The sequence below is a fragment of the Candidatus Rhodoblastus alkanivorans genome (genome assembly GCF_022760755.1).
Classification (GTDB): domain Bacteria; phylum Pseudomonadota; class Alphaproteobacteria; order Rhizobiales; family Beijerinckiaceae; genus Rhodoblastus; species Rhodoblastus alkanivorans.
In genome coordinates this window covers 1,445,570-1,502,431 of the sequence record NZ_JAIVFP010000001.1, presented here as the reverse complement: position 1 = coordinate 1,502,431, position 56,862 = coordinate 1,445,570, and the positions used below count along the sequence as shown (strand labels likewise).

The window sequence follows — 56,862 nt, the reverse complement described above, 5'->3', positions numbered from 1 at the left end:
CGGCCGAGCCGTTGCGATACCACACCGTATGGGTGACGACCGGCGCGCGATGGTCGGGGATGACCACCACGTCCATGCCATTGTCGAGACGGAAATGATCGACCCGCGGTCCGGAATGGGTCGCGCCGCCCTCCCCGGTCTCGACCGACGACGTCTCCTGCGCCGCGCCTGAATGGGGAAAAAGCTGCGATCGAGCCAAGGTGCGATTCCTTATTCTGGAAAAAAGCTATTCAGACAATATAGAACGCAAAAGCCGGAACGACAGCCCCGGCTTTTAAAATTCGCTCGTGAAGCGACACTCAGAACAGGCCGAAAAATTTCTTGTCCTTGGCCTCGTCGCCCGGGCGCAGGCCGGAGACATTGCCGTCGGCGCCGCGGACCTTTTCGAGATAATCCTGCGGCGGCTGGATCAAATCCGGTGGATTGGACGGCCGGGTTCCGGCCGGCGTGCGGCTCGCCTCCGGCTCAGGCAAGGCGCGCGCCTTGGGAACGGTCAGCTTCGGCCGGTCGGCATAATAGATATTATCGGCCGGATTCCGCGAGTTGAGCCCGACCGTTCCGAGCATCTGGTCCCACAGGCCCGGTCCGCCGGAGGGTCCCGGGGCCGGCGCGGGCGGCGGCGTATCGACGGGGGTCAGCGCCTTGCGCTGCGGCTCAAGCGCCGCCTGGGCCGTGGGCTGCGGGTCGTTGTGGCGGCCCAAGCCGAACCAGTTCGTCAGCAAATTCTGATTTTGGCCCGGCGCCGCAGCGGGACCGGCGCCGTCGCTGACCGGACGCATTGGTTGCGCCGCGGACGGATTGGTCTTCGCCTGCTCGGGCGCCACGGCGGCGGGCTGCTGTCGCGCGCCATCCTGACTGGACAAAGGCTTTGCGCCAAGGCCGATCGTGCTCATCGCCTTGCCCCAGAGGGAATCGTCGGCGCGGGCGCCCGTCTGGACGAAAACAGAGGCGCAGACCATCAGGCCGCCAGCCAAAAGAGGCGCGAACCGTCGCCGCGGGCGTTTCGTCAACGCCAAACCAACCCCGAAACCCTTCGCCAAAGCCTCACGCCCTTTTGTCAAAGCCACTAAAATAGCGCCGTCTAACGTGGATTCAAGGCGATTTCGCGGCAGAAGCCGGCGCGGCCGACGCCGCCGGCGCCGGGGCGTCGCCGCTGCCGCCCCAATTGAACATGCGGTTCAGCAAATAGCGCTTCGGATATGTGCCGGAATTGTCGTCATCGTCATCACTGGCCTGACTGGCGCCCCCGGCCGTATTGGCGGTTTGTTCGCCTCCTTGGCTGGAGCCGGCGGCGGGCGCGCTCCCCATTGGCTTGTTTTGGTGGTGCGGATTCACCATCCGGTTCACCAGATATTGGTGCGGCATTTCAACGCCGAAAGCCGTCGGCGGCCGATCGGAGGCCTCCTGAGCCCGCGCCGGCGCGAACAAGCAAAGAACAGCCGTCGCTGCGGCCGTAAGAAGCAGCGCTGTTTTGGCTTCGCCGATTGGCTTCGTCCAGGTTCCGTTCATGCCGCAGCCCTTTTTCCGTTGTCGCAGCGGTCCCGAAAGCCGGTCAGGCATGGTCTTCGCCGATTGCGACGTCCCGCGTCGCCGTCGCGTCATACACCAGCAGGACGACGCCGACAAATATGGCGGCGTCGGCGAGGTTGAAGACATAATTCGACAGCGGCCCCAACGAGAATGGCGTGTGGAAGTAAAGGAAATCGGCCACCGCGCCATGGGTGACCCGGTCCGCCGCATTGCCGAGCGCGCCGCCGATCAGGCAGCCGAAGGCAATTGACGAAACCAGGCCGCGCGCCCGCCACAGCCAGAAAATCAAGAGCCCCACGGCGGCCAGCGCGACTCCGACCAGAGCAAAGCGGCCGAAATCGCCGTCCGATTGCAGCATCGTATAGGCGATGCCGCGATTCCAGCTCATGACGAGCGCCAGAAAGGGGGTCAGGACGTAGCCCGGGTGATCCGGCCCGTCGAGCAGGCGGATCGCCCAATATTTGCTCGCCTGGTCGGCCGCCAGCACGGCGGCCGCGACAGCAAAACCAGCAAATCGCCGGCGCGCCTGAGGCGACAGGCTCACGGCCAGCGGCCCAAAGCGCGCAATTCCCGCAAAGCGCGGGCGTCGCGCGGCGTCACGTCGGGGAATTCGGGATCGGAGCCGACCAGCGGCGAGATCCGCCACGACCGCGCGCATTTTCTGCCCTGGGCGCGCCGGCTGACGACGCCGACGCCGGCCGCGTCGGGCGAGGCGAAGGCGCCCGCGGGCGGCGGCGCGGCCACGATCTCGATCGACGAAGTGATGCAGACTTCGGCGAAATCGACCCCTTCGAGCGCGGCGCGCAAGGCTTCGTCGGCAATATAGACCTGCGGGTCGGCTTCGAGCGAGGCGCCGATGGTTTTTTGCGCACGCTCGATTTCGAGGGCTCCGGTGACCACCGCCCGGATGCGGCGAACGAGGCGCCATTTGGCGGCGAGCGCCTCGTCGCGCCAGATTTCGAGGCCGGAAGCGAAGGTTGTGAGATGGACCGATTCCGCGCCATCCGGGCGAAATTCAAGCCAGGCCTCCTCGGCGGTGAAGCACAGAATCGGCGCCAGCCATTTCAGCAAGGCGTCGCAGATGAGGTCGATCGCGGTCAGCGCCGCCTTGCGGGTCACGCTCGACGGCGCGTCGCAATAAAGACAATCCTTGCGGATGTCGAAATAAAAGGCGGAAAGATCGCCGGTCATGAACGACGACAGCAGCGCGACGACCTTTTTATAGTCGAAGGCGGCATAGGCCTCGCGCACAGGCGCGTCGATCTCGCCGAGGCGGTGCAGGATGTAACGCTCCAGTTCCGGCATGTCGGCCTGGGCGACTTTTTCCGCCGGGTCGAAATGGGCGAGCGCGCCGAGCATCCAGCGCAAAGTATTGCGCAGCTTGCGATAGGTCTCGGAGAAAGTGGCGAGGATTTCCTTGCCGATGCGCAGGTCGTCGGAATAATCCGACGCCGCCACCCACAGGCGCAATATGTCGGCGCCGGCGTCCTTGATGACTGTTTGCGGCGCCACGACATTGCCGAGGGATTTCGACATTTTGCGGCCCTTTTCGTCAAGGACGAAGCCGTGGGTCAGCACGGAATCATAGGGCGCGCGGCCGCGCGTGCTGCAACTCTCCAAGAGCGAGGAATGGAACCAGCCACGATGCTGGTCCGAGCCTTCGAGATACATGACCTCGTCGGGCCCACCGTCGTGGCGGCGGCGGATGCCGGCCAGCGTGGGAAAGTGAACCGGGTCCTCAAGCGTGAAGGCGTGGGTCGAGCCGGAATCGAACCAGACGTCGAGCACGTCATCGATTTTTTCGTAATCGGCCGGGTCGTGTTCAGGGCTGAGAAAACGCTCGGCCGCGCCCTCCTTGTACCAGGCGTCGGCGCCTTCTTCAGCGAAAGCTTCGACGATGCGGGCGTTGACCTTTTCATCCACCAGAATGTCGTGGCCGCCCTTTTTCACGAAGACCGCGATCGGCACGCCCCAGGCGCGCTGGCGCGACACCACCCAGTCGGGGCGGTTGGCGATCATGCCGGTGATGCGGTTTTCGCCCGCCGCCGGGACCCAGCTGGTTCTGGCGATTTCTTCCAAGGCTAAGTCGCGCAGGGTCGGGCCGTTCGAACCCGCGCCGAGGCCTTTTGCCGCCGTCGCGTCGAGCGAAACCGCGAAAGGCTTGTCCATCGCAATGAACCATTGCGGCGTGTTGCGGAAAATGACCGGCTTTTTCGAACGCCAGCTATGCGGATATTGGTGTTTCAAGCGCCCGCGCGCGAGCAGGGCGCCAGCCTCGATCAAAGCCTTGATGACCCGCTCGTTGGCGTCGCCCTTGTTGCCCTTGTCGTCGATGACGCGCGCGCCGGGGAAGCCGGGGACTTCGTTCGTATAAAAGCCGTCGGCGTCCACCGTATAGGGAATGCGCGTGTCGATGCCGCGCTCGTGCAGCAGGCGCCCGGAAGCCATCCAGATGTCGAAATCCTCGCGGCCGTGGCCGGGCGCGGTATGGACGAAGCCGGCGCCGGCGTCGTCGGTGACGTGGTCGCCATCGAGCAGCGGAACGTCGAAGGAATAGCCGAGCGCGGCGAGCGGGTGGGCGCAAATCGTTTCGGAGAGTTCAAGAGCCGGAACATCACGGAGACGTTCGAAGGCCTCGACCTTCGCCGCCTGAAATACGCTCTCCGCCAATTTGTCCGCGAGGACGAACGGATCACCCGGCTTGGCCCAATTACCCTCCGGCGCCGCGACCACACGATAGAGGCCATAGGCGATTTTGTGGGAATAGGAGATGGCGCGATTACCGGGTAGCGTCCAGGGCGTGGTCGTCCAAATGACAACGCGCGCTCTCTGCATATTGTCCTGCACCTCGTCCAATGTTCTTCTTGGATCGACTTGGATGACACCAACCTTCTTGACCGGAAAGGCCACGAAAACCCAATCGGACGTGTGGTCCTCATATTCGACTTCTGCTTCCGCGAGCGCCGTCTTTTCCACCACCGACCACATCACCGGCTTGGAGCCGCGATAGAGCAGGCCATTGGCGGCGAATTTCATGATTTCGCGGGCGATGACGCTTTCAGCGGCATAATCCATGGTGGCGTAGCGGCCGGTCCAGTCGCCGGCGACGCCGAGGCGCTTGAACTCCTCGCGCTGGATGTCGAGCCAATGTTGCGCGAAAGCGCGGCATTCGCGGCGGAACTCGACCACCGGAACCTCGTCCTTGTTGCGGCCCTTGGCGCGATATTGCTCCTCGATCTTCCATTCGATCGGCAGGCCATGGCAATCCCAGCCCGGAACGTAATTGGCGTCCTTGCCGAGCATGCGCTGCGAGCGGGTCACGAGATCCTTGAGGATCTTGTTCAGCGCATGGCCGATATGGATATTGCCATTGGCGTAGGGCGGGCCGTCGTGCAGCACGAATTTGGGCTTGCCGGCGTTTTCCTGCCGCATCTTTTCGGTCAGGCCGATTTCTTCCCAATGGGCCAGTAGCTCCGGCTCCTTTTTCGGCAGGCCGGCGCGCATGGGAAAAGCGGTTTTCGGCAGGTAAAGCGTCGTGGAATAGTCGGGACCCGTCTTCTCATTCATGGCGGAGGAACTCTGTGGCGAAGGGCGCGAGGCCCGATATCGGCGAGGATGCGGAACAGCGGAACATCCCGGCGCGCTGGCGAGCGCAAATGCTCAACCGCGGGCCGGGCCGATAATTCGCCGGAGAAGGAAACGGGCGCAAAACGACATGGCGCCTTTTAGCAAAACCTGAGCCCGGGAATAAAGAGCGCCACGCCAAATTTCCGCGCGGCAAACAAAAGGCGCGGACCGGATCGCCCGGTCCGCGCCTCGCGCAGAATGCGTTTGGTCTCAGTCGGCCATGGCCTTGAGGATTTGCTCGACCACTTTCTTGGCGTCGCCGAACAGCATCATCGTATTGTCCTTGAAGAACAATTCGTTCTCCACGCCGGCATAGCCGGAAGACATGCCGCGCTTGACGAACATGACCGTCTTGGCCTTTTCGACATCGAGGATCGGCATGCCGTAGATCGCCGAAGTCTTGTCGGTCTTGGCCGCGGGATTGGTCACGTCATTGGCGCCGATCACGAAGGCGACGTCGGCCTGGGCGAATTCGGAATTGATGTCCTCCAGTTCGAACACCTCGTCATAGGGGACATTCGCTTCCGCCAGCAGCACGTTCATATGGCCCGGCATGCGGCCCGCCACCGGATGGATGGCGTATTTGACCTCGACGCCCTCGGCCTTGAGCATGTCGCCCATTTCGCGCAGCGCATGCTGGGCCTGCGCCACCGCCATGCCATAGCCCGGCACGATGATGACCTTGGAGGAATTCTCCATGATATAGGCCGCGTCCTCGGGCGAGCCCTGCTTGACCGGCCGGCTTTCCTTGGCGCCGCCGGCGGCCGCCGCGTCCTCGCCGCCGAAGCCGCCGAGAATGACCGAGATGAAGGAACGGTTCATGCCCTTGCACATGATGTAGGACAGGATCGCGCCCGAGGAGCCGACCAGCGCGCCGGTGATGATCAGCGCCAGATTGCCGAGCGTGAAGCCGATGCCAGCCGCCGCCCAGCCCGAATAGGAGTTGAGCATCGAGACCACAACCGGCATGTCGGCGCCGCCGATCGGGATGATGAGCGTAACGCCCAGAGCCAGTGAGACCAGAACGATCAGCAGGAACAGGAAGGGGCTGCCCGTGCCGAAGAAGGCGGCGATCAGCAGGATCAGGCCGACGCCCAACGCGAGATTGAGCCCGTGGCGCTGGGGCAGCAGGATCGGCTTGCCGGACATGCGGCCGTCGAGCTTGAGGAAGGCGATGACCGAGCCGGTGAAGGTGATCGCGCCGATCGCCGCGCCGAGCGACATTTCGATCAGGCTGGCCTGATGGATATGGCCGGGGGCGCCGATGCCGAAGGCCTGGGGCGCGAACAGCGCGCCCGCCGCCACCAGCACCGCGGCCAGACCGACCAGCGAGTGGAAGAAAGCCACCAGCTGCGGCATCTTGGTCATTTCGATGCGCCGCGCCAGCACCGCGCCAAAGCCGCCGCCAATGCCGACGCCGACGATCACGAGCAGCCAGCCGAGCCCGTCGGACGGCGGGCGCAAGGCCAGCGTCGTGACGATCGCGATGGCCATGCCGATCATGCCAAAGCGGTTGCCCTGGCGCGACGTGGTCGGATGCGACAGGCCGCGCAGCGCGAAGATGAACAGCACCCCCGAGACGAGGTAGAGAAGAGCCGCGAGATTGACGTTCATGGACCTCAGCCCTTCTTCTTGTACATGGCAAGCATCCGCGCGGTGACGAGGAAGCCGCCGAAGATGTTCACCGAGGCGAGGATCAGCGCGATGAATCCGAAGATGCGCGCCCAGACCGTGCCGCTGTCGAGCGCGCCCGCGAGGTTCACCCCGACCGACAGCAGGGCGCCGACGACGATGACCGAGGAAATGGCGTTGGTGACGGACATCAGCGGCGTGTGGAGCGCCGGGGTCACCGACCAGACCACGTAATAGCCGACGAAGACGGCGAGAACGAAGATCGCGAGCCGGAAGATGAACGGATCGATCGCGCCGCCGCTCGCCACATGGGCGGCGGCGCCCGCCGCGTCGGCGACATGCGCGGCGCGATCGGCGTAGGTCTGGGCCGCGTCGGCGGCGGCGCGGGCGGCCCGCGCCGCGTCCTGCGCCCGGTCGACCAGCGATTGTGCGTCAGTAGCCATGAAATGCGCCCCTCTCTCTCGGGCTTCAATCAAGTGGTTGGATCAGCGGCCTCGGGCCGCGCGGAGAATTTCAGGCCGCCGCAAAATTGGGATGGACGACGGCGCCGCCCTGGGTGAGCCGCGTCGCCTTGACCAGTTCGTCCTCGCCGTCGATCCTGAGCGACTTCGCCTCCTTGTCGATCAAGGTTTCGAGGAAGGCGAGCAGGTTCTTGGCGTAGAGCTGCGAGGCGGTGGCGGCGAGGCGGCCGGCGACGTTCAGATGGCCGACGATCTTGACGTGATTGTCGGTCACGACGATTTCGCCGGGGCGGGACAATTCGCAGTTTCCCCCGCGCTCGACCGCGAGATCGACGATCACCGAGCCGGGCCGCATCGAGGCGACCATTTCGGCCGAAATGAGCCGCGGCGCCGGACGGCCGGGAATGAGCGCGGTGGTGACGACGATGTCCTGCTTGGCGATATGCGAGGCAGTGAGAGCGGCCTGTTTGGCCTGATATTCCGCCGACATTTCCTTGGCGTAACCGCCGGCCGTCTGCGCCTGTTTGAATTCCTCGTCCTCGACCGCGAGAAATTTGGCGCCGAGCGATTCGACCTGCTCCTTGGTCGCCGGGCGAACGTCGGTGGCGGTGACGATGCCGCCCAGACGCCGCGCCGTGGCGATGGCCTGAAGCCCCGCGACGCCGACGCCCATGATGAAGATCTTGGCCGCCGGGACGGTGCCGGCCGCGGTCATCATCATCGGGATGGCGCGGCCATATTCGGCCGCTGCGTCGAGCACCGCGCGATAGCCTGCGAGATTGGCCTGCGAGGACAGGACGTCCATGACCTGGGCGCGGGTGATGCGGGGCATCAGCTCCATGGCGAAGGCCTGGACCTGGGTCTGGGCGAGGGCGTTGAGCGCCTCGTGCTGGCCATAGGGGTCCATGATCGCCAGCACCGCCGCGTTGGCGTTGACTCCGGCAAGCGCGGACGGAGCCGGCCGGCGGACCGCCAGGACCACGTCGGCGCCGGCGACGGTCGCCGCGGCGTCCGGCGTGATTTTCGCGCCGGCCTTTTCGAAATCGGCGTCGACAATTCCGGAAGCCTGGCCGGCGCCAGCCTGCACAGCGACCTCGGCGCCCAGGCCGACCAGTTTTTTCACGGTTTCGGGCGTCGCCGCGACGCGCGCTTCATTGGCGTCGGTCTCGGCGGAAACGGCAATGCGCATGAAAAACTCCACCTGGCCCGCCCCGGAGGAAGCGGGTCTCGAAAGCTCCGGCGCGCCGAAGCGCGCTCGCGTTTATGGTCTCAGAGCGTGAAAAAGGCCAGCAGCAGGATGACCAGAATGGCCGTTACCGTTCCCCATTTGACCAATGAGGTGAACAGCCGATAGGTCCTGTAATGCGCCGGGTAGTCCATGTCGGAATGACCAAGCGCGTCAGGGTTCATTTCGGTCGCCGCCATTTTCCTCTCCATCGCGAAGCAAGCTTCATTGTCCGGGCCTGATTGGCTGTGGCCTGATTGGCTCTGTTTTCCCAAAAGGACCGGCTCAAGGCAACTTGTTATAAGGTAGGCGCCTCGATTTCGCCTCATATTTTTGACGCGCGCCGGAAAAATCAAGCGGGCGCGGCGGACGGGTTTTGGTTTGGATTGCAGATCGGGTCGATAACGCGCTTTGCTCGAAGCGCCAGTGTGGGCGGGAAGCAGCCGTCACGCAACGGGCTGCTTCCGGCTCTGAAGAGACCTTACCGGGATTGCGGCACAGCGGACATTCATAGAGCGATTTTTCAATGGCATTCGACCAACGCCGCCCCCACAGGGAATCCTCATTGAAATGCGAACTGACAATTGGCCCCACAAATTGGCGCCATTTTCAGTTCCTATATGTACCTACGAGGCAGGAGAACCGCAGTGACCCAGCAACCCGACAGGATTCCTGTAGACAAGATCGAAATCCTCCCACCCGAGCGAGGAGGCCGGTCGGACGACCGCGTCTATCATTCGTGGGAGCGCGGGACGGTGAAAATTATCAGGCTCGGTCCACTTGGCGGCATGGTGATGACGCTCGCCTTGGGACTCATGTTCGCCTTCGGCTTGGTGTTTCTGAGCGGAATGCTCCTCATTCTCATCGCCGCGCTCGTCATTCTCGGCGGCGGCGCTTATGTCGCGAACCGCCTCCGCGGCTTAGGGCGGTTGCGGCGTTAAACCTATAAATGCCCTAATAGCGGCATCTCGACGCTTTTCTATAAAAACGCTTCGTTTTCGAGATATCGACCGAGTCGCCGACGACCGCTCTTTCGGACATCCACTCTAACCAGCGTTGTGCGCTGGCGGCGATGCGGCGCGTCTCATCGTTGAATGGTTTCGTTGGCGTCGGCTCATTGGTCGTTTGCTTGACATCCTATCGCCGCTTGGCGTCCGGGGGCAGCTATGAGCCGACCCCGCTTTTTTTTTCGTCGCGACCGATAGTTGATCGTATGGGGAAAGGAGCGCAAGAAAGCATCGGCCTTTCCGAATATTTCGTTCACTCAAATTATGACAGCCTCCTAGACTGATCGACCTTAAACCAAATTTCCGCATTCCGCCGGAAACGGCCGATAATCATCGGCAGGAATCGGCTCGAAGCGAAAGTTCGACTGGTCACAACTACAGGTTTCATATCTGCGATCGCGCGACTTTGGCGAGCGCTCATCATTTCGGATTTCTAGAGGTGTGGACGCCGTCCGCAGCCGGTGCTGTGTAGGTAATTCCTTCCATCGCGAACAGCTCAACATAAGGTTTGGCTTCAAGCTCCGAGGTGATGATGTCACATAGTTTGTCGAACTGTCCGCTTACCCATTTTTGGGCGTCGGTAGCCAATAAATGTAGATTGTTGTAATTGTCTTGCTCTAAAGTCGTTCCAGATACATCAAGGCATATTATCTTCGCTATTTTGTGGCTCATGCCGTCTTTGTTGAGCACTGCGCCAGGCATGCATTGGGTATAAGAGTTTTCATCGTGAATAATATTCTTGTTGCGTAGGCTGGCAAAGAATTTATATGAATTCAATGCCGCATCGGAATCATAACTTGCTTTTGGATCAAGGCGGAATCGAGCTTCACTTTGACCGAAACACTTTATGAAACGCACAATTGCCGTTTCCCATAATACGTTTCGCATTATATGAGGATCTTCCGGCGTGTAATTAATTGTTTTTAGGCATTCAAGAGTGAAGGATAAATCACTTCTGTGTAGAGCTAATACCAAGTCTCGTTGATCAGAACCCGTGCGCCCAGTCGCGCAGACCGATGGACATGATGCGCCACGGCTGATCGATGAGTTTGTTCCAAGCGTGGCAGCAATGATCGACGACGTCGTCGTAGGATTTGAAGACGCGGTTCGACAGCCAGTTGTCGCGCAGGAACTGCCAGACGTTTTCGGCTGGATTGAGTTCGGGGCATTTCGGCGGCAGCGGCAGGATGGTGATGTTGGCTGGAACGGCGAGCTTGTCCGTCGTGTGCCAGCCCGCCTGGTCGAGGATGAGGACGGCATGCGCCCCGGGCGCGACATTTTTGGCGATTTCCTCTAAGTGGAGGTTCATGGCGAAGGTGTCGCACTTGGGCAGGACGAGCGCCGCGCCCTTGCCGTCCTTGGGACAGATCGCGCCGAAAATATAGGTCGAGGCGGTGCGCTGATCATGGGGCGCGCTGGGGCGCGTTCCCTTCTTGGCCCAGCGGCGGGTGATCTTGTTCTTCTGCCCGATCCGGGCCTCGTCCTCGAACCAGACTTCTATTTTGTCGGCGGCGACGCCTTTTTCCCGCGCGATTTCCTCCAGGCGCGCGGGGAAACTTTTTTAAAATCTTCGATCGCGCCCTCGGCCTGGGCGTGATGCTTGGGGCGCGCCGACAGCTTGCGGTAGCCCAACGCCCGCAGCTCCCGGCTCATCGTCTGTTTGGCGATGGTGACGCGGAATTCCTCGAACATCCACTGGCAAAGATCGACGAGGCGCCAGCGCACGACGCCGTGCGCGGCTGGGATCGGCCCGCTTTCGATTGCGGTGGCGAGCGCCGCCCGATGGGCGTCGTTGAGCCGCGAGGGTTGGCCTGGCGCTTTGCGGTTGATCAGGCCCTCAGGGCCGTCCGCGTTGAATCTCACCACCCAATCGCGAACGATCTGGCGCGTGACGCCGCCGATCTCGGCGGCCTTCGAGCGGCTGGCGCCTTCATAAATGGCCGCCAAGGCCAACAAGCGCCGCGCCTGCGCCGCATCCTTCGCGCGTTTGGCCGCAACGCGCATGGAGCGCGCATCAAAATCTGCTCGAAGGGCAATCGGCATGGCGAACCTCCTGGTTCGCCTGTTGAATCAAATAAACGCCGGTTTGGGAATCGCCCGCCGAGTCAGAGTTTCAGGGACTTGGTATAAATCGGCTAGGCGCTTGCTTTTCGGGCCTGTGATTTTCATGACCTTAACGGCATCTGGAAAACCTTCGATATGAAAAGCGTTTTCATTGAACGTGAAGTCAATATTTTCCATGGGATGCTACCAGTTTGGCCATTGAGCGCTGACTTACCAATTCACCATTAATAATGGGGGCGCTCAAAGCATAAGCGATTCATCGCGAGCCCGTACATAAATCAAATGCGCAAAATTGTCGTCGCGCGGCCAAACCGAATGGCGGCTCCCCGCCGGGAAGCCGCCCCTGCAATGCACGCTCTGAATGACGCCTCAGGATCGATTTCTGCCCTCGATCGCTCCATAAGCGCATATCGGGCAAGCGCGACTCCAAGGCCTTGCCGGAAGCGGCGGCGATAAAACGGCGACGGCGATTGTTGTCGCCCCGCCTCAACCGACGGGCGCCGCATTGTCTTCGAACGAGAGATCGACCATCAGCTCATGGGCGATCGCCTCAAGGGCGTGGCGCAGGTCTTCGACGTGAAGATCGTCGGGCAACGTCACCAAAGCCTTGGCCTTGAACATGGCCTCGCCCGAGAACGACCCGCTCACGCATTCGCTCTCGAGTTCGGCGATGCTGACGTTCTGTTCTGCGAGGACGTGCGATATGTCGCGGATGATGCCGGGGTGGTCGAGGCCGACCAGTTCGAGGCGCAGAGTGCGGCCGGCGACCGGCGTCGGCTCTTCGCTCTTCTCGATGATGAAGCGCAGCCCCTGCGTCTCCAGCTTGCGCAAAGATGCGACAAGGGCGTCCGCTTTTTCCGGCGCGATGGCGACCAGAAGCATGCCGGCGAATTGGCCGGCAAGGCGCGCCATGCGCGTGTCGAGCCAGTTGCCGCCGCCGGCGGCGATGGTCTCGGAAACGGCGCTGACCAGGCCCGGCCGGTCGCGGCCAATGACGGTAAGAACCAGATGCGTCTGCATGGGCGCTCCCCTCCCGCGTTGACAATACGCGACGCCCCGCGCCGCTCAATGGCGGAAATCAATAATTTCCGCCTCAAACTTTATCCGACCGGCGGCTCAAGCTCCGCCGCGCCGAGCGCCCGCGCCTGGCGCGCCGCCAGCGCGTCGAGGCTGAAATCCTCCAAAGCCTCCTCGAACAGACGATGAAAATTGAGCCGGGCCGACAGATGCAGGAAGGCGCCGCCGAGGCCGATCGCCGCGCGGTCCATGAAGACGAATTCGCGCGGAATCGTCACCGGGCCTTTATCCCGCAACCCGCGCCGGACCTCCGCCGCCTCGCGCCTGCCATAGGCCCCGGCCGATACGCCATCGGCGATGGTGCGCACGCGGTCGTCGAGCAGCGGCCCGAGAATGAAGCGGGCCCAGAGCGTCAGAACCTCGATCAAATCCCTGGTCAGATTGCGGAAGCCCCAGATCGAAAAGGCCTCCGCGACCTGATCGCGCCGGCCCTCGCGCAGGCCGCGATAGAGCTGCACGACGCCGGCGACGAAAGCCGGAGGGAAGATGCGAATGCAGCCGTAATCGAGCAGGTTGATGCCGGCCGCCGCCCCCTCCGCGCGGAACGATGTGTAATTGCCAAGGTGCGGATCGCCGTGGATGACGCCGTAATGGGCGAAGGGCGACCACCAGGCGCCGAAAATCGCGCGGGCGACATTGTTGCGCTCCGCTTCCGGCGCATTGACCAGGGTCAGGATTTTTTCGCCATCGAGCCAGTCGAGGGTCAGGAGGCGGCCGGTGGACAAGGCGTCGTACACGCCGGGAACGCGAATGTCGTCGCGCCCCGCCAGCATGGCCCGGTAGAGCCGCACATGCCGCGCTTCGCGGCGATAGTCGAGCTCCTCGCGCAGGCGCTCGGCGATTTCCTGTGCCGCCTCGCCCGCGTCGATCGCCGGCTCGATGCGCCTTTGCAGCGCCAGAACCATGTCGAGCTGGGCGAGATCGGCCTCGACCGCCGAGGCCATGTCGGGATATTGCAGCTTGCAGGCGACCTCCGCGCCATCCAGCGTCCGGGCGCGATGGACCTGGCCGAGCGAGGCCGCGGCGGCGGGCTCGAGATCGAAAGCCGCGAATCTTTCGCGCCAGGCCGGGCCAAGCTCGGCGGCCATGCGGCGGCGGACAAAAGCCGCGCCCATCGGCGGCGCCTCGCTCTGCAGGCTCGCCAAAGCCTCGGCATATTCAATCGGCAGGACTTCCGGAATATTGGCGATGAGCTGGGCGGCCTTCATCAAAGGCCCTTTCAACCCGCCAAGCGCCCGGGCCAGGGCTTCGGCGTCGCTCTCCCTGCCGGCGCCGCGGCCGAGCAGACGCGCCCCGGCGAGACGCGCCGCGAAGCCGCCGGCTTGCGCTCCTACCGCCATGTAGCGGGCCGCGCGCGCGCGGAAACGGTTGGCCTCGTCGTCTCTCATGCGCCTTCCTCAACGCTGTCCATGCGCAACGCTCAATGCCCGTAGGTCCCGATCAGGCTGGCCTTGCCCAAGGCGTTCGCGCCGATCATGGCGCCGGCGGCCGAGGCGGTGGCGTGGGGCGGGAGCGCGAGCCTTTCCGTTTTCAGCGCATAAACCGTGAAATGGTAATGATGCGTCCGGTCGCCCTTGGGCGGACAGGGGCCGCCATAGCCGGGACGTCCGAAATCGTTCGCGACCTGCTTCGCGCCGGCCGGCAGGCCCGCGCCACTGCCGTCCCCGGCTCCCTGCGGCAGGCCGGTGACATTGACGGGGATATTATAGACCGCCCAATGCCAGAAGCCGCCGCGAACCGGCGCGTCGGGATCGTGGACCGTGATGGCGAAGCTTTTGGCTCCCGGCGGCGGATTGCGCCAGACGAGGGCCGGCGAAAGATTGCCGCCGTGGCAGCCGAAACTGTTATTCACGAATGTTTCCCCGATCTCGCCGCCGCCGGGGGCGATGTCGGGGCTCTTCAGCTCAAAGGCGCGCGCGCCCGCCGTGGCGGACGCAAGAAAAAGGGCCGCAGCCAGCAATCGAAGCAACGCCATCCCCACCCTCCGTTCAGGAGTCGACTGTGCAGGCGCTCGACGCGACTCGCGTCAAAACCTTGCGAATGAAAGCCTCGGTTTCCGCCGGATGGGTCACGGGCAGCATATGGCCGCCCGCGATCCAGCTCAGTTCCGCCCCCGGCGTCATGGCGCAGAAATCCGCGCCCTGCGTTTTGGCGTCGAGCAGCATGTCTCCCATGCCGAACAGCACGCCGATCGGCAGATCGAGCGCGCTGTAGCGCAGCATCATCTTCGGTAATTCGCGCGGCTGTGTGACGAGGTCGCGCGCCGCCGCGAGCAGGGCCGGAGGCCGCGCGCCGAGCAGGCCGCCGCCGCGCCGCCAGAACCCCGACGGCATGGAATCGGGCGCGAAAACCGTATCGCGCGCCATGCCGGCGCGCAGGAAGGTCACGATCGGGCCGAGCGTCCAGGCCCCGAGCCACAGCGAAAAACGGTTGTGCTTCGTCAGACCGGCGAAGAGCTTCGGCGGCGCCGGCGCAAGATGGGTGAGCGGCGCGATCAGCGCCAGGCCGCTGACCTTGTCGCGATGGTCGAGCGCCAGCGCCAGGGCCACCGCGCCGCCGAGCGAATGGCCGACCACCAGAGGCTGTTTCAGGCCGAGCGCGTCGATCGTCCGCACGACGATCGCGGCCTGTTCGGCCAAGGTCTGCGGATGGGCGTTCTGCGAATAGCCCGAACCGGGCCGGTCGATCAGCACCACCCGCCGCTCCGGGAAGCGCGCCGCAAGCGCGAAGGCGAAATGATTGAGCTGGCCGAGCAGGCCGTGGATGAACACCAGCGGCGGCTCGCTCTGGCCCGGCTGAGCGCCGCTGTCGACAATATGGAGCCGCACCCGGCTTCCCCCGCCGCCGACCTCGAGGAAATGGCCGATCGGCGGCGCGAGCGCCTCGATGACACGGATCAGCGCCCGATTGAAAAGCGCCAGAAAGCCGAGCGCGATCAGGCAGTAAAGGACCAGCCAGAGCGCGGCGACGGTCAGCATGGCCATTCCAGTTTCAGGCGGGCAGACTTTCCAGCTCGTCGATCAGCCCTTCGATCATCGACAGGCCGATATTCCAGAAGGCGGGGTCGCGCGCGTCAAGCCCGAAGGGCGCGAGCAGTTCTGAATAATGTTTCGAGCCGCCGGCCGAAAGCAAAGCGAAATATTTTTCGACAAAGCCGGGCTCGGCCTTCTGATAGACGCCGTAAAGCGAATTCACCAGGCAATCGCCGAAGGCATAGGCGTAAACATAGAAGGGCGAATGGATGAAATGCGGGATATAGGCCCAGAAGGTCTCGTAACCCGGCATGAGTTCGATCGCCGGGCCGAGGCTTTCCGACTGCGCCGCCATCCAGAGTTCGCAGACGCGCTCCGCGGTCAGCTCGCCGTGGCGGCGCTCCTCATGCAGGCTGCGTTCGAACGTATAGAAGGCGATCTGCCGCACCACCGTATTGAGCATGTCCTCGACCTTCGAGGCCAGCAGCGCGCGGCGCTCGCGCGGCTCCTTCGCCTCGGCGAGCAAGGCCCGGAAGGTCAGCATTTCCCCGAACACCGAGGCGGTTTCGGCGAGCGTGAGCGGCGTCGAAGCCATCAGCGGGCCGTTGGGCGCCGCCAGAACCTGATGCACGCCATGGCCCAGCTCATGGGCGAGCGTCATCACGTCGCGCGGCTTGCCCTGATAATTGAGCAGGACATAAGGGTGGACGGACGGGCTGGTGGGGTGGGAAAAGGCGCCCGGCGCCTTGCCAGGGCGCACCGGCGCGTCGATCCACTGGCCGTCGAAGAACTTTTCGGCGATTTCCGCCATCTTCGGGGCAAAGGCCCGATAGGCGTCGAGCACGGCGGCGCGCGCCTGGGCCCAATCGTAAACGGTCCTGGGCGCGTCGGGCAAAGGCGCGTTGCGGTCCCAATGACGCAGCTTTTCCTTTCCGAACCAGCGGGCTTTCAGCCGGTAATAGCGATGCGACAGGCGCGGATAAGCGGCGCGCACCGCTGCGACCATGGCGTCCACCACTTCCGGCTCGACGCGATTGGAAAGATGGCGCGCGGCGGCGACGTCCTTGAAGCCGCGCCATGTGTCGGAAATTTCCTTGTCCTTGGCGAGGACGTTTGAAATCAGCGCGAACACCCGCAGATTGGCCTTGAGCGTGGCCGCGATCGCGTCGGAAGCCTTTTCGCGAACCTTTTCGTCCGGGTCCTGAAACAGGTTCAGCGCCGGTTCGAGCGTCATCTCCTGGCCGTCGATCTCGAAGCGCAGCGAGGCGATGGTCTCGTCGAACAGCCGGTTCCAGGCGACATGGCCGGTCACGGATTTTTCGTGGAAGAGCTGTTCGAGCCGATCGTCGAGCTGATAGGGCTTTTCCTTGCGCAGGTCCTCGATCCACGGGCGGTAATAGTCAAGCGGCGGCTTTTCCATCGCCAGGGCCAAAGCCGCGTCGTCGAGCCGGTTGAGTTCAAGCTGGAAGAACAACAGATCGATCGAGGCGGCGGTCACCTTCTCCTGCGCGTCGCCATAGAATTTGGCGCGCGCCGGGTCGATCGTGTTCTCGGCGTAGGAAAGGCCGGCGAAGGACATGATCCGCGTCGCGAGATCGTCGATCGCCTCGTAGCGCGCGATCGCGTCGCGCAACCTCTTCGGCGCGTCCGGCGCCGCCAGCAGGCCGGCGAGCGCGCCGCGATAGACTGCGGCGAATTCCCTGCAGTCGCGGCCGAGCGTTTTCAGGTCCTCGGCAAAGCGCGGACTGTCCAGCCCGTCGTAAAGATCGTCGAGCCGCCAGCAAGGCAAATCTTCCGCGGGCGCGGCGCCGGCGCCTTGTGCGTTGCGGGGCGGGACCAATTGGCGATGGATCATGGCGGGCCAAGCCTTTGTGAGAATCGCTCTGAGATTGGAACACAATATTGGGCCACGGCCCGCCGGGATCAACCCGGACCGCCGCCCTGAACCGAAATGAGACGTTTGAGGCGCTCATTAACATCGCATTTACCCTATTCGCGCAGCATATAGGCAACGGGCGCGCCGCTCGAACGAAAGAAAGAGAATGATCTCGACCGTTTTGATCGCCGATGACGACCCCGTCCAGCGCCGGCTGCTCGAAGCCATGGTGCGCCGGTTCGGTTACGAGACGGAATGCGTCGAGGGCGGCGAGGCGGCGCTGGCGCGGATGCAGGCGCCCGACGCGGCCAGGGTCGATCTGCTCATTCTCGATCTCGTCATGCCCGACCTCGACGGCATGGGCGTGCTGGCGCGGATGCGCGAACTCAAGATGACGACACCGGTCATCGTCCAGACCGCCCATGGCTCGATCGAGGCGGTGATTTCCGCCATGCGCGCCGGCGCGCTCGATTTCGTGGTCAAGCCGGTCGGCGCCGAGCGTTTGCAGATCTCGATCAAGAACGCCCTGCGCTTCGAAGCGCTCGAAGGCGAAATCCGCCGCATCGGCCGCAGGGCCGCCGGCCAGATGACGTTCCGGGACGTTCTGTCGCGCAGCGAAGACATGGCGCGGGCGATCCGGCTCGGCGAGCGCGCGGCCAAATCCAATATTGCGGTGCTGATCGAGGGCGAATCGGGCGTCGGCAAGGAATTGATGGCCCGCGCCATCCAGGGGGCCTCCGACCGCCGCGGCAAGGCCTTCGTCACTGTGAATTGCGGGGCTTTGCCACAAAATCTGGTCGAGTCCATCCTGTTCGGCCATGAGAAAGGCGCCTTCACCGGCGCCTCCGACAAACATATCGGCAAATTCGTCGAAGCGAACGGCGGCACGCTTTTCCTCGACGAAGTCGGCGAATTGCCGCCCGAAACCCAGGTCAAGCTCTTGCGCGCCCTGCAGGAGGGCGAGATCGATCCCGTCGGCGCGCGAAAAGCCGTCCGCGTCGACGTGCGCCTGATTTCCGCGACCAACCAGAACCTCATCGAACTCGTCAAACAGGGCCGCTTCCGCGAAGACCTCTATTACCGGCTCAACGTCTTCCCCATTTCCATCCCGCCGCTGCGGGCCCGCCGCGTCGACATTCCCGACCTCGCCCGGCGCTTCCTCGCCCGTTTCAGCGCCGAGGAGGGCAAGAGATTGCGCGGACTCTCCGCCGAAGCCCTGGCCATGCTCTCGACCTATGACTGGCCCGGCAATGTCCGCCAGCTCGAAAACGCTCTTTTTCGCGCCGTGGTCCTCGCCGACGGCGACGAGCTGACGGTAGCGGAATTCCCCCAGATCGCCGCCCATGTGGAGGGCTTCGACGTCCGCGTTCCGCCGGCGCCGCCGCCCGTCGCCCAGCGCGAAATCCAACGCGAGATCGTGCGCGTCGAGGTGCGCGACCCCAATGTCCTCAAACTTCTCGACGAGAATGGCGACGTGCGCCGCCTCGACTGGCTGGAGGAAAAGGCGATCCATTTCGCCCTGACCCATTATCGCGGCCAGATGTCGGAAATGGCGCGCAAGCTCGGCATCGGCCGCTCGACGCTCTACCGCAAGATGAAGGAATATGGTCTAGCGGAGCATGTCGCGGGCGACGGCGCCGACGCCGCATGAGCGTCGCGTCGAAGGATGTGGCCTTCTTGCGACACAGGCGATTTTGCTGAAATCGCTTATTGCGGCGGCGCGGCGGTTGAATTTAACCAAGGGCGCGACTTGATATAATCTTGATATAATTGAGAGGGGAGAGCGCGGGAAAATCCGCGGGCCCCTCTTCGTGAAAGGCTCCGGCATGGTCTCGTTTGGCTCGTCCGCCGCCAGGTTAAGGACGGCGGCCGCTCTCGCGGCGCTTATCGTGGCCGGAGCGGCTTTCGCACAGGCGCAAACCCAGGTCCCGGCGCCTGCGCCCGTGGCCGATCCCGCCGCCACGCCGCCCGCGGCTGCCCCGGTCGCGACACCAGCGGCGGCGCCGGACACGCCGTCCACGGCCCAGCCCGCCGCGCCGCCAACGCCATCGAGCGCCGCCGGTCCGGCGGCGGCCGCGCCCGCCCCCGCGTTTCGGATCGTCTCGACCGAGCCGCAGGGTCCGAACAAGCCGGCGATCAACCAGGCCATTCGCGGCGCCGTCGCCCGCGACCGGGGAGCAGCCGGGCGGCTGACGGCGCAGGAGGGCGCGATTCGCCGCGCCGTGGACGCTTATTACGCCGCCCGCGGCGACGCGCCGGTCTGGCTCGACCATGGCCAGTGGACGCCGCAGGCGCGCGCGACATTCGAGCAGTTGCAGCGCGCGCCCGAGGACGGGCTCGACCTGAGCGCCTATCGGGTGTTTTCGCTCGGCGAAGGGTCCGACAAGGCTTTGGCGCTGGGCGACGTCGCTTTGTCGCAAGCGGTCGCGGCCTATGCCTTTCAGGCGAGCGGCGGCCGCATCGACCCGGCGCGGATTTCGAAGCTGATCGGCTCCAAGCCCGATGTCGTATCGGCCGCGCGGGCGCTGGATGAAACCAGCAAGTCGGACGACGCCGCCAGGACGCTGGAAGGCTACAATCCCCGGCAGTCGGGCTATCTCGCCCTGAAGGCGAAGCTCGCGGAGCTGCGCGCCGAGCCCGTCGCCATGGCCCAGCTCGCCTCGGCCGACCATGGGCGGCGGATGACCGACGCCGCCAGAGTCGGGTCGCGGCGCAGCGCCCGGCTCGAAGACGAAATCCTGACCAATATGGAGTTCTGGCGCTGGCTGCCGCGCGACCTCGGCGCCGACCGGATCATGGTGAACGTGCCGGAATTCACCGCCCGGCTCTATCGCAACAACACCCTCGTCCTGCCGGTCCGGGTCATCACCGGCAAACCGAACAAGCCGACGCCGCTCTTTTCCGACAAGATCCAATATATCATCGTCAATCCGTCGTGGAACGTGCCGCAGTCGATCATCAGGAACGAAATGATGCCGCATCTCGCGGCCTTGCGCGCCCAGGGCTATGTCATCACCGAGGTCAACGGCCGCATCCACGTCCGCCAGCCGCCGGGCGAACGCAATGCTTTGGGGCGGATCAAATTCGTCTTCCCCAACGATTACGCCGTCTATATGCACGACACCCCGACGCGCAACCTGTTCTCGGCCTCGCGCCGGGCCTTCAGCCACGGCTGCGTGCGCGTCGATCAGCCCTTCAAACTGGCCGAGGACCTGCTGCAGCCGGAAAACGGCTGGACCGAGGCGCGAATCAAGAAACTGCTCGGCTCGCACGAGCGGCGCGTGACGCTTCCTCAGCCGATGCCGATCCATATCGTCTATTTCACGGCGACAGTGGACGATGCCGGCGACCTGAAACAATTCGACGACGTCTATGGCTACGCCCGCAAAGTGGGCGAATTGCTCGGGCTCGGCGGCAAATCCGAACGCGGCTGATCACGCAATCGTGATCCCGCCCCAAAATTGCCTTGAATTTTGGTAATTTCGCCACAAGCGGCAAAAAAGCGTGGGCGCCGCCGATTTTTTGTCAAGCTGTGGCTTCGCCGCGACAGTTGCGCTAAGGAAGCGGCCCCGGACGGGGCGTCGGAAATGATTTCCATCAAGGGAATCGTTACCATTTCCGTTAAGTTTGCGTCCGGGCCGATCTGAAGACAATAATTGGGAGCGCGTTCGCTTTTGCCAAAATTCGCCGCGAAACAGGCCCTGCTGGCCATTGCCCGGCCCTTCGGCAAGCGCTTCTGCGTCGCCGCCCTCGGCCTTCTCGCCCTTCTGGCCCCCAGGGCGCTGGAATCCGCCGACGCCAATGGCGACACCCGCACGCTCTATCTCTATCACGCGCACCGCAAGGATTCGATCGCGGCGACTTTCCGCGTCAACGGCCATTACGACCTGGCGACGCTCCAAAAGCTGAACTGGTTCCTGCGCGACTGGCGCAACGACGAAGAAACCAAGATGGACCCCCGGCTGTTCGACGTGCTGTGGGAAGCCTATCGCGGCGCCGGCCGCATGGGTCCGGACGATCCGATCATCGTGCTTTCCGCCTATCGCTGCCCGGCGACCAACGCCATGCTGCGCCGCCGCTCGCACCGGGTGGCCGAACATTCGCAGCACATGCTCGGCAAGGCGATGGACACCACCATTCCCGGCCTGTCGATGGAAAAGCTGCGCGAGATCGGCATGCGCATGGAGCGCGGCGGCGTCGGCTATTATCCCACCCTCAATTTCGTCCATCTCGACGTCGGCGGCGTGCGCCACTGGCCGCGCATGAGCTATGACCAGCTGGCCAAGCTTTTCCCCGACGGCAAGACCGTCTTTATCGCCTCCAACGGCAAGACGCTGCCCGGCTATGAAGAGGCCCGCGCCGAGATTATGGCGCGCGGCGGCCAGGCGCCGACCGTCGCCGAGGCCAATTCGGGCGGCATTTTCGGCTTCTTCGCCAAGCTGTTCGGCGGCGGCCGGGACGAGGAGGAGGACCGCCAGCTCGAGCGCGCGCCGGCGCCGACCCGCGTCGCCACGGCGCAGCCGGAGGCGCCCGCCCCGCGCCAGATGATGGCCGACGCCGAAGCCAATCTGCCGCACGGCGAAACCTATATGGGCGCGGGCGACGCCGGAGGTTACGGCCGGCAGGCGATTACCGCGCAAGAGCCCGCCGCCCGCGCCGCGGCGCAGGAGGCGCCCGCCGTTCCGACGCCGCCCGTCCGGCCCGCCGCCGCGGAGCCGCCACAGACGGCGGAGGCCGCGACCCCCGCCCCGGTCCTCGATCTCCCGACGCCGCCGCGCCGTCCCGACGACCTCTTCGCCGCGTCCGACGCGCCCCTGCCGCCGCCGCGCCCCGTCGAACTCGCCGCTTTACCCGATGTGATCACGCGAGGCCCGGCAGCGGGCGCGTCCCTTGGTTGGTCGTTGAAACTGCGGCCTTCCGTCGCCGAGACGGCGCCGGGCGCCGAGACGCTCGCTTATGCGGCGACCGCGGCGGGCGCCGTGCCCCTGCCGCCGCCGCGCCCGCCCATGCCGTCGCTCAGGGCCGCCGCGCGCGGCAAGGCGGCGGAACAGCGCGCCGTAAAGGCCGTTGCTCGCGAGATGACTCCCGCCCGCCTCGACCGCGCCTCTATCGAGGCGCTGGCGGCGCCGACGCGGCAAAGCCGCGCCCGTCCCCCCGTCCGCGCCGGTTTCGCGCCGGCTTTGCGCGCCGCGTCGAGATTGGACGCCCTCTCGGGCGCCGCCGCCGTGGACGGCGCGCCGACCGGCTTCAAGTCAAAGGCCGCGCGCCTAAGCGCCAATTCCTTCACGCCGGACTGACGCTTTTGCGCGCGATCGCCGCGCAATCCGTTTGGTTAATCCGCTGTTAACGATACGGCTTTAACGTTCGTAATGCGCGACCTCGCCGCGCCTTTCCATCCGGGAAATCGAGCGATGAATCTTGATCCCATCGACGCACGCGAATTCGCCAAAGCCCGTCGTCCCCGCCGCAATCCCGCCGCCTGCCAATGGCGGCAATTGCTGCGCCTTTCCATTCTCGCCGCCTTCGCGCTCGGGCTGGTTTCGCTGACGATCAATCCGGGCCCGGTGATGACGGCGGCCGCTGTGGCCGCGCAAGGCCCCGATCCTGTTTGAGGCTTTGCGCACAGATCGGGCGGCCCTCGCCCGGCCGAGCGGAATGGGCTAATATCGGGTCATGCCGATCGCTCGCCGCCTCCCCTCTCCCGGCCCGGCCCGAAATGCGCGGCCGCGCCAAATCCTGTTCGGCCTCTTCGTGGCGCTCGTTCTGCTGGCGGGCTGGGCGCCGGCGGCGGCGGCGCAGAACTCCATCGTCGATTTCTTCGGCTCCATCTTCACGCCGCGCGGCGAGAATCCGCCCGTCGAGCGGCGGCTGCGCCAGCGCCCGCGGCGCCACAACCTGACGAGGCCCGCCGCTTCGAGTTCGACCGAATCGGAATCGCGGCGCGCGCGAAGCGGCGCGACAGCGAAGCGCGAGGCGCTTGGCGAAATGCAAGGCCCGCAGCAGCCGCCCAGTTTTTTCATCGCCGTGATCGGCGACAGCCAGGCCAATATGCTGGCTCAGGGCCTCGCCCAGGCCTTCGCCAGCGATCCGCGCGTCGAGATCATCAACAAGGCCAAGGTGGACAGCGGCCTGGTGCGCGACGATTTCTATGACTGGCGCGCGGCCGCCAGGGCCCTGGTCGACGGCCCGCAGCATATCGACGTCGCGGTGATCGAAATCGGCATCAACGACAATCAGAAGCTCCGGCAGGGCGCCAAGGGCGGACTCGAACCCCTCGGCAAACCGTTCAACGATGTTTACGCCAAGAGGGTTGAAGAACTCGCCAGGATTTTCCGCGACAAGAACATCCCGCTGGTCTGGGTCGGCCTTCCGATCATGCGCAGCCAGACCCTTTCCAATGCCGCTTTGGTCTTCAACGACATCGACCGTCAATATGCCGAAGCGCAGGGCGCCCATTTCGTCGATCTCTGGGAGGCTTTTTCCGACGAAAACTCCGCCTATCGCGCCTGGGGACCGGACGTGAACGGCGCGATCGTCCGGCTGCGCTCCGCGGACGGCGTTCATTTCAACAAGACCGGCGCCCGCAAGGCGGCGCATTTCGTCGAGCCGGAAATCCGGAAAGTTCTCGAAGCCAAACTCAAGCCGCCGGAGACTCCCGCCAATCCCGCGCCGACCCCGGCCCAGCCGGCGACGCCCGCGCCCCCGCAGGCTTCGGCGCCCGCCGCGCCGGCGCCGAAGCCGATCGCTGGAAAAGTCGAAAGCCTGACCGACGCGGCTCTGTCGCCTGGCGGCGCGCTCGCCCCCGCCGGCCCGGCGCGGGCGGCGCCGGATTCCTCGCCGGTCCAGCCGGGCCGGGCCGACGATTTCAGATGGCCGGCGAAATAGGCTCGTCGCCGATCGGCGCGAAAACCGAAGCGTAAAATTCGAGCGCGACCTCGCCGCGCTGATTGACCCCCAGATTGCGGCTGGTGATCAGGCCGAGACCCTCCTTCGAGGTTTCGCGCTTGGCGACGACCTGGGTCGAAAAGGCAAGCAGATCGCCGACCAGCACCGGCCGGCGCCAAAGCATGTCCCTGAAGCCCGGCGAGGCGCGGCTCTGCAATCGGCCGAGCCGCAGGCGCGCCGCGACGAAATGGCTCATCCAGCACGAGGCGGTGTGCAGGCCGGCGGCCGACATCGCGCCGAGAACATGGGCGCGGCCCGCCGCCTCGTCGATATGGAAGGGCGCGGGGTCGTATTTCAGCGCATAAGCGCGGATTAGGTCGGCCGTGAACAGCGTTTCGCCCAACTCCGCATAGGCCCCGACCCGCGCGCGCGGAAAATCCTCGGGCATGGCGCCGGCCGGATCGTCGATCCGCTCGGGAGGCGGGGAAGCGGGCGGGCGGCGGGGCGCGGCGGCGGCCGGCGAAACAAGCTTCTCGCGACGGCCGAACAGCATCGCGATCCTCTGCGTCATGACCTCCTGTCCCGCCTGGTTGCGAAGCGACGTCGCGAAGGTGGCGATGCCGGCGTCGGGGCGGGAGCGCAAGTCGCGCTTTTCGACGGTCGTGGTTTGGGCCGTCAGCCGGTCGCCGGGCCGCACCGGCGCCAGCCAGCGATTGTCCTCTATGCCTATGCCGGCCACGACCGAACTGTCGTTGAGCCAGGCGTCGATCATCATGCGCATGAGCGCCGAACAAACCTGCCAGCCCGAGGCCGCCAATCCGCCAAGAATGGTCTTTTTCGCGGCCGCGGCGTCGAGATGAAAGGGCTGGGCGTCGTAAGCCGCCGAAAAGTCGAGGAGTTCGGCTTCGTCAATCAGCCAGTCGCCGTAATCCCGGGTCTCGCCGACCTGAAAATCCTCGAAGAAAATCAGACTCATCCTTGCCTCCTTTGGCGCGATTCTGGCCCAGGAGGCGCGCTTGGGCATAGCGGCAATCTTGCAAAGCAAGCTATGCGTTAGTCGCATATCTGCATCGCAAATTCCGAAATTGTTGTGCGACGCACAATACCGCATAAGGGCCCCACTCCACGTAGCGGATCGACTTTCCTCCCCTGTCGCTCCGTGTGGACAGACTAGCTGCGCCTCAGTGCAAGCGATGCCGGACGCCTCCGCGTCCGGCTTTTTTTTGCCTCATCGGAGGACTTGCCCGAAGGCAAGGCTTGCGCCACGTTGCGCAATCCAATCTGGGATTCGGCCCAAGTATCTGGCCAAAGGATCAAACGATGCCCAAAGCGCTTCTCGGCATTATCGGCGGCTCCGGGGTCTATGACCTGCCCGGCCTCGAGGACGTGCGCGAGGAGACGGTCAGGACGCCGTGGGGCGAGCCCTCGGACGCCCTGCGCTTCGGGCGCATCGGGGCGACCGAGGCGGTGTTCGTGCCCCGTCACGGACGCGGCCATCGCCTGTCGCCCTCGGGCATCAATTACCGCGCCAATATCGACGCCCTGAAGCGGGTCGGGGTCACCGACGTCATTTCGGTTTCGGCCTGCGGCTCGTTCCGGGAAGAGCTGCCGCCCGGCCTGTTCGTCGCTGTGGACCAGTTCGTGGACCGCACCTTCGGTCGGCAATCCTCCTTCTTCGGCAATGGCTGCGTCGCCCATGTCTCCATGGCCCATCCGGTCGCGCCTTTGCTCCAGCACCGCATCATCGCCGCCGCCCATGCGGAGAAGATCGATATCGTGAAGGGCGGAACCTATGTCTGCATGGAGGGGCCGCAATTCTCCTCGCGCGCGGAATCGCTCGGCTACAGGGCGGCGGGCTATCACGTGATCGGCATGACCGGCCTGCCCGAGGCCAAGCTCGCCCGCGAGGCGGAAATGTCCTACGCCACGCTCGCGATGGTCACCGATTACGACTGCTGGCGCGAGGACGAGGCCGTTGTAGAGGTCCACAATATTCTCGAGGTCGTGCGCTCCAACGCCGACAAGGCGTCGCGCCTGCTCGCCCGGCTGATGCAGGATTTTCCCGCCGAACATCAGCCCTGCCCGATCGGCTCCGACCGCGCGCTGGACCATGCGCTGGTCACCGCCCGCGACGCCTGGGATCCGGAACTGGTGAAAAAGCTCGACGCCATTCTCGGGCGGGTTCTGGCGAAAGCGTAAACAGGCCGGGGAGCCTGGGGAAGGTCATGGATTTCGATATTTTGCCCTTTTCCGGCTCGGCCAGACGAAAATTATCCCGGCGCGCCTTTCTGGCCGGTTCGGCGGCGCTCGCGACCGTGGCGCGCGCTCTTGCCGCCGCGCGTCCGCTGGCGCCCGATCCTCACATCGAGGACCTGCTGCGCCGCATGACCCTGGAGGAAAAAGCCGCCCAGCTTTCGATCTTCCGCAGCCCGATATCTTCGGCCGCGATCAATCCGCAAGGCCGGCGCGAGCCGACGCGGGAGGACGCCATGGAAGATGTGCGTCGCGGCCTGGCGGCGGGCTATTTCAACGGCTTCGACATCGCCTTCAATCGCGAGCTGCAAAGGATCGCGGTCGAGGAATCGCGCCTGCGCATCCCCTTGATTTTCGCCGCCGACGTGATCCACGGCCTCAAGACCACTTATCCCATCCCGCTCGGCGAGGCCGCGAGTTTCGATCCCGAGCTTTGCCGGCGCACGGCCCGCGCGGCGGCCGAGGAGGCCAGCGCCTTCGGCCTGCATTGGACCTTTGCGCCGGCGATCGACGTCGCCCGCGACGAGCGCTGGGGCCGGGTGCTGGAGGGCGCGGGCGAAGATTCCTGGCTCGGCGCGCGGATCGCCGCCGCCCGGGTCCGCGGCTTTCAGGGCGACGATCTGCGCGCCGACGATTCCCTGCTCGCCTGTCCCAAACATTTCGCCGGCTATGGCGGCGTCGAGGGCGGGATGGAATATAATACCGTCGATATCCCGGAAACCGAGTTGCGCCAGGTCCATCTCCCGCCCTTCAAGGCGGCCTTCGACGCCGGCGCGCTTTCGACCATGACCGCCTTCAACGACATCGCCGGCGTCCCCTGCACCGCCAACCGCCGCCTGCTGACCGAAATCCTGCGCGGGGAATGGCGCTTTCGCGGGCTGGTCGTGTCCGATTTCCAATCGGTGCGGGAACTGATCGACCACGGCTACGCCGCCGACGAGGCGGACGCCGTGGTCAAGGCGCTCGACGCCGGATGCGACGTCGCGCTGGGCGACGACATCTATCGCCGCCACATCCCTGCCCTGGTGCGCAAGCGCCGCCTCGCCGAGGCGAAAGTGAACGAATCGGCGCGCCGCGTGCTGCGGGTGAAAAAAGCGCTCGGCCTGTTCGAAAACCCTTATCGCTCGCTCGATCCCGACCGCCGGAAATATGTCGTCCGCCGCCCCGACATGGTCGCGCTCGCCCGCGAAGCAGCGCGCAAGTCAATCGTTCTGCTGAAAAACAAGAACGACCTGCTGCCCCTGCCCAGGACGGGCAAGTCGCTCGCCTTCATCGGCCCCTATGTGCCGGACACGGCCCAGGCTCTCGGCGCCTGGGCGCTTGACGGCGAGCCGGAGCGCGCCGTCTCGCTGGAGCAAGGCGTGCGCGCGGCGCTTGGTCCCGGCGCGCCTTGCAGTTTCACCCGTGGATGCGCGCCCGAAGACGCCATTCCCGGCGGCGTCGAGGCCGCGGTGAGGGCGGTGCAGGACGCCGACGTCGCCGTCCTTTACCTCGGCGAGCCGGAGCGCATGTCGGGCGAGTCGGCCTCGACCACCTCCATCGTCATTCCCCCCTGCCAGCAGGATCTCGCCGAGGCGGTCGCGGCGACCGGCAAGCCGCTCGTGGTCATCCTCAAACATGGCAGGGCCTTGGCGCTGTCGGGCGCCGTGCGCGCGGCGGACGCGATCCTGTGCTCGTGGTTCCTGGGCTCGGAATCCGGCAACGCCCTCGCCGACCTGCTGTTCGGCGATTTCTCGCCGCAGGGCCGCCTGCCGGTCAGCTTTCCCCAGGCGTCCGGGCAGGAGCCGTTCTATTACGATCACCGCTCGACCGGCCGGCCCCAGTCCGACGCCATTGCGGCCTTCAAGGCGCGCTACACCGAGGTCTCCAACGAGCCTCTCTTCGCGTTTGGCCACGGCCTGACCTATTCGACCGTCGAATATGGCGAAACCCTTGTCAGCGCGCCGCGCCCGACCCGCAACCGGGTCGTGAAGATTTCGGCGCAACTGCTCAATAAAGGCCGCCGCGCCGCCCATGAAACCGCGCAGCTCTATGTTCACGAGCGCGTCGCCGCCATCACCCAGCCGGTCCGCCAGCTCAAAGGCGTCCAGCATGTCGAACTCGCGCCCGGCGAGGCGAAAATGGTCGAATTCACCCTGCGGTTGCCCGACCTCGCCCATGTCCACGGCAATCTCGCCGACCGGGCCGACCATGGCGCCTATGACGTGTGGATCGCTCCTTCTGCTATAAGCGGAAGGAAAGCCACGTTTTTTCTGGCCTGAAGCAGCCCCTCCCTTCTTCTCCAAAGGCTATCGCTCAAATGTCCTCGAATGTCGCGAACGACGGCGGATCGGCCGCCAATGAGGTCACGGCGGCGGACGCGCCGGAGCTGCGCCTCTTCGTGATGGCTTTGTTCTTCATTTTCGGCGGCGTCACCAGCCTCAACGATGTGATCATCCCCAAGCTCAAGGAACTGTTTTCGCTCGACCACATGCAGGCCATGCTGGTGCAGTCGGCCTTTTTCGCCGCCTATTTCACCATTTCCCTGCCCGCCGCGGCGCTGGTGCGGCGTCTCGGTTTTATGCGCGGCGCCGTCGTCGGACTGCTGACGATGATGCTCGGCTGCCTGCTGTTCGTTCCGGTGGCGGCCAGCCCCGCCTTCAGCCTGTTCCTGGCCGCTCTATTCGTGCTGGCGAGCGGCATCACAATCGTCCAGGTCGTGGCCAATCCGCTGATCTCGCTGCTCGGCCCGCCGGAAACGGCGCATAGCCGGCTGACTTTCGCGCAAGGATTCAATTCTCTGGGCACGACGGTCTTTCCCTATTTCGGCGCCATTTTGATCCTCGGAAGCCTTGCCGGCGTGACCGCCGCGCAGCTTTCCGGCCCCGCGTTCGACGCCTATCGCGCCGCCGAATCGCGGGCTGTGGCCCATGCCTATGTGGGGCTCGCGGCGGCGCTCACACTGATCGCCGGCGCGGTCTGGCTTCACCGCAATCGCCTCAAAGGCGAAAGCCACGGCGACGGCCCGGTGTTTTCCGGCTTCGGCCTGCTCAAACAGGCCCGTTTCGCCTTCGGGACGGCCGCGATCTTCCTATATGTCGGGGCGGAAGTGGCGATCGGCTCGCTGATCGTGCTCTATCTCGAACAAAAGCATGTGCTCGCGCTCGACGATCAGGCCGCCGGCAAGCTGATCCCGCTCTACTGGGGCGGCGCGCTGATCGGGCGTTTCATCGGCTCGGGGGCGCTGCGGCTCATCAGCCCGGGCAGGCTGCTGGCCTTCAATGCGCTGGGGGCCGTGGCGCTGATCCTGCTCTCCGCCAATGAGACCGGGGCGCTCGCGGGCTACAGCCTGCTCGCCATCGGCCTGATGAATTCGATCATGTTCCCCACCATCTTCAGCCTGGCGAGCGAGGGATTGGGCGCGCGGGCGGCGGAGGGCTCGGGGATCATCTGCGTGGCGATCGTCGGCGGCGCGGTGATCCCGCCGCTGACCGGCCGCCTCGCCGATGTTACCGGCAGCCTGTCGGTCGCGCTGGCGCTGCCGGCTTTGTGCTATGCTGTCATCGCCTTTTTCGGCCTCTATGCCCGCCGCCCCGTCGCACTCGCGGCGTGACGATCAGTTTGGACCTCGATTATCGTCGGCCAACCGGCCGATGAAGTGGACGGACAGGGGATAGCCGGGGGCGCTCGCCGCCATCGACTTCGAAAAGCGCAGCGGCGTGCAGTCCTTCACTGCGGCGAGAATCGAATCGCGCACCTGTCCGGCGGTCACGCCCGCGCCCGCCTTGACATAAGTGACGCGCGGCGCGCCGCCGATGATCGTTCCGCGGCTGTTGAAAGAGAAGCGGATGGTCGCCTCGACCGTCTCCCCTTTCCGCGGCAGAGGCGGCGACCAGCAGGCGGCCAGACGTTCCGCCGCCTGTCTCGGACGGTCGATCAGCGGCGACGGTTTCCTGCCGCCGTCCTCGCCATTTTCGTGCAATGTCTTTCTGATCGTGATCGTCATGCCCTGGGAGAAGGCAGGCAAAGGCGCCGCGCGCTGCGGAGCGGCGGGCGTTCCCGGCGAGGATTGCGGCACAGCCGGAGGCGGGAGAATTTCGGGACCATTGCGCGGGGCGCCGTAAGGCTCGGGGAAGCCGAACGGGAATGGCTGGTACGGCGGCGGCGGCGGGCGGAAGCGGTGGTGAAAATGCCTGTGACGCCAATAGGCCCAAGGCGGAACATGAGGCCCGACAGGACGCCAGACCGCCGGCGGCTCCGCCATAAGCGGCATGGTTGACGCCATCACGGCAAATGCTGCCGCCCAAAAACGAGGGATCATCGCTTCGACCTTATGGGCAGGAACGACGGCGCGTCAATTCGCGCGCAAAGTCGGCCTCCCCACGCTTCATTCTGTCGCCTGTCGGCAACAGGCGGGCAAATTATCTTGAAGGGAAGCCTGCGGCGGCAAAACGAATCGACGCCCTCGGCGGCGAGATGTTATCGCTTCGCTGAAGCAATTCGGAGGGCCAAGTGACGGGCCGGCGGATCGGAGCAGCATTTCCTGTCTTCCTGATCGCCCTGCTGATGCAAATTTTTGCGCCGGCGGGGGCAAGCCTGTCCATGGCCCGGGCGCTGCAGGCCGATCCGCTCGGCCGCGCCGTGATCTGCGGCGAGACCGGCAATCCAGGCGACGCGGGCAAAGCGCCGCACGCGCCCTTTGCGCCTGACGGTTGCTGCCCGCTCTGTCATTTCGTGCATCTGGGCGCCGCGCCGCCGCCCCCGCCGGCCGCGCAAATCGCGCGGCCGGCGCCGCTCGCGCGCCCCGCGACCTGGAAAGAGGGCGCTGAACGTCTCGCCAGCGGCGAACATTATTACCATGCCCCGGCCCGCGCGCCGCCTTTCGCCATCTGAGATTCCGCTTCATCGCGCCGCGCCCCGCGCGTCGGCGCCTGGCCGTCATCCAGATTCCGAAAGCTTTCATCCATGTCCAGATTCGCCTCCTGCCTCGTGGCGGGCGTCTGCCTGCTGCCTGTCGCCGCGCGTGCCCAGCAAGCCGCGGCGCTCCCCCCCATCGACGTCTCCGCCGACCGCTTTTCCCGGCCGGCCGACGACGCCTCCATCGTCACGCGCCGCAATCTCGACGCCTCCATCGTCACGCGCCAGGACATCGCGCCGATGTCGCCGCGCACCAGCGATTCCGCGCGCCTGCTGGACAACACACCGGGCGTCAGCCTTTACGGCGCCGGCGCGGTGTCGAGCCTGCCCGTGATCCACGGCCTCGAGGACGAGCGCAACAATGTGGTCCTCGGCGGCGTGCCAGTCACCGCCGGCTGCGCCAATCACATGAACCCGCCCCTGTCCTATATCGATCCGGCGGCGATCGGCGAGGTCGAGGTCCTGACCGTCAATGTGCCGGTCAGCAAGGGCGGGGATTCGATCGGCGGCTCCATCCTGGTCACGCCGCGGCCGCCGGTTTTCGCCACGCCCGCCGGCGCCAAGGGTTCCGCGCCGGTCTTCGCGCCGTTCGGGCGGGGAGTCGTCGCCTCGGGCTCGGTTTCGACCAATTTCCGCTCCAATGGCGGCGGGATCGGCGTATCGGGCCATATCAACATGGCGACCGAACATTTCAGCCTCCAATATGACGGCGCCTGGAGCAAATCCGGCGATTATCACGCCGGAGGCGGCGACCGCCTGGTGCGCTCGACCCTGTATGAGGCGACAAATCACGCCGCGACCCTGGCCTATGCCAACGACGGCCAGACGCTCGCGTTTCGCTACGCCTATCAATGGATTCCCTATCAGGGCTTCCCCAACCAGTGGATGGACATGATGGGGAACAACGCCAACACCTATGACCTGTCCTACAAGGGAGCCTTCGGCTGGGGCGCGTTCGAGGCCAACGCTTTTTACCATTTGACCCAGCATTACATGAACTTCCTGGCCGACAAGAACGGCGGCGTCGACGCCACGCCGGCCAATGGCATGCCGATGTATGTCAACGACCAGGATTACGGCTACAATCTCAAGGCGACGATCAATCTTGGCGCGACCGACCTGCTGCGCGTCGGCAATGAATTGCATATGCAGACGCTCAACGAATGGTGGCCGCCGGTCGGCATGAAAGGCAAATTCATGCCCGGCATGATGTGCTGCTCGACCTTCGTCAATATCAACGACGGCCAGCGCAATGTGCTCGGAACCTATGTCGAATGGGAGAAGCGCTGGGGCCAGGGCTGGTCGTCGCTGGTCGGCCTGCGCAACGACATGGTGTGGATGAATGCCGGCGACGTTCAGGGCTACAGCATGATGTACGCCGCGCAAGCGGCCGCGTTCAACGCGCGGGACCACGCCAGAACCTTCGCCGATTTCGACGCCACGGCGGTGCTGCGCTACAATCCCGACGACACCAGCCAATATGAATTCGGCTATACGCGCAAGACCCGCGCGCCGAGCATTTACGAGCTTTACACCTGGTCGACCAACGGCATGGCGGCGCGCATGATCGGCTGGTTCGGCGACGGCAACGGCTATTACGGCAATCTGAACCTCAACCCGGAAGTCGCGAACACCATCGCTTTGACCGGCCAGTGGAGCGACCCGACCCGGAAGATCTGGCAGGTCAAGCTCGGTCCCTATTACACTTATGTTCAGGATTATATCGACGTCGATTACCGGGGCCAGATCGCGGTCGCCAACGCCGTGGGCGCGAAGAGCATGGTCAACCTGCTGCAATTCGCCAACCACGACGCCGAACTTTACGGCTTCGATCTCGCCGGGCGCGCGCTGATCGCGCAAACCGCCGATTACGGCGATTTCTCGATCAGTGGCGTCATCGGCTATGTGCGCGGCTGGCGGGTGGACAATGGCGCGAGCCTCTATCACATAATGCCCGTGAACGGCAAAGTGACGCTTGAGAACACGATCGCTCTGTGGGGCGGGCGCCTGACCACCGCGCTGGAGCTTCAGGCGGCGGCGGCCAAGACGGAGGTCGAAATCGTGCGGCTGGAGCCGACCACGCCCGCCTATGGCGTCGTCAACCTGCGCGCGTCGTGGGAATATCGCAACCTGCGTTTCGACCTCGGCGTCGAGAACATCGCCAATGTGCTCTATTACAATCCGCTCGGCGGCATTGATATCGCCGACTGGCGGGCGGGCGCGGATTCCAATCTGCATTCGCCGGTCGCCGCCCAGGGCCGAAATATCTATGGCGCAGTGACGGCCAGGTTCTGATCGCCGAAAACCCCGCCCCTTCGCGGGCGGGGTCTTTCCATCCGGCGAAGCCGGAGGCGTCAGCGGACGCGGCTGATCATTTCCATCGGCGCGATCAGGCCCTGCTCCAGGCCGGCGATCGTGTTGGCGATTTTCTGCGGCGTGGTCGCCCCCATAAGGATATGGAGGCCAAGCGAGGGCTGGCCTCCGCCCGCGGCCGCGGGCGCCTGCATCCGCCGGAAGACGTCGAGCGCGAAATCGGCTCGGCTCCGCTCCTTTTCGACGGCGAATCCGGCCTCCTCCAACAGGCCGCGGTAGGTTGCGGCGCTTTCGATATGGCTCATTCCGGCGTGCGACGCCCAGGGAACGGGAAAAGCGGTTTCGCCTGCGCCCGGCTCGCGCATCACATCATAGATCGCGAAGATTCCGCCGGGCGCGATCACGCGGCGCGCCTCGGAGAAAAGCTTCTGCTTGTCATCGATGTTCATCCCGACATGGAGCATATAGCCGCCGTCAAAGGCCTGCGGCGCGAAGGGGAGAGCGAGCGCGCTGCCGATCCGGTAGCTCACCCGGGGCGCCAGTCCGACGCGCTCCGCGAGTGCGCGCGCGACATTGACATATTCCTCGGTCAGATCGACGCCCGTCACCCGGCATCCGAGTTCCGCCGCGAAATAACGCGAGGCGCCGCCGAGGCCGCAGCCGATATCCAGCAGACGCGATCCCCGCGCGAAACCCGCTTGCGCCGCAAGATCGACCGTCGCCTGGCGGCCGCCGATATGGAATTCATCCACGGGCGCCAGATCATCGACGGAAAGCGCCGACAGGTTCTTGCCGGAGGCGGATAAAGCGGCAAAGATCGCGTGTTCCAGCGAGCCATGGGCGTAGTGACGAGAAATGGCGTTATTCGGTTCCATCGCCGCCTCCCAAAGCCTGGGCTCACCCATTGACCGGGGGCAAATATACGGCTTCACCGCGATTGGCGCCATCGCCAGCGTCGCCCGCCGTTATGGAAAAAATTCCGACGCGAAGCCGGCGAGGGGCGGATCGGACCGGAAGCCCCATTTGCGTTGAACCAGAGTCGAAAAAGGCCCCGGCTGCGGGGCCTTCTTCTTCGCTGGCGGGGCTCAGCGCTCGCAAAACTCGCCGGTCGTGCGCGAGAGATAATCGCCGGGGGCGGCGAAGCCGGTCAGGATCTGCGCGCCATTGGCGCGAACGCAGTCAGGAACCAACACACTTTGCTCCGCTCCGGCGCGCATCTCGCGCTCATAGTCCACGGACCTTAGGGCCTGCGGAGCCGCCACTGCGGCGCCCGCGCCCAAGGCGAAAATCAGGCCCGATGTAAGAGCGGAGGTCAAGATCATTTTCATGATGCGTCTCCTTTTTCGCCGGGGATAATGGGACGATCCGGGCGCCGCGCAGGGCGGCGCCCCGCAACACCCGTTCGGGATCCGCGCACTGACCGCCCGATCAACCATCGTTTCGATCGACGGCGCCGCGCGAAGGCGGCGGTCGAGTGGCGCGACGCCCGGCCGAACTCCGGCGACGCCCCCGGCAGTCGCCGGATCAGGGATTACGACAAACGGACGCGCGCCGCGCCCCGAGGAAATTCCCAGAGCGCCTGCATTCATGGCCGTCGTCCGCTGTGGCGGACCCAGGCCGTTGGGCGCCATTTCATTTGGGTGTTGAGCCAGCGCCAATCCCGCGCTGCTTGGAAGGACGAGCGGCGGACTACCGACACGAATGCGTTTCTTGCACGCATGCGTTTCTTGGCAGAGCGCATCGATGCTTCCTCCACTTGGGAAGAATCCTCCACTTGGGAAGAAGCGCGGAAGCTTCCGCTCGAAATTTGGCTCCATTGCGATGGAAAGCTGAAACTTTCATGATAAATCAGGAAACGAGCCTGAGCGTCACCGTTGCGTCGCACGTTCGCGAAATTTCCGCCGAAGACCTTGCGCCGACCGCCGTCCGATCCTTTGAACGCCCCGCCGCCCTTGCCTTTCCGGCCTTCCGTCTCTATAAGCCCGGCTTCGCGCCCGTTTCCGACACCCCTGGAGGCGTGGGCGCGAACATCTCAAAAAGGATTGAACCTATGGCCGAGATCAAGAAACTCGCCGCCACGGTTCGCAGTGGGACCGGCAAGGGGGCCGCCCGCAGCGTTCGCCGTGAGGGCAGAATTCCAGCCGTCATCTATGGCGGCGGCGAAGCGGCGACGCCGATTTCGCTTTCCTACCGCGACCTTCACAAGCTGGTCTATGCGGGTCACTTCCTGACCACGATCTTCGAAATCGATATCGACGGCAAGAGCGAGCGCGCCATTCCGCGCGACTATCAGCTCGATGTCGTGCGCGACACGCCGATGCATGTCGATTTCCTGCGCCTGAAGGCGGGCCAGAAGATCAAGGTCGCCGTGCCGGTCCATTTCAGCAACCACGAGGCGGCGCCCGGCATCAAGCGCGGCGGTTCGCTGAACATCGTGCGCCATACGGTGGAAATGATGGTTCCGGGCGACAATATTCCGGAAGCCATCATGGTCGATCTCACCGGCCTGGACTTCAACGATTCGGTGCACATCCAGGCGCTGAGCCTGCCGGCCAATTGCGCGCCGGTGGACAAGTCGAACTTCACCATCGCCACGATCGCGCCGCCGGCCGGCGGCGCGGCGGCGGCGGAGGCGGAAGCCGCTGCGGCCGCCGCGGCGGCGGCCGCTCCGGCCAAGGGCGGCAAGAAGTAAGCCGCCCCTCGCAAATGTCTCACCGCCCGCCTTTCAAGCGGGCGGTTCCTTTTTCGGATGCGCTTTTCCATGCTGCTCCTGGTTGGTTTGGGCAATCCCGGAAAAAGCTATGCCGGCAACCGGCATAATATCGGCTTCATGGCGCTCGACGCCATCGCCCGCGCCCATGGCGCCGCGCCGTTCCGTCGCAAATTCCAGGGCGACGTCAGCGAGGCGCGCATCGGCCCCGAGCGCGCGCTGCTCCTGAAGCCCGAGACCTACATGAACGAGAGCGGCCGCGCCGTGGCCGAAGCCGCGCGCTTCCACAAGATTGCGGTCGAGGACATTGTCGTGCTGCACGACGAACTCGACCTCGCGCCCGGAAAGGTCAGGGTCAAGCGCGGCGGCGGCGACGCCGGCCACAATGGCCTGCGCTCGATCACCGCTCATCTGGGCGGCGCCTATCGCCGGGTGCGGCTCGGCATCGGCCATCCCGGCGACAAGGCTCTGGTCCATGCCTATGTGCTGAGCGATTTCGCCAAGGCCGAAAAGCCCTGGGTCGAGGCCCTTTGCGACGCTGTGGCGCAAAATGTCGAGCCCCTCGCCAAGGGCGACGACAGCCTGTTCCAGACCCGCATCCATGACGCCCTGAAAAAGGCCGGGCTCTGATCGTACGAATTCCGGCGGAATTCGTATTCCGTTGGCGCGAAAATCCCCTCGCGATCCAAAGGATTTTCGTGCCATCGCCTTTCCGCGGATTGCGAAGCAATCTTGCGGAAATGCATCATTTCGCCAAAGCAAAAACGGTCAGCACGCCGCCCGGAGCGACATATTGGTCGAGCGCGCGATAGCCGCCGACCGCGCCGGCGCCGTCATGGGAATTGGTCAGTCCCGCCGCGAGACCGATGCCGGCCCAGCCGCCTATCCCGGACAGGACGGCGAGATATTGCCGGCCCTTGTGCATATAGGTCATGACATCGCCGACAATGCCGGACGGCGTCTTGAACTTGTAGAGCAGCTTGCCGGTGCGCGCGTCCACCGCCTTCAGATAGCCGTCGAGCGTGCCGTAAAACACCACGTCGCCGGCTGTCGCCAGCGCGCCGGACCATACCGAGAACGGCTCGGGGTCCGACCACACGATTTTTCCCTTCGCCGCGTCCCAGGCGATGAAATTGCCGGTATCGCGCTCCCCCGGCGGCGGATAGAGCGTCAGGGTCGCGCCGACAAAAGGCAGGCCCGGCGTGTAATGCACATGGAAGGGCTCGTAATCCATGCAGATATGATTGGTCGGCACATAGAACAGGCCGGTCTTCGGCGAGAAGGCGGAAGGCTGCTCGTCCTTGGTCCCCAGCGAGCCGGGGCAGATTCCCCTGGTGACGACGTCCTCGCCCTGCGCCTCGGTCGAATATTTCTTCACCCTGATCGGCCGGCCGTAATTCGGGCTGGCCTTGTTCATGTCGATCCCGCTCGCCCAATTGACGGTCGGATCGTATTTTTCCGCGAGCAGCAATTCGCCGGTGGCGCGGTCGAGCGTATAGGCGAAGCCGTTGCGGTCGAAATGGACGAGAAGCTTGCGGGTGACGCCGTCGAATTTCTGATCGACGAGCTGCATTTCATTGACGCCGTCATAATCCCATTCGTCATGGGGGGTCATCTGATAGACCCATTTGGCCATGCCGGTGTCGGGATCGCGGGCGAAAATGGTCGTCGCCCATTTATTGTCTCCCGGCCGCTGCTCCGGGTTCCAGGTCGAGGGATTGCCGGTTCCGTAATAGATCACGTTGAGGTCAGGGTCATAGGAGGTCCAGCCCCAGGCGCAGCCGCCGCCCGTCTTCCATTGATCGCCCTTCCAGGTCTTGAGGCTGGAATCCTTGCCGATCGGCTTGCCGAGTTCCGTGGTCTTCTGCGGATCGACCAGCAGGGAATCGTCCGGCCCTTCCGAATAGGCCCGCCAGGCGAGCTTGCCGGTCTTGATCTCATAGGCCGAAAGATGGCAGCGCACCCCGAATTCGCCGCCGGAAACGCCGATGATGACCTTGTCCTTGACCGGCAGCACGGTCGCCGTGCCGGTTTCGCCATTCTTCGGATCGCCATTGACCGCCTTCCACGCCACTTTGCCGGTGCGCGCGTCGAGGGCGACGAGAGTCGTGTCGGCCTGGTGGAGGAAAATCATGCCGTCGGCAAAGGCGAGCCCGCGATTCACGGTGTCGCAGCACATCACGGCGGCGACGTCCGGGTCCTGTTTGGGCTCGTATTTCCACAAAATTCTGCCGTCGTCGTCGAGGTCGAGGGCATAGACGATGTTGGGAAAGGGCGTGACCAGATACATCACGTCGCCGACGACGAGGGGCGCGCCTTCGTGGCCGCGCAGCACGCCGGTCGAAAAGGTCCACACGGGGCGCAGGCGCGCGACATTGCCGGCGTTGATCTGGTCGAGCGGCGAATAGCGGTTGTTGGCGTAATTCCCCCCCTGAATCGCCCATTCGCCCGGCATGGAGGGCGCGGCGCGCCCCGGCGCCGCGAGCGCGCAAATGGCCATCAGGAAAAAAAGGGCCTGAACGATTCGCATTCGTTTCCTCCGCGGGGCAGAATTTATCCCCCCTCGTCCGGACCCCGGTCAAGCGCGGACGCTCTGGCTTTGGCGCGCGTCCCGGTTTAGTTTCGTCTCAAATTTCAACGCCGCGACGCTCATGGACGCCTTTCCCATCCGTTATGTCGAACCCGTCTATCGCCCGCCGAGCGAGGCCGATTCGCTGATTCTCCCCGTGACCGACGGCTGTTCGTGGAACCGTTGCACATTCTGCGAAATGTACACCGCGCCGCAGAAAAAATTTCGTCCGCGCGACGAGGCCGAAGTGCTCGAAAGCCTCAGGCGCTGCGGCGAAACCTTTGGCGATTCGGTCAAGCGAGTCTTTCTTGCCGACGGCGACGCCATGACCCTTTCGACCCGCCGGCTTATCGCGGCGCTGAACGCGATCCGCGACGCCTTGCCGGGGGTGCGGCGGGTGTCGAGCTATTGCCTGCCGCGCAATGTCGCAAAAAAATCCGTCGCGGAATTGCGGGAGCTGGCCGAACTCGGCCTGTCGCTGGTCTATGTCGGCGCCGAATCCGGCGACGACGAGGTCCTTGCCCGGATCAACAAGGGCGAGACTTTCTCTTCGACCCTCGACGCGCTGGCAAAGCTGCGCGAGGCTGGGATCAAGCGTTCGGTAATGATCCTCAACGGCCTCGGCGGGTCAACGCTCAGCGTGAAACACGCTACCAATTCGGCGCGGCTGATGAATGCGGCGCAGCCGGAATTTCTCTCGACCCTGGTGGTCAGCTTTCCCAAGGGCGAGGTGCGCCTGCGCGCGAATTTTCCCGATTTCGCGCCGCTCGACATTCTGGGCCTGATCGGGGAAATGGAGCGGTTCGTTTCGGCGCTGGAGCTGAAGCGCACGATCTTCCGCAGCGATCACGCCTCCAACTGGCTGGTGCTGAAGGGAACGCTCGGCGCCGACAAGGCGCGCCTGCTCGACCAATTGCGCGCGGCGCTGGCTGCGCCGGAGACGGCGCCCCTGCGCCCCGCCTGGGCGCGCGGGCTTTGAAAGACTTGAATTCCTCTGTTTTCGCAGCTTTTTTGCGAAAAACCGGCATCCACTTTTTCGCACGCCGCCTTACGGCTCGGACGACAGATTGCGCTCGGCCCGCTCCTCCAGCACGAAATCGGGTTTTTCCTGCGCCACCAGAATGTCGAACTGCTGGTCGGTCGGCCTGATCCACAGGGCGTACATGTCGCCGAATCGCGCAGCCAAGAGAGGAACCAGGGCGTCGCCGAAGGAATCGTGAATGAACAGGAGCTTGCCCTTCTTTCCGGGACAATGGGTGCGGGTATGCAACTTGCGGCCGGCCGAATCCCAGTCCTTTTCGGTGACCTCGAATTTGCACGGCAGGCTTGATTCCTTGCGCACAGGCGCGGTTTCGCGGCGGTTGATGAGCGCCATTTCGGCGAGGTCCCCAGTGGGAAGGGATTTCATCTCGAAATCCTTTCCCGTCACGGACGGCGGGGGAAATTGGAATTTCGGCGCCATGCCCGCAAGAATCGGCCCCATCGCCAGCGCGGCGCCGATGTCGTTCCAATGGGTGTCGTCGCGCAGATAGACCAGGCCGTGGGGCTTGGCCGCGAGCAGAACCGGGCGCAGATCGACCACCGGCAGTTTCGCTTCCTTCGCCATTTCCATGGTCTGCGAATATTGCGACGGCCGCGACCTGCGCAGGAAACGGTCGAGCATATATTCGGGATAGATCGTGTGCTTGTCGGGCGCGATCACGAATTCATAGCCGATGCCCTTGGCGGCGAGGCGGTCGCGCCTTCCGGCGATGCGCTCGCGCATGACGGCGAGATCGCTGGCGCTGAGTGGGAGGGCGTTCTGGTAAAGCTCGATCGAATGTTCGCCGGCGAAAAACAGCCAATCCTTCTTCCCAGTTACGACGCGCTCGCTCGGCAGGCGTCCGAGAAAGGCCAGCGACACTTTGGAATCGAGCCGGATCAGCGCGGTGCGGAAGCCGAAATTGTCGCTGAAAAAGGCGTCGAAATTTTTTGGAAATTTTTGCCATTGCGCGAGGCTCGTGGGAAATTCCAGCCGCGCCAGCCGCCGCTTCTCGTTCGCCAGAGGGTCAGGGTTGCCGGCGAAGGTGAGGAGGCCGCCGAGGGAGGTGGCGACGGCGCAGAAGCCCAGCAGAAGCAGGCCATAAAGCTTGGCGGCGCGCGCGCGGTCGATGGTGAGTCGCATGGTCAGAACCGGAAATAGATGAAGGGATTATAGGCGCCGGTCGCCATGCGCGCGCAGGCGAAGACCGCGATGGCGACCAGCAAACCAAGGCGCACGACCAGGATTGTCGTTCCTTCGGAACCAATACGCAAAGTGTCTATCCCTGGATGAATCTCGCCGCGCGACTGTTTGGCGCGGAGGCGCCAGTCCGCCGTGAGCCAAGTGAAGGCGCCAAGCGACGCCGCCGCGCCGAGCGCGAAGGTCACGACGAGCTGGAGATCGATCATCTCGCCGGCCGAAACGACGCCGCTTCCCGAAGCGCCGCGCCCGGCGAGCGCGGCAAGAAAAGTCCAGGCGGCGCCGAGATCGTCCGACCGGAAAAAGACCCAGGCGAAGGTCACGACCGCCGTCGCATAAAACCAGGAAATCGCGGAAGGGAGGCGCGCCAGAACCTTGCCGAACCCCGCCCGCTCGATGACCAGGAAAAGGCCGTGGAGCGCGCCCCAGACCACAAAGGTCCAGTTCGCGCCGTGCCAAAGGCCGCAGACCAGAAAGACGAAAACGAGATTGAACCAGACCCGCCATTCCACGACGCGATTGCCGCCGAGCGGAATGTAGAGATAGTCGCGGAACCAATTCGAGAGCGAAATATGCCAGCGCCGCCAGAATTCCTGGATCGAGCGCGAGCGATAGGGATAATCGAAGTTCTCCAGAAAATTGAAGCCGAACAGCCGGGCGAGGCCGATCGCCATATCAGAATAGCCCGAGAAATCGAGATAAATCTGCAAGGCGTAAGCCGCGACGCCGAGCCAGGCGACGCCCACGCCAAGCTGGTCGTGCGGCAGGGAAAAGACGCGGTCAGCGATTTCCCCGAGCGGATTGGCGAGCAGGATTTTCTTGCCGAATCCGGCCAGCGCCCGTTCCGCGCCCGACACGGCGAGGTCGAACCGCTCCTTGCGCCCTGTGAGCTGGTCGGAGATGTCGTGATAGCGCACGATCGGTCCCGCGATGAGCTGCGGGAAAAAGGCGAGGTAAAGCGCGAAATCGACGGGATTTTTCTGCGCCTTGGCGTCGCGCCGATAGATGTCGATGACATAGGACAAGGCGTGGAAGGTGAAGAAGGAAATGCCGAGCGGCAGATGCGGCGCGTTGAAATTGACCGCCGGCCAGCCGCCCATCGCGGTCAGGCTGTTGAACTGGGCGACGAAAAAGCCGGAATATTTGTAGAAGCCGAGCAGGCCTATATTGGCGATCACCGCCCCGGCCATCAGCAGGCGCGACGCCGTCCGCCCCCGGAACCATTCGAGCAGGAGCCCGAGCAGCCAGTTGACCGCGACCGAGGCGAGCACGACGAAAACGAAAAGCTGCTCGCCCCAGGCATAGAACACGATGCTCGCCAGGAGCAGGATCGCGTTGCGCGCGCGGCGCGGCGCGAGGAAATAGAGAATTCCCGTGAGCGGCAGGAACAGGAAGACAAAGATGGGCGAGCTGAAGACCATTTAAGGCCGCAAACCTTTGCGCGCGGAATTTTCAACGAAAACGCGAAGGCCTCGGCCGCCGGGGGCGGCCGAGGCGAAAGACGCGAGCCGAAAGGCTGGCTTAATGATCCCCGCCGTCGATCTTGCGCGCGATGATGGCGATCGCCTGCTGATAGACGGAGGCGGCGTTCCAGGCCTGGATCGCGGCGAAATTTGGCTCGCCGGGCTGGTAGCCGGCGCCGGGTTGCCAGCCGTGGGCGCGGAGATAATTGGCGGTCGAGTTCAGCGCGCCCGACGAGGTTTCGAGATTGCCGACGCCATATTCCAGCACCGTCTTCGGCATGAACTGGGTCTGGCCGACCTCGCCATGCATGGACGAGCGGGTGCCGGACGAGAACACGCCGCGATCGATCAGGGTCAAGGCGGCATAGAGCTGGTCGGTGAACAAAGCGGGCCGGCGACAGTCATAGGCCAGAGTGGAGACGGCGGAAATCATGTTCTGATTGCCGCGCACCGCGCCAAAGCCGGTCTCCATGCCCCAGATCGCGATCAGGGGGCCGGGCGGAACGCCGTAACGCTGCTCGATCTGGGCGAACAAGGCGGCGTTGGACTGTTTCAGCCTGCGGCCGCGCGCGGCGATGATCGAGCCGCCACGCTTGGCCATGAAGGCGTCGAGCGAAAGATGGAAGCTCCGCATGCCGCGGTCGGCGTTGATCGTCGCCTGATTGTAATGGGCGCCCATCAGCGCCGAAATGCCTGGGGAGCCGACGCCATGCGCACGCGCCTCCTGGGCGAATTGCTGCTTCCAGTTTTCGAAGCCCCCCGACGACGACCCGCATTGGGCGGCGACCGCTTCGCCGGCCCCCAAAGTGAGGGACATCACGGCCATGACCAGTATTGCGAATTTCCCGGCCTTCATCCTGCGGGCTCCTGCTGTTTTCCAAATTTTGAATAGGGCGCGCCGGCGCCGGATTCGCCCGACCTGCCAAGTTCACGCCTGTGAAAGGGCGCGGCATAATCGCAAAATGCGCACCCGGCGCCTAGAGCGGCGCGCAAAAAAGTGGACGCTGCGCTTTCGCGCCGGCGCCGCCCAGGCGAGCGCTTTGCGCCAAGGCGATTTGAATGTCGCTTCGAGCTCCTCTCCCGCCCAGATCTCGACTCGGCGCGGCTGGCGCCCAAAGAGGTCGAATTCTTGACACTAGGATGACCGCGGCATGCGCAGGCCGTGTTATGCTGCGCCAAAATGCGGCAAGGCGTTGCGGGAGGAAAAAAATGGCCAAAAAGGGCAAGAAGCATCGGGAAGTCGAGGCGCCGGACGAGGCGGACGGCAAGCTCAAGAACAAGCTCTATGAAAAGGAGCTGAAAAAGCTTCATGTCGAACTGGTGAAACTCCAGCAATGGGTCGTCGCCAAGGGCTTGAAGGTCTGCATCGTCTTCGAGGGCCGCGACGGCGCCGGCAAGGGCGGCTGCATCAAGGCGATCACCGAGCGCGTCAGCCCGCGCATCTTTCGCGTCGTCGCGCTGCCGGCGCCGACCGAGCGGCAGAAGTCGCAGATGTATGTCCAGCGCTATATCGAACATTTCCCCGCCGGCGGCGAGATCGTGATCTTCGACCGTTCCTGGTACAATCGCGCCGGCGTCGAACGGGTGATGGGCTTTGCCACCGATCAACAGATGGAGCGTTTCCTGCTGATGACGCCGGCGTTCGAAAAGGCAATGCTGGACGCCGGAATCATCCTGCTGAAATATTGGCTTGAAGTCACCATGGAAGAGCAGGAGCGCCGCCTCACGGCGCGCATCGACGACGGCCGCAAGATCTGGAAGCTCTCGCCGATGGACCTCAAGAGCTTCAGCAAATGGTATGATTATTCCCGCGCCCGCGACGCCATGTTCGCGGCAACCGACACGTCCTGGGCGCCTTGGTATGTTCTGCGCTCCGACGACAAGAAGCGGGCGCGGCTCAACGTAATTTCGCACCTGCTCCGACACGTTCCCTACGAGGAGTTGCCGAGCGAAAAGGTGAAACTGCCAAAGCGCGAAGGCCCGAAGGGCTATGTCGAGCCGGATTATCCGTACAAATATGTGACCGAGCACGATTGGGGCGCGGAATAGTCAATCCTCCTGCGCCAGCAGGCCGGCGTCGCCGCCAAGCGACGCCGTGTTCACGCTGAGGGTCGCCTCGCGGTAGAAACGGCGGAGATAATCGGGCCCGCCCGCCTTGGGGCCGGTTCCGCTGAAGCCAAAGCCGCCGAAGGGCTGGCTGCCGACCACCGCGCCGATCATGTTGCGGTTGACATAAATATTCCCCGCCGGCGCCTTGCGCGCCAGCTCCGCGATGCGGCTTTCGATGCGGCTGTGCAGGCCAAGGGTCAGGCCATAGCCGGAGGCGGCGATCTCGTCGATGAGATCGGAAAATCGTTCCGCCCGCCAGGTGGTGACATGGAGCACTGGGCCGAAGATTTCGCGCGTCAAGTCACGCGGGCGGTCGAGGCGGACGATGTGGGGCGCGACGAAAAAGCCGTCTTCGGGCGCAGTTCCGGCGTGAAGAATGCGGCCATCGGCGGCGCGGGCCGCAAGATAGCATTCGAGCGCCGCTTTTGATCCCGCGTCGATCACCGGGCCGACGTGGGTGGCGATGTCGCGCGGGTCGCCGACCCGCAATTCGGCCGCCGCGCCGATCAGCATATCGAGCGCGGGCGCGTAAATATCCTCCTGCAGGCACAGCAGGCGCAAGGCCGAACAGCGCTGGCCGGCGGAGCGGAAGGCCGAAACGAGGACATCGTCCGTCACCTGTTCGAGAAGCGCGGTCGAATCGACGATCATCGCATTGATTCCGCCGGTTTCGGCGATGAAAGGGACGATGGGGCCGCCGCGCGCGGTCAGGGCGCGCTGAATCGCCTGCGCCGTCTCGACCGAGCCGGTGAAGGCGACGCCCGCCGCGCGCGGATCGGCGACAAGGGCCGCGCCGAGGTCGCCGTCGCCGGGGGCGCAGACCAGCGCCCCTTCAGGCAAACCCGCCGCCGCGAACAATTCCGCCGCGACGCGGGCGATACGCGGGCTCTGCTCCGCCGGCTTGGCGATGACGCAATTTCCCGCCGCCAGCGCCGCCGCGATCTGGCCGGAAAAAATCGCGAGGGGAAAATTCCACGGCGAAATGCAGACGAAAACGCCACGCCCGCATCGGAGCAACTTATTGTCTTCTCCGGTGACGCCCGGAAGTGTGGCGCCGGCGCAGATCTTGCGGGCCTCGGCGGCGTAATAGCGGCACAAATCCGCCGCCTCGCGCACTTCGGCGACGCAATCGTCCAAGGTCTTGCCCGCCTCCTCCTGCAAAAGCGCGATCAGCCGGCCGCGATTCGCCTCGAACAGGTCGGCGGCGCGCAGGAGGATAGCAATGCGCCGGCCGACCGCGGTCGCGCTCCAGCCGGGAAAGGCTTTTTGCGTATGGGCGAAAGCGGCCTCAGGCGCAATCCCATGCGGCGCGATGGCGCGCGCCGCGTCCCGATGCGGCGCGATCTCTCCCAGTAAGCCCGCAAGCGCGTCGCTGTGCCCGAATTCGACCCCGGCGGAATTCTTACGCTCCGGCGCGAAAAGGTCCCGCGGCAGGGGAAGGCGGGCGTGGCGGGCGCGACCCGATTCGCGCAAGCTTTCGAGCGGATCGGCGAGCAGGTCTTTCTCGGCGGCGTCCGGTTCCGCCGCGCGGGCGACGAAGGACGTATTGGCGCCGTTCTCGATCAGCCGCCGCACCAGATAGGCGAGAAGGTCGCGGTGCGGCCCAACCGGCGCGTAAACCCGGCAGGCGACGCCCGAATGGGCGCGCAGGGCCTCGTGCAAAGCCTCGCCCATGCCGTGCAGACGCTGGAACTCGTAATCGCGCCGTCTGTTGGCGCGCACCACGATCACCGCGGCGGTCAGCGCATTATGGGTGGCGAATTGCGGGAAAATATGGCTCTCCGCCAGCAGCCGCCCGGCGCAGGCGAGATAGTTCAGGTCGGTCATCGCCTTGCGGGTGAAGACCGGATAATCGGCGAGCCCCCGCTCCTGCGCGCGCTTGATCTCGCTGTCCCAATAGGCGCCTTTGACGAGCCGCGCCGTGGTGCGGCGGCGGCGGGCGCGCGCCAGTTCCGCGACATGGTCGATGATCGCGCCGGCGCGCTTCTGATAGGCCTGAACCGCGAGCCCGAAGCCCTCCCATTCGCCAAGCGCCGGATCGGCGAGGACCCGGCCGAAAATGTCGAGCGACAATTCGAGCCGGTCGGCCTCCTCGGCGTCCACGGTCAGGCCGATGTCCCGCTCCCTGGCGAGAAGCGCAAGCTCCAGCAGGCGCGGCGTCAATTCGGCGCGGACGCGCTCAGCCGAGATCGCCTCATAGCGCGGATGAAGCGCCGAAAGTTTTATGGAAATCCCCGGCCTTTGCGCCGGCCCCGCGCCTTTCGCGGAAGCGCCGATCGATTCAATCGCGTTGGCATAGGCGTCGAAATGATATTGAGCGTCCCGCGCCGTCCGCGCGCCCTCCCCCAGCATGTCGAAGGAATGGAGATCGCGCCGGCTGGCGGGCGATTGCGCGCGGGCGAGCGCCGCCTGAATCGTTTCCCCGAACACGAAATGACCGCCGAGCAGGCGCATGGCCTGGCGGGCGGCGGCGCGCAGGGCCGGGACGCCGAGCCGCCGGGCGAGGCCGGAAACGACCCGACTCGGCGAAAATTCCGCCTCGACCAGCCGCGCCGAAAAACCGAGCGCAAAAGCGCAGGCCTGGATCAGCGGCGCGTCCGAACGGAGCGCGTGACGATCGAAATCGCCCGCCGCGAGCTTATCGGCCAGCAGCAGGTCGGCCGTCGGATTGTCCGGCGCCCGCGCCAGCGCTTCGGCGAGCGCCATGATGGCGAGGCCTTCGCGCGACGAGAGCTTGAATTCGTGCAGGAAATCCTCGACCCCGCCGACGCCCGGCGCACGGGCCCGGATCGCGCGCAACAGTTGCGCGGCGAGAGCGGATTCGGCGGCGCGAAGATCGTCGCGCCGCGGCTCCGCCAGCCAGGCTTGAGCGAAATCCTCATCAGGCGGGGCGTAAGGCGCCGAAAATGCCTTTGTCTCGTCTGTCATGCGCCGGCCCGTCATCCTGCGCGAGCGGTTGGCGCATGCCAGAGCGGAGCGCCAAAAGACACGCGAGCGGTTGGCGCATGCCAGAGCGAGCGCCAGAAAACCCGCGAGCGGTTGGCGCATGCCAGAGCGAGCGCCAAACCTACCGACGCGATAATAACAGATTCGCCGCGGTCAGGCGGAGACGACGTAATTGTTATCGCGCAGATATTTGACGATGCGGTCGGCCATCTGCTCGGCGGTTCCGTCTTCCTGGGTCAGGACGATCTCGGCGTTGTCCGGCCGCTCGTAAGGTTGGTCGATGCCGGTGAAATTCTTGATCTCGCCGGCCAGCGCCCGTTTGTAGAGCCCCTTGCGGTCGCGCTGCATGCAGACATCGAGCGGCGTATCCACGAAAACTTCGACGAATTCGCCGGGCCCAAGCAGTTCGCGCACCATGCGCCGCTCGGCCTCGAAGGGCGAAATGAAGGAGGACAGCACGATCAGGCCGGCGTCCACCATCAGTTTCGACACTTCGCCGACGCGGCGGATGTTCTCGACGCGGTCGGCGTCGGTGAAGCCGAGGTCGCGGTTGAGGCCGTGGCGCAGATTGTCGCCGTCGAGCGTCGCCGTATGGGCGTGCTGCGCGGCAAGCTTGACCTCGACCAGATTGGCGACCGTCGATTTGCCCGAACCGGACAGGCCGGTGAACCAAAGCACCGCCGGCTTCTGATGCTTCAGCGTGGCGCGCACCTCCTTGGTCACGCTCATGCGCTGGAGATGGACATTGGTGGCGCGGCGCAGGGGGAAGGCGATCGTGCCGATCGCGACCGTGGCGTTGGTGGTGCGGTCGACCAGCAGGAAAGCGCCGGTATTGCGGAAATGCTCGAAGGAATCGATGCAGATCGTCCGCGAGACGTCGATGTTGCAGAAGCCGATCTCGTTGATCCGCAGCGTCTTCGCCGCCATTTTCTGCTGGTTCGAAATGTTGAGGCGGTGCTTGATCTCGGTGACGCTCGCCGGGACTGTGCGGCCGTTGATCTTGATGAGATAGGAGCGCCCGGGCAAAAGCTTGTCCGCGCCCATCCAGAACAGATGGGCGGCGAATTGCTCGACCACGGTCGGACGGTCAGCGACATGGCAGATCAGGTCGCCGCGCGAGGCGTCGATCTCCTCGGTGAAGACGAGGGTCACCGCGTCATTGGCCTCGGCGCTTTCGAGATCGCCGTCCATGGTGACGATGCGCGCGACATGGGTGGTCAGGCCGGTGTCCGCGATCGAGATTTCGTCGCCGACCTTGACCCGCCCCGACATGACCGTGCCGCTCATGCCGCGGAAGTCGAGGTTCGGCCGGTTCACCCATTGAATCGGGAAACGCAGCGGCGCCTCGGCGGCGTCGTCGGCGACGTCGACGGTTTCGAGATAGTCGAGCAGGCACGGCCCATGACGCCACGGCATGGAAGTGGAGGGCGATGTGACATTGACGCCGAACCGCGCCGACATCGGGATGGCGGCGAGCGTCTTGAAGCCCAGGCCGCTGGCGTGGGCGGTAAAATCGGTGACGACGGCGTTGAACACGGCCTCGCTGTAATCGACCAGGTCCATCTTGTTGATCGCCAGCACGATGTGGCGGATGCCGAGCATCGAAACGATCGACATGTGGCGCAGGGTCTGGTCGAGAATGCCCTTGCGGGCGTCGATCAGCAGGATCGCCAGATCGCAGTTCGCCGCCCCGGTCGCCATGTTGCGGGTATATTGCTCATGGCCGGGCGTGTCGGCGATGATGAAGGAGCGCTTGTCGGTCGAGAAATAGCGATAAGCGACGTCGATGGTGATGCCCTGCTGCTGCTCGGCCTCCAGGCCATCGATCAGCAGAGCGAGGTCGAGGTCGGCGCCGGTGGTGCCGAATTTGCGCGAGTCGCGTTCGAGGGTAACGAGCTGGTCGTCCGGCACCAGTCCGCGATCATAGAGAATGCGGCCGATCAGGGTGGATTTGCCGTCGTCGACCGAGCCGCAGGTGAGCAGCCGCAGGGTCGGAAGCTGCACGGTCGTTTCGCCGTCGCGCGCCGGGAAGGTCGTCATCGGATGTTTCATCAGAAATAACCCTCGCGCTTTTTCTTCTCCATCGAGCCGGATTCATCGGCGTCGATCAGCCGGCCCTGGCGCTCGGAAAGGTGGGACAGGCGCAATTCCTCGATAATGTCGTCCAGATTCTGGGCGCTGGATTCGATCGCCCCGGTCAGCGGATAGCAGCCGAGCGTGCGGAAGCGGGACATGATCATTTCCGGCATTTCGCCCGCGTGCAGCGGCAGGCGGTCGTCGTCGACCATGATCAGCACGCCGTCGCGCTTCACCAGGGGCCGCCTTTTCGCGAAATAAAGATCGACCACCGGGATGTTTTCGGCGGCGACATAGGTCCAGACATCCATCTCGGTCCAATTGGACAGAGGGAAGACGCGCATGGATTCGCCCGGCGCGATGCGGGTGTTGAACAGCCGTCGCAGTTCGGGGCGCTGGTTGCGCGGATCCCAGGCGTGGGCGGCATTGCGATGGGAGAAGAAGCGCTCCTTGGCGCGGCTTTTCTCCTCGTCGCGCCGGGCGCCGCCGATCGCGGCGTCGAATTGCCATTTGCCGAGCGCCTGGCGCAGGCCTTCGGTCTTCATCACCTGGGTATGGACCGAAGAGCCGCTGGCGATCGGCGAAATCCCGCGCGCGACGCCGTCCTGGTTGATATGGACGATCAGGTTCAGCCCGAGCCGCTCCGCGGTCTCGTCGCGGAACGCGATCATCTCCTTGAATTTCCATGTCGTATCGACATGCAGCAGGGGAAAGGGCGGCTTGGAGGGATAGAACGCCTTCAAGGCCAGATGCAGCATCACGCTCGAATCCTTGCCGATCGAATAGAGCATGACGGGATTTTGAAATTCGGCGGCGGTTTCTCGAAGAATATAGATCGACTCGGCTTCCAACTGACGCAAATGTTCCGAAATCGCCATGACGTCGCTTTCCATTTCACCCTGCCGCTCGCGAAGCCAGGCTTCGGGCCGGCGCCCAACCCCGGACAGCGGCGCCCAACGGGACAAAGCGGCAATGAGGCGCCCCGCCCAGGGCGGACGGAGCGCCGAGGTCCAGCCACTTAAAGCATAACAATCCCGGCCCCGTCTGCAACTTTTTGGCAGCGGCGGAAGACGCGCGGCCCCTCCGCGCAGCGAAGGAGCCCACGTCGGGCAAATCCGGATTTTGGAAAATGGTGGGCGCGACAGGGATCGAACCTGTGACCCCTACGATGTCAACGTAGTGCTCTCCCGCTGAGCTACGCGCCCGTCTCCGGCCAGGAACCTGTCCCAACCGGGTCGTCAAGGGTGGGGGGGTGTATATCGATTTGGTTCCGGCCGCGCAAGCCGGCGCCGGCAAAAAACTTTTCTCCTCACGCAGCGAGCAGGCGGGTCACCTCATTGACCAGATCGCGCAGGTGGAAAGGCTTTGACAGCACCTTGGCCTGGCGCGGCGCGTGATTGTCGGGATTGAGCGCCACTGCGGCGAATCCGGTGATGAACATCACCTTGATGTCAGGGTCGAGTTCGGTGGCGCGGCGGGCGAGTTCGATGCCGTCCATTTCGGGCATGACGATGTCGGTGAGCAGCAGTTCGAAAGGCTCTTCGCGCAGGCGGTTATAGGCTTCGAGGCCATTGTCGAAGGAAACGACCGCATAGCCGGCGTTCTGCAACGCCTTCACCAGAAAACGGCGCATGTCGTTGTCGTCTTCGGCCAAAAGGATCTTCACCGATGGTTCCGTGTGGTGGTGTTGGTTCATGTCGCCCTCATTCGCGCCCTTTCGATAAAGCCCCATCGTAGTAAATAACAGGTGAAATTTCATTAAAAGGCCGGGAAAGTTAACGGCCTCACCCGGCGCTTTCACGCTGGACAATCGCACGGCCCGGCATCATGCTTGCCAGTTCGTAAACGCCGCCGGCGCCTGGAGGGCCGGCCGATGAAAATGGAAGGCGAAATGGAGGTTTTTACGGCGGACGCGGAACGCGCCAGACCGGCCTGCGAGACGCTGGAGCCGGAGCGGCTCGCCTCGCCTCTGGTGTTCTCCTCTCCCCATTCCGGACGCGCCTATTCTGAAGATTTTCTCGCCGCCTCCGCGCTCGACCTGCAGATGCTGCGCAGTTCGGAAGACGTGGCGGTGGACGATCTTTTCGCCGTCGCGCCGCTCCTTGGCGCGCCCCTGCTGCGCGCCAATTTTCCGCGCGCTTTTCTCGACGTCAATCGGGAACCCTACGAGCTTGACTCAAAATTGTTCGTCGAGCCCCTGCCCGACTACGCCAACACACGCTCGCTGCGCGTCGCCAGCGGGCTCGGCACCATCGCGCGGGTCGTCTCCGAAGGCCGGCCGATCTATCGCGAGCGCATTCCGCTGGCCGAGGGCCTCGCCCGGATCGAGACCTGCTACAAGCCCTATCACGCGCAGCTCGAAGGCCTGATGAACCGCGCCGCCGAGAAATTCGGCGCAGCTTATCTGATCGACTGTCATTCCATGCCGTCGCGCATGCCGACCGGCAATTCGCGACGCCCTTACGAACCGGTCAACGCCGATTTCGTGATCGGCGACCGCCATGGCGCGAGCTGCGACCCCGCCTTTTCCCATCGCGTCCATGCCCTGCTCGCCGGCATGGGCTATCGCGTCGCCCGCAACAAGCCCTATGCCGGGGGCTTCATCACCACGAACTACGCCGCCCGCTCCCGCAACCGCCACGCGCTGCAGATCGAGATCAACCGCGCGCTCTATATAGACGAGGCGACGCTCCAGCCTTTGCCGCGCTATAAGGAGATCAAGGCCGATCTCTCGCGCCTGGTCGCGGAAATCGCCGGCGGCGTCGCGCCGGGATCGACCTGGCGCGCCGCCGCGGAATAATTTCGCGCCGGCGCCGGGATCGCGGGCAAAAAAAAGACCGCCAACGGGATCGTCAGCGGCCCAAGTCAGGGGAGGAAACGCCCAAAGCGGGCATCGACGGCGAAAAGGCGCCGCGACGCATTAAGTATGTGGTTGCAACGCACAAAACGCAAGGCGGTCCGAACGACTTTTCGGCGCCAAAAAAAACTCTCACGAAAGAACGGCCTTGCCCTCAGCCACACCGAAGAAAATAACATTTTGTTTTTCATTGAAGTTCCGCTTTGCGGCGTCGCGGACCGCCTTCGCGCGCCCTGTACTTTGGTCGGATAAGACTGGAGTCCGCGGACGGACTCGCTTTGCCTCCCGCTTCATGGCATGTCTCCAACCGAGCAACAGCCGGAACCAGGGAGCGGCAAGATGACGGCGGTGGATTTCCTGCCTTTCGTGGACCGACTGGCGCAGATTTCGGGCGAAGCGATCATGCCTTTCTTCCGCGCCGCCTTCGCGATGGAAGACAAATCCGGCGGCGGGGTGTTCGATCCGGTCACCGAGGCCGACCGCGCCGCCGAGGCCGCGATGCGCCGCCTGATCAAGGAATCCTTCCCCAATCATGGGGTGATCGGCGAGGAATTCGGCGCCTGGGGCGAAATGTCGGAATATGTCTGGGTGCTCGACCCGATCGATGGCACCAAGAGCTTCATTTCCGGCCTGCCGCTATGGGGCACGCTGATCGGCCTGCTGCATCAGGGTTCTCCCTGTTACGGCCTGATGCACCAGCCGTTCACGCGCGAAAAATTTTATGGCGACGGCGCGGAGGCGCATTGGAGCGGGCGCGGCGCGCGACACGGCGAAAATGCCACCCGCCGCCTGCTGACCCGCGCCTGCGCCGGCCTCGACCGCGCGACCCTGATGACGACCTCGCCCAAGCTCATTCCGGAAGCCTTGCGGCCACGCTACGAAGCGCTGGAGGCCAAGACGCGGCTCGTACGCTATGGCGGCGACTGCTACGCCTATTGCATGCTCGCCGCCGGCCATGTCGATCTCGTGGTGGAGGCCGGGCTCAACGCTTACGACATCGTCGCCCTGATTCCGATCGTGCGCGGCGCCGGAGGCGTGGTGACGACCTGGGACGGCGGCGATCCATCGAAAGGCGGCGCCATCGTCGCCGCCGGCGACCGGCGGACGCACGAACAGGCGCTGGAAGTTTTAAACGCCGACCTGTGATCCGCTTTCGACCGCCTGGCTGATTTCGTTTTGTGAGGCGGCATGCACAGCCGATTCTTTTGCATCTTGCGAGGCGGCTTCCGCCGCCAGGTTATTTGCATTTGATGAGGCGGCTTCCGCCGCCAGGTTGATTGCATTTGGAGAGGCGGCTTCCGCCGCCTCGTGCAGAAAACGCTCGCCGGGAATGAAGGCGTCGAAGGCCGCCCAGAATTTGGACCTGATTTCGGCGCGCTCCATCAGGATCTCGTGGCGGGCGTCGGACAAAACGAGGCAGGACGCGGTTTTCAGCCGCAGCGCGAACCGCTCGATCGCCGGCGTCGAGACCAGCCTTTCATCACCCGACGCCAGAAGCAGCGTCGGCGTGCGGATGCGCTCGACCTCATTGTCCAAGGTCAGCCGGTCCATCAGACCATAGGCGGCATGCGCCCAGCCGATGGTCGGATCGCCGATCCCAAGCGCGGGCGCCAGGCCGAGAAGCTGGGCGGCGCGGGCGAAACGGCGCTGGTCGCCGGTCAGGACATTCCCGGAGAAAGACTTTTGGAACAGGGTCCTGGCGCCGCCGCCGGGCACGAACAGACGCGAGAGCCCCAAAGCGTGGAAGGAGGCGGCAAGATGGCGCGCCGTCGTCGATCCGGGGAAGCCGTAAAGGTCGATCATCGGCGCCGTGCCGACGATCCGCTCGAACGGCGTCGCGCCGCCACGCGCCGCGCAAAAATCAAGGACCGCCGCCGCGCCCATCGAATGCGCGAGCACGAACCACGGCTTGGGGCAATCCGGCGTCAGAAGCTGGCGGATGAAGGCGTCGAGGTCGCGCCGGTAATCGGTCGAGCGGCGAACGTGACCCTTGGCGCGGTTGCGCAGCAGCCGCTGGGAGAGGCCCTGGCCGCGCCAGTCGAAGGTCGCGACGGCGAAGCCGCGCGCCAGCAATTCGCCGATCGTCTCGAAATATTTCTCGATGAACTCCGCCCGGCCCTGAACGAGCGCCACCGTGCCGCGCGGAAAACCTTCCGGCCGCCAATAGGCCGCCCGCAGCTCCACGCCGTCGCTCGCGCGCAGGCCGACGATATTGGCGCCGGGCGGACAGCGGTTGGCGGGCGTGTCGATCAGCTCCATGGCGCGCACTTTAGATCGGGAAAACCGCTTGGCGCAATTCGTAACCCGCAAAACCGTTCCGCAATGCCTTGAAAAACGCCGGGCGCGCTCCATCTCCTTGATAGCGCGGGCCGAATGCGGACGCGCTCCGGCGGGGGCGAGGCGCCTTCGCCGCATGTCGCTCAATGGAGGATATGCCATGCGTCAATTTGATCTCTCTCCGCTCTACCGTTCGACCATCGGTTTCGACCGGCTGTTCTCGCTGCTCGATCAGGCCGGCGCGCCGGAAAGCGCCGCCGTGTCCTATCCGCCTTACAATATCGAGCGCACAGGCGAAAACGCCTATCGGCTGACCGTTGCGGTGGCGGGCTTCGGCGAAAACGAACTCTCTATCGAATCGCGCCAGAACGCTTTGACCATCAAGGGCGAGAAAGAAGCGCGCAAGGAAGGCGAGACGCGCGAAATGCTCTATCAGGGCATCGCCGCGCGCGCCTTCGAGCGCCGTTTCCAACTCGCCGACCACGTTCTGGTCACCGGCGCCCGCCTCGAAAACGGCCTGTTGCATGTCGATCTCGTCCGCGAGATTCCGGAGGCCCAGCGGCCGCGCACCGTCCCGATCGGCCATGGCGCGCCGCGTCCGGTCGAGGCCGCGAAAGCGGAAGCCCCCAAGGCGGCCTGATCCTTCGATCCGCCGAATTGTCGGGCGCCCGTTCGGGCGCCCGTTTTTTTGCCCTCATTGCTGCGGCAGCGGCTCGACCTTGGGCGCCCCCCGAGGGCGCAACGGCCTGATCGGGCTCAAAGCGGCGTCGCCGGAATCGCTCCGCGACGGCGCGGACCGCGGCGCCGACGGCGGCAGGGGCCTTGCCTGGACCTCGGCGGGGCCGCCGTTTCCGGCGTCGGCCGGGCCCTCCGGCGCATGTTCGGGCGGCGGCAGCGGCCGCCCCGGAATGACGAAGTCGCTGTTGGGCCCAGGCGCGGCGCGGGGCTCCTCGCGGCGGGCAAGCACCGTCACATCCAATATTTCGCCGCTCGTCGCGTCGATCGTGAAACGCTTGCGGGCGCCCTCGGCGTCGCGGCCGATCGCCACGATATTGGGCCCGCGCAGCCGCGGACGGCCGATCATACGCGCGCCCTCGTCGGCGAGAACAGCCCTCACCTCGCCCGGAGTCAGGGGCCGCGGCGCCGGCTGCGGCGCCTCCTGCTGGCCGAAAAAGGGAAAGAACTGCGCGCGCGCCGGGAGGGCCGCGCCCGTCCACAAGACGGCGGCGAGCACAGCCGCGGCCCATTGAAACCTGCTCGGAACGGACGCGCGCGTCATGACCTTCTCCCGAATCCTTCAAATTGTCTATGCCACAAAGACGACGGCGCGGAAACCGAAGGCGCCCAGGCCGCGACGCCAATCGACGGCTTATTGCCTTGAAAACGCACAGAAAGGCCGAAAACTCGGCGCCACGCCCCTGATTGTGAAAAAACTTTTGCCAACAACGCCCCGCGCTTGGCCATGACGACTTGTGTGGCGAATGCTAATCTGGCAATGTCCCGCGCTGTTAAATAGGACAGCTTTACTGACCATTTAAGGCCTCGTATGGGCATGGTTCGACCGGCGCCCGCCTCGCGGCGGCGCCGGGACCGCGACAGGGCCATCCTGGGCGCGGCGGGTCCGAGACGGACGGATGATATGGCGCGGGACCGGCGCGACGCCGGCGCCGCCAACTGGCAGGATGGACGGGCATGAACGAATTGAGCAGGTCGAATCTTTCCCGGACCGCGTCCAGCCAAAAGAATTGTTCCGTCTCGTCCGGCGATTCCACAATGGAGCAGGGAATGCATTTCGCGACCGCCAACGGCCTGCCGC

50 protein-coding genes and 1 tRNA gene (2 of these 51 only partly in view) are annotated in these 56,862 nt (G+C 64.7%); 19 read left to right on the top strand and 32 right to left on the bottom strand.

Annotated features, from left to right (window positions below; all coding sequences use genetic code 11):
* The 9 genes from K2U94_RS06930 to K2U94_RS06890 form a co-directional block, all read right to left on the bottom strand.
* A protein-coding gene (locus tag K2U94_RS06930; RefSeq protein ID WP_243066507.1) for a M16 family metallopeptidase crosses the window boundary here: on the bottom strand, positions 1–199 show its beginning. 1,157 nt of this gene lie to the left of the window's left edge; the window shows 199 of its 1,356 coding nt (coding positions 1–199); it begins with the start codon at positions 197–199; its stop codon lies off the left edge, out of view.
* 100 nt (positions 200–299) lie between these two features.
* On the bottom strand, positions 300–959 hold the full coding sequence (locus K2U94_RS06925; RefSeq protein ID WP_243066506.1) for a hypothetical protein: 660 nt from the start codon (positions 957–959) through the stop codon (positions 300–302).
* Between the two features lie 133 nt (positions 960–1,092).
* On the bottom strand, positions 1,093–1,428 hold the full coding sequence (locus K2U94_RS06920; RefSeq protein ID WP_243066505.1) for a hypothetical protein: 336 nt from the start codon (positions 1,426–1,428) through the stop codon (positions 1,093–1,095).
* A 124-nt stretch (positions 1,429–1,552) separates the two neighbouring features.
* Positions 1,553–2,074, bottom strand: coding sequence for a signal peptidase II (gene lspA, locus K2U94_RS06915; RefSeq protein ID WP_243066504.1), 522 nt, complete (start codon positions 2,072–2,074; stop codon positions 1,553–1,555).
* Positions 2,071–5,097 carry an isoleucine--tRNA ligase gene (ileS, locus tag K2U94_RS06910; RefSeq protein ID WP_243066503.1) on the bottom strand — a complete coding sequence of 1,009 codons (3,027 nt, stop codon included), beginning with the start codon at positions 5,095–5,097 and terminating at the stop codon, positions 2,071–2,073. Before ileS ends, lspA begins: the two co-directional genes overlap by 4 nt.
* Before the next feature lie 270 nt (positions 5,098–5,367).
* A complete protein-coding gene (locus K2U94_RS06905) occupies positions 5,368–6,771 on the bottom strand; it encodes an NAD(P)(+) transhydrogenase (Re/Si-specific) subunit beta (RefSeq protein ID WP_243066502.1) in 1,404 nt (467 codons plus the stop codon).
* A gap of 5 nt (positions 6,772–6,776) precedes the next feature.
* Positions 6,777–7,232, bottom strand: a complete 456-nt coding sequence (locus K2U94_RS06900; protein ID WP_243066501.1) for a proton-translocating transhydrogenase family protein — start codon at positions 7,230–7,232, stop codon at positions 6,777–6,779.
* Between the two features lie 70 nt (positions 7,233–7,302).
* Positions 7,303–8,439, bottom strand: a complete 1,137-nt coding sequence (locus K2U94_RS06895; protein ID WP_243066500.1) for a Re/Si-specific NAD(P)(+) transhydrogenase subunit alpha — start codon at positions 8,437–8,439, stop codon at positions 7,303–7,305.
* Positions 8,440–8,519: 80 nt separating this feature from the next.
* The gene (locus tag K2U94_RS06890) at positions 8,520–8,675 is read right to left on the bottom strand and encodes an aa3-type cytochrome c oxidase subunit IV (RefSeq protein ID WP_243066499.1); all 156 of its coding nucleotides are present in this window, start codon (positions 8,673–8,675) and stop codon (positions 8,520–8,522) included.
* 447 nt (positions 8,676–9,122) lie between these two features.
* Here K2U94_RS06890 and K2U94_RS06885 point away from each other — a divergent pair, with 447 nt between their 5' ends.
* Entirely contained in the window at positions 9,123–9,416 is a 294-nt protein-coding gene (locus K2U94_RS06885) for a hypothetical protein (protein ID WP_243066498.1), read from the top strand.
* 486 nt (positions 9,417–9,902) lie between these two features.
* Here the strand turns inward: K2U94_RS06885 and K2U94_RS06880 are convergent, their stop codons facing one another.
* The 8 genes from K2U94_RS06880 to K2U94_RS06845 all read right to left on the bottom strand — a co-directional run bounded on the left by K2U94_RS06880 (position 9,903) and on the right by K2U94_RS06845 (position 17,450).
* Positions 9,903–10,370 (bottom strand): hypothetical protein, encoded by a 468-nt coding sequence (locus K2U94_RS06880; protein WP_243066497.1) that lies wholly within the window; start codon positions 10,368–10,370, stop codon positions 9,903–9,905.
* Between the two features lie 97 nt (positions 10,371–10,467).
* A protein-coding gene (locus K2U94_RS06875) for an IS630 family transposase (protein WP_243066496.1) occupies positions 10,468–11,525 on the bottom strand; the annotation gives its coding sequence in 2 pieces (ribosomal slippage) (positions 10,468–11,039 and positions 11,039–11,525; 1,059 coding nt in all).
* Between the two features lie 27 nt (positions 11,526–11,552).
* Positions 11,553–11,723: a hypothetical protein gene (locus tag K2U94_RS06870; protein ID WP_243066495.1), complete on the bottom strand. Its 171-nt coding sequence runs from the start codon at positions 11,721–11,723 to the stop codon at positions 11,553–11,555.
* A 309-nt stretch (positions 11,724–12,032) separates the two neighbouring features.
* Positions 12,033–12,566 carry a glycine cleavage system transcriptional repressor gene (locus K2U94_RS06865; RefSeq protein ID WP_243066494.1) on the bottom strand — a complete coding sequence of 178 codons (534 nt, stop codon included), beginning with the start codon at positions 12,564–12,566 and terminating at the stop codon, positions 12,033–12,035.
* 80 nt (positions 12,567–12,646) lie between these two features.
* Entirely contained in the window at positions 12,647–14,011 is a 1,365-nt protein-coding gene (locus tag K2U94_RS06860) for an ABC1 kinase family protein (RefSeq protein WP_243066493.1), read from the bottom strand.
* 32 nt (positions 14,012–14,043) lie between these two features.
* Complete coding sequence (locus tag K2U94_RS06855; RefSeq protein ID WP_243066492.1) at positions 14,044–14,598, bottom strand: YbhB/YbcL family Raf kinase inhibitor-like protein; 555 nt, start codon at positions 14,596–14,598, stop codon at positions 14,044–14,046.
* Between the two features lie 13 nt (positions 14,599–14,611).
* Entirely contained in the window at positions 14,612–15,601 is a 990-nt protein-coding gene (locus K2U94_RS06850; protein ID WP_243066491.1) for an alpha/beta fold hydrolase, read from the bottom strand.
* A 13-nt stretch (positions 15,602–15,614) separates the two neighbouring features.
* The gene (locus K2U94_RS06845) at positions 15,615–17,450 is read right to left on the bottom strand and encodes a M3 family oligoendopeptidase (RefSeq protein WP_243066490.1); all 1,836 of its coding nucleotides are present in this window, start codon (positions 17,448–17,450) and stop codon (positions 15,615–15,617) included.
* Positions 17,451–17,637: 187 nt separating this feature from the next.
* On the opposite strand from K2U94_RS06845, the gene K2U94_RS06840 reads away from it, so the two are divergent.
* The 5 genes from K2U94_RS06840 (at position 17,638) to K2U94_RS06820 (ending at position 24,356) form a co-directional block, all read left to right on the top strand.
* Positions 17,638–19,122 (top strand): sigma-54-dependent transcriptional regulator, encoded by a 1,485-nt coding sequence (locus K2U94_RS06840; protein ID WP_243066489.1) that lies wholly within the window; start codon positions 17,638–17,640, stop codon positions 19,120–19,122.
* Positions 19,123–19,360: 238 nt separating this feature from the next.
* Entirely contained in the window at positions 19,361–20,905 is a 1,545-nt protein-coding gene (locus K2U94_RS06835) for a L,D-transpeptidase family protein (RefSeq protein ID WP_243066488.1), read from the top strand.
* 240 nt (positions 20,906–21,145) lie between these two features.
* Complete coding sequence (locus K2U94_RS06830; protein WP_243066487.1) at positions 21,146–22,768, top strand: peptidoglycan L,D-endopeptidase MepK; 1,623 nt, start codon at positions 21,146–21,148, stop codon at positions 22,766–22,768.
* Between the two features lie 114 nt (positions 22,769–22,882).
* The gene (locus tag K2U94_RS06825; protein WP_243066486.1) at positions 22,883–23,083 is read left to right on the top strand and encodes a hypothetical protein; all 201 of its coding nucleotides are present in this window, start codon (positions 22,883–22,885) and stop codon (positions 23,081–23,083) included.
* A gap of 61 nt (positions 23,084–23,144) precedes the next feature.
* Positions 23,145–24,356 carry an SGNH/GDSL hydrolase family protein gene (locus K2U94_RS06820; RefSeq protein WP_243066485.1) on the top strand — a complete coding sequence of 404 codons (1,212 nt, stop codon included), beginning with the start codon at positions 23,145–23,147 and terminating at the stop codon, positions 24,354–24,356.
* Here K2U94_RS06820 and K2U94_RS06815 read toward each other — a convergent pair.
* The gene (locus K2U94_RS06815; RefSeq protein ID WP_243066484.1) at positions 24,337–25,332 is read right to left on the bottom strand and encodes a MaoC/PaaZ C-terminal domain-containing protein; all 996 of its coding nucleotides are present in this window, start codon (positions 25,330–25,332) and stop codon (positions 24,337–24,339) included. The two genes, K2U94_RS06820 and K2U94_RS06815, sit on opposite strands and share 20 nt — an antisense overlap.
* Before the next feature lie 344 nt (positions 25,333–25,676).
* On the opposite strand from K2U94_RS06815, the gene K2U94_RS06810 reads away from it, so the two are divergent.
* From K2U94_RS06810 to K2U94_RS06800, 3 genes are read left to right on the top strand one after another with little or no spacing between them, the layout of a single operon-like run.
* Positions 25,677–26,555 (top strand): S-methyl-5'-thioadenosine phosphorylase, encoded by an 879-nt coding sequence (locus K2U94_RS06810; RefSeq protein WP_243066483.1) that lies wholly within the window; start codon positions 25,677–25,679, stop codon positions 26,553–26,555.
* A 26-nt stretch (positions 26,556–26,581) separates the two neighbouring features.
* Positions 26,582–28,870 carry a glycoside hydrolase family 3 N-terminal domain-containing protein gene (locus tag K2U94_RS06805; RefSeq protein WP_243066482.1) on the top strand — a complete coding sequence of 763 codons (2,289 nt, stop codon included), beginning with the start codon at positions 26,582–26,584 and terminating at the stop codon, positions 28,868–28,870.
* A 38-nt stretch (positions 28,871–28,908) separates the two neighbouring features.
* The gene (locus K2U94_RS06800) at positions 28,909–30,201 is read left to right on the top strand and encodes a sugar MFS transporter (RefSeq protein WP_243066481.1); all 1,293 of its coding nucleotides are present in this window, start codon (positions 28,909–28,911) and stop codon (positions 30,199–30,201) included.
* Positions 30,202–30,204: 3 nt separating this feature from the next.
* Here K2U94_RS06800 and K2U94_RS06795 read toward each other — a convergent pair whose 3' ends face one another.
* The gene (locus K2U94_RS06795) at positions 30,205–30,861 is read right to left on the bottom strand and encodes a hypothetical protein (RefSeq protein WP_243066480.1); all 657 of its coding nucleotides are present in this window, start codon (positions 30,859–30,861) and stop codon (positions 30,205–30,207) included.
* A gap of 239 nt (positions 30,862–31,100) precedes the next feature.
* On the opposite strand from K2U94_RS06795, the gene K2U94_RS06790 reads away from it, so the two are divergent.
* On the top strand, positions 31,101–31,481 hold the full coding sequence (locus K2U94_RS06790; protein ID WP_243066479.1) for a DUF2946 family protein: 381 nt from the start codon (positions 31,101–31,103) through the stop codon (positions 31,479–31,481).
* Between the two features lie 72 nt (positions 31,482–31,553).
* Positions 31,554–33,800, top strand: a complete 2,247-nt coding sequence (locus tag K2U94_RS06785; protein WP_243066478.1) for a TonB-dependent receptor plug domain-containing protein — start codon at positions 31,554–31,556, stop codon at positions 33,798–33,800.
* Positions 33,801–33,859: 59 nt separating this feature from the next.
* Here K2U94_RS06785 and K2U94_RS06780 read toward each other — a convergent pair whose 3' ends face one another.
* Together K2U94_RS06780 and K2U94_RS06775 are read right to left on the bottom strand one after the other, a co-directional pair.
* The gene (locus tag K2U94_RS06780) at positions 33,860–34,693 is read right to left on the bottom strand and encodes a class I SAM-dependent methyltransferase (protein WP_243066477.1); all 834 of its coding nucleotides are present in this window, start codon (positions 34,691–34,693) and stop codon (positions 33,860–33,862) included.
* 210 nt (positions 34,694–34,903) lie between these two features.
* Complete coding sequence (locus K2U94_RS06775) at positions 34,904–35,146, bottom strand: hypothetical protein (protein WP_243066476.1); 243 nt, start codon at positions 35,144–35,146, stop codon at positions 34,904–34,906.
* A gap of 722 nt (positions 35,147–35,868) precedes the next feature.
* Here K2U94_RS06775 and K2U94_RS06770 point away from each other — a divergent pair.
* Positions 35,869–36,510 carry a 50S ribosomal protein L25/general stress protein Ctc gene (locus tag K2U94_RS06770; RefSeq protein ID WP_243066475.1) on the top strand — a complete coding sequence of 214 codons (642 nt, stop codon included), beginning with the start codon at positions 35,869–35,871 and terminating at the stop codon, positions 36,508–36,510.
* A gap of 69 nt (positions 36,511–36,579) precedes the next feature.
* Positions 36,580–37,158 carry an aminoacyl-tRNA hydrolase gene (gene pth, locus K2U94_RS06765; protein WP_243066474.1) on the top strand — a complete coding sequence of 193 codons (579 nt, stop codon included), beginning with the start codon at positions 36,580–36,582 and terminating at the stop codon, positions 37,156–37,158.
* 115 nt (positions 37,159–37,273) lie between these two features.
* On the opposite strand, the gene K2U94_RS06760 is transcribed toward pth, so the two are convergent.
* Positions 37,274–39,058 carry a methanol/ethanol family PQQ-dependent dehydrogenase gene (locus K2U94_RS06760; RefSeq protein WP_425332506.1) on the bottom strand — a complete coding sequence of 595 codons (1,785 nt, stop codon included), beginning with the start codon at positions 39,056–39,058 and terminating at the stop codon, positions 37,274–37,276.
* A gap of 121 nt (positions 39,059–39,179) precedes the next feature.
* On the opposite strand from K2U94_RS06760, the gene K2U94_RS06755 reads away from it, so the two are divergent.
* Positions 39,180–40,076, top strand: a complete 897-nt coding sequence (locus K2U94_RS06755; protein WP_243066473.1) for a radical SAM protein — start codon at positions 39,180–39,182, stop codon at positions 40,074–40,076.
* A 69-nt stretch (positions 40,077–40,145) separates the two neighbouring features.
* Here K2U94_RS06755 and K2U94_RS06750 read toward each other — a convergent pair whose 3' ends face one another.
* From K2U94_RS06750 to K2U94_RS06740, 3 genes are all read right to left on the bottom strand, one after another.
* Entirely contained in the window at positions 40,146–41,261 is a 1,116-nt protein-coding gene (locus K2U94_RS06750; protein WP_243066472.1) for an alginate O-acetyltransferase AlgX-related protein, read from the bottom strand.
* A gap of 2 nt (positions 41,262–41,263) precedes the next feature.
* The gene (locus K2U94_RS06745) at positions 41,264–42,739 is read right to left on the bottom strand and encodes an MBOAT family O-acyltransferase (protein ID WP_243066471.1); all 1,476 of its coding nucleotides are present in this window, start codon (positions 42,737–42,739) and stop codon (positions 41,264–41,266) included.
* A 100-nt stretch (positions 42,740–42,839) separates the two neighbouring features.
* Positions 42,840–43,607, bottom strand: a complete 768-nt coding sequence (locus tag K2U94_RS06740; RefSeq protein ID WP_243068819.1) for a lytic murein transglycosylase — start codon at positions 43,605–43,607, stop codon at positions 42,840–42,842.
* Between the two features lie 383 nt (positions 43,608–43,990).
* Here K2U94_RS06740 and ppk2 point away from each other — a divergent pair, with 383 nt between their 5' ends.
* Complete coding sequence (gene ppk2 / locus K2U94_RS06735; protein WP_243066470.1) at positions 43,991–44,830, top strand: polyphosphate kinase 2; 840 nt, start codon at positions 43,991–43,993, stop codon at positions 44,828–44,830.
* Here the strand turns inward: ppk2 and K2U94_RS06730 are convergent, their stop codons facing one another.
* The 5 genes from K2U94_RS06730 to cpdR all read right to left on the bottom strand — a co-directional run bounded on the left by K2U94_RS06730 (position 44,831) and on the right by cpdR (position 51,578).
* On the bottom strand, positions 44,831–47,818 hold the full coding sequence (locus tag K2U94_RS06730; RefSeq protein WP_243066469.1) for an L-glutamate gamma-semialdehyde dehydrogenase: 2,988 nt from the start codon (positions 47,816–47,818) through the stop codon (positions 44,831–44,833).
* Positions 47,819–47,989: 171 nt separating this feature from the next.
* On the bottom strand, positions 47,990–49,888 hold the full coding sequence (cysN, locus tag K2U94_RS06725) for a sulfate adenylyltransferase subunit CysN (protein ID WP_243066468.1): 1,899 nt from the start codon (positions 49,886–49,888) through the stop codon (positions 47,990–47,992).
* On the bottom strand, positions 49,888–50,805 hold the full coding sequence (gene cysD / locus K2U94_RS06720; protein ID WP_243066467.1) for a sulfate adenylyltransferase subunit CysD: 918 nt from the start codon (positions 50,803–50,805) through the stop codon (positions 49,888–49,890). Before cysD ends, cysN begins: the two co-directional genes overlap by 1 nt.
* 237 nt (positions 50,806–51,042) lie before the next feature.
* Positions 51,043–51,117: transfer RNA gene (locus K2U94_RS06715), tRNA-Val, on the bottom strand.
* A 104-nt stretch (positions 51,118–51,221) separates the two neighbouring features.
* Complete coding sequence (gene cpdR / locus K2U94_RS06710) at positions 51,222–51,578, bottom strand: cell cycle two-component system response regulator CpdR (protein WP_425332545.1); 357 nt, start codon at positions 51,576–51,578, stop codon at positions 51,222–51,224.
* 213 nt (positions 51,579–51,791) lie between these two features.
* On the opposite strand from cpdR, the gene K2U94_RS06705 reads away from it, so the two are divergent.
* A complete protein-coding gene (locus K2U94_RS06705) occupies positions 51,792–52,712 on the top strand; it encodes an N-formylglutamate amidohydrolase (protein ID WP_425332544.1) in 921 nt (306 codons plus the stop codon).
* A 396-nt stretch (positions 52,713–53,108) separates the two neighbouring features.
* On the top strand, positions 53,109–53,915 hold the full coding sequence (gene hisN, locus K2U94_RS06700) for a histidinol-phosphatase (RefSeq protein ID WP_243066464.1): 807 nt from the start codon (positions 53,109–53,111) through the stop codon (positions 53,913–53,915).
* Here the strand turns inward: hisN and K2U94_RS06695 are convergent.
* Positions 53,898–55,028: an alpha/beta hydrolase gene (locus tag K2U94_RS06695; RefSeq protein WP_243068818.1), complete on the bottom strand. Its 1,131-nt coding sequence runs from the start codon at positions 55,026–55,028 to the stop codon at positions 53,898–53,900. The genes hisN and K2U94_RS06695 overlap by 18 nt on opposite strands.
* A gap of 178 nt (positions 55,029–55,206) precedes the next feature.
* Between K2U94_RS06695 and K2U94_RS06690 the strand changes: the two genes are divergently transcribed.
* On the top strand, positions 55,207–55,686 hold the full coding sequence (locus K2U94_RS06690; RefSeq protein WP_243066463.1) for an Hsp20 family protein: 480 nt from the start codon (positions 55,207–55,209) through the stop codon (positions 55,684–55,686).
* A 54-nt stretch (positions 55,687–55,740) separates the two neighbouring features.
* Here the strand turns inward: K2U94_RS06690 and K2U94_RS06685 are convergent, their stop codons facing one another.
* Positions 55,741–56,325 carry a hypothetical protein gene (locus K2U94_RS06685; protein WP_243066462.1) on the bottom strand — a complete coding sequence of 195 codons (585 nt, stop codon included), beginning with the start codon at positions 56,323–56,325 and terminating at the stop codon, positions 55,741–55,743.
* Positions 56,326–56,738: 413 nt separating this feature from the next.
* Here K2U94_RS06685 and gltB point away from each other — a divergent pair, with 413 nt between their 5' ends.
* Positions 56,739–56,862, top strand: the 5' portion of a protein-coding gene (gltB, locus tag K2U94_RS06680; RefSeq protein ID WP_483413710.1) for a glutamate synthase large subunit. Its footprint extends 4,628 nt past the window's final position; 124 of the gene's 4,752 nt are visible here — the first part of the coding sequence; it begins with the start codon at positions 56,739–56,741; its stop codon lies beyond the right edge, outside the window.

Coding starts and splice junctions, on each gene's coding strand:
- K2U94_RS06850 (WP_243066491.1), bottom strand. CDS start 15,601: ATGCTGACCGTCGCCGCGCTCTGGCTGGTCCTTTACTGCCTGATCGCG.
- K2U94_RS06760 (WP_425332506.1), bottom strand. CDS start 39,058: ATGCGAATCGTTCAGGCCCTTTTTTTCCTGATGGCCATTTGCGCGCTC.
- K2U94_RS06845 (WP_243066490.1), bottom strand. CDS start 17,450: ATGATCCATCGCCAATTGGTCCCGCCCCGCAACGCACAAGGCGCCGGC.
- K2U94_RS06825 (WP_243066486.1), top strand. CDS start 22,883: ATGAATCTTGATCCCATCGACGCACGCGAATTCGCCAAAGCCCGTCGT.
- K2U94_RS06775 (WP_243066476.1), bottom strand. CDS start 35,146: ATGAAAATGATCTTGACCTCCGCTCTTACATCGGGCCTGATTTTCGCC.
- ppk2 (WP_243066470.1), top strand. CDS start 43,991: ATGGCCAAAAAGGGCAAGAAGCATCGGGAAGTCGAGGCGCCGGACGAG.
- K2U94_RS06770 (WP_243066475.1), top strand. CDS start 35,869: ATGGCCGAGATCAAGAAACTCGCCGCCACGGTTCGCAGTGGGACCGGC.
- K2U94_RS06860 (WP_243066493.1), bottom strand. CDS start 14,011: ATGAGAGACGACGAGGCCAACCGTTTCCGCGCGCGCGCGGCCCGCTAC.
- K2U94_RS06800 (WP_243066481.1), top strand. CDS start 28,909: ATGTCCTCGAATGTCGCGAACGACGGCGGATCGGCCGCCAATGAGGTC.
- K2U94_RS06785 (WP_243066478.1), top strand. CDS start 31,554: ATGTCCAGATTCGCCTCCTGCCTCGTGGCGGGCGTCTGCCTGCTGCCT.
- K2U94_RS06820 (WP_243066485.1), top strand. CDS start 23,145: ATGCCGATCGCTCGCCGCCTCCCCTCTCCCGGCCCGGCCCGAAATGCG.
- K2U94_RS06685 (WP_243066462.1), bottom strand. CDS start 56,325: ATGACGCGCGCGTCCGTTCCGAGCAGGTTTCAATGGGCCGCGGCTGTG.
- K2U94_RS06750 (WP_243066472.1), bottom strand. CDS start 41,261: ATGCGACTCACCATCGACCGCGCGCGCGCCGCCAAGCTTTATGGCCTG.
- K2U94_RS06880 (WP_243066497.1), bottom strand. CDS start 10,370: ATGCGAAACGTATTATGGGAAACGGCAATTGTGCGTTTCATAAAGTGT.
- pth (WP_243066474.1), top strand. CDS start 36,580: ATGCTGCTCCTGGTTGGTTTGGGCAATCCCGGAAAAAGCTATGCCGGC.
- K2U94_RS06755 (WP_243066473.1), top strand. CDS start 39,180: ATGGACGCCTTTCCCATCCGTTATGTCGAACCCGTCTATCGCCCGCCG.
- cysD (WP_243066467.1), bottom strand. CDS start 50,805: ATGGAAAGCGACGTCATGGCGATTTCGGAACATTTGCGTCAGTTGGAA.
- K2U94_RS06795 (WP_243066480.1), bottom strand. CDS start 30,861: ATGCCGCTTATGGCGGAGCCGCCGGCGGTCTGGCGTCCTGTCGGGCCT.
- K2U94_RS06805 (WP_243066482.1), top strand. CDS start 26,582: ATGGATTTCGATATTTTGCCCTTTTCCGGCTCGGCCAGACGAAAATTA.
- K2U94_RS06815 (WP_243066484.1), bottom strand. CDS start 25,332: ATGAGTCTGATTTTCTTCGAGGATTTTCAGGTCGGCGAGACCCGGGAT.
- K2U94_RS06855 (WP_243066492.1), bottom strand. CDS start 14,598: ATGGCGTTGCTTCGATTGCTGGCTGCGGCCCTTTTTCTTGCGTCCGCC.
- K2U94_RS06730 (WP_243066469.1), bottom strand. CDS start 47,818: ATGACAGACGAGACAAAGGCATTTTCGGCGCCTTACGCCCCGCCTGAT.
- K2U94_RS06810 (WP_243066483.1), top strand. CDS start 25,677: ATGCCCAAAGCGCTTCTCGGCATTATCGGCGGCTCCGGGGTCTATGAC.
- K2U94_RS06865 (WP_243066494.1), bottom strand. CDS start 12,566: ATGCAGACGCATCTGGTTCTTACCGTCATTGGCCGCGACCGGCCGGGC.
- K2U94_RS06705 (WP_425332544.1), top strand. CDS start 51,792: ATGGAAGGCGAAATGGAGGTTTTTACGGCGGACGCGGAACGCGCCAGA.
- K2U94_RS06840 (WP_243066489.1), top strand. CDS start 17,638: ATGATCTCGACCGTTTTGATCGCCGATGACGACCCCGTCCAGCGCCGG.
- K2U94_RS06740 (WP_243068819.1), bottom strand. CDS start 43,607: ATGGCCGTGATGTCCCTCACTTTGGGGGCCGGCGAAGCGGTCGCCGCC.
- K2U94_RS06745 (WP_243066471.1), bottom strand. CDS start 42,739: ATGGTCTTCAGCTCGCCCATCTTTGTCTTCCTGTTCCTGCCGCTCACG.
- K2U94_RS06900 (WP_243066501.1), bottom strand. CDS start 7,232: ATGGCTACTGACGCACAATCGCTGGTCGACCGGGCGCAGGACGCGGCG.
- K2U94_RS06690 (WP_243066463.1), top strand. CDS start 55,207: ATGCGTCAATTTGATCTCTCTCCGCTCTACCGTTCGACCATCGGTTTC.
- K2U94_RS06895 (WP_243066500.1), bottom strand. CDS start 8,439: ATGCGCATTGCCGTTTCCGCCGAGACCGACGCCAATGAAGCGCGCGTC.
- K2U94_RS06695 (WP_243068818.1), bottom strand. CDS start 55,028: ATGGAGCTGATCGACACGCCCGCCAACCGCTGTCCGCCCGGCGCCAAT.
- K2U94_RS06870 (WP_243066495.1), bottom strand. CDS start 11,723: ATGGAAAATATTGACTTCACGTTCAATGAAAACGCTTTTCATATCGAA.
- K2U94_RS06780 (WP_243066477.1), bottom strand. CDS start 34,693: ATGGAACCGAATAACGCCATTTCTCGTCACTACGCCCATGGCTCGCTG.
- K2U94_RS06905 (WP_243066502.1), bottom strand. CDS start 6,771: ATGAACGTCAATCTCGCGGCTCTTCTCTACCTCGTCTCGGGGGTGCTG.
- cysN (WP_243066468.1), bottom strand. CDS start 49,888: ATGAAACATCCGATGACGACCTTCCCGGCGCGCGACGGCGAAACGACC.
- hisN (WP_243066464.1), top strand. CDS start 53,109: ATGACGGCGGTGGATTTCCTGCCTTTCGTGGACCGACTGGCGCAGATT.
- K2U94_RS06925 (WP_243066506.1), bottom strand. CDS start 959: ATGGTCTGCGCCTCTGTTTTCGTCCAGACGGGCGCCCGCGCCGACGAT.
- K2U94_RS06890 (WP_243066499.1), bottom strand. CDS start 8,675: ATGGCGGCGACCGAAATGAACCCTGACGCGCTTGGTCATTCCGACATG.
- ileS (WP_243066503.1), bottom strand. CDS start 5,097: ATGAATGAGAAGACGGGTCCCGACTATTCCACGACGCTTTACCTGCCG.